General features: G+C 71.1%; 47 protein-coding genes and 1 rRNA gene (1 of these 48 running past the window's edge). 14 read left to right on the top strand and 34 right to left on the bottom strand.

What is annotated here, in order from left to right; translation table 11 throughout:
• Positions 1-261, top strand: the final stretch of a protein-coding gene (locus CLV67_RS07900; protein ID WP_106316527.1) for a hypothetical protein. It extends 606 nt beyond the left edge of the window; 261 of the gene's 867 nt are visible here — the last part of the coding sequence; the start codon falls outside the window, past its left edge; the stop codon is at positions 259-261.
• Between the two features lie 114 nt (positions 262-375).
• Positions 376-2,016: a PAS domain-containing protein gene (locus CLV67_RS07895; RefSeq protein ID WP_106316526.1), complete on the top strand. Its 1,641-nt coding sequence runs from the start codon at positions 376-378 to the stop codon at positions 2,014-2,016.
• A 320-nt stretch (positions 2,017-2,336) separates the two neighbouring features.
• Here the strand turns inward: CLV67_RS07895 and CLV67_RS07890 are convergent, their stop codons facing one another.
• The 4 genes from CLV67_RS07890 to CLV67_RS07875 all read right to left on the bottom strand — a co-directional run bounded on the left by CLV67_RS07890 (position 2,337) and on the right by CLV67_RS07875 (position 6,723).
• Positions 2,337-2,618, bottom strand: a complete 282-nt coding sequence (locus CLV67_RS07890; RefSeq protein ID WP_106316525.1) for a GlsB/YeaQ/YmgE family stress response membrane protein — start codon at positions 2,616-2,618, stop codon at positions 2,337-2,339.
• Positions 2,619-2,700: 82 nt separating this feature from the next.
• A complete protein-coding gene (gene lepA / locus CLV67_RS07885; RefSeq protein WP_106316524.1) occupies positions 2,701-4,581 on the bottom strand; it encodes a translation elongation factor 4 in 1,881 nt (626 codons plus the stop codon).
• Positions 4,582-5,001: 420 nt separating this feature from the next.
• Positions 5,002-5,901, bottom strand: a complete 900-nt coding sequence (locus CLV67_RS07880; RefSeq protein ID WP_106316523.1) for an MOSC domain-containing protein — start codon at positions 5,899-5,901, stop codon at positions 5,002-5,004.
• Between the two features lie 288 nt (positions 5,902-6,189).
• Entirely contained in the window at positions 6,190-6,723 is a 534-nt protein-coding gene (locus CLV67_RS07875) for a DUF4240 domain-containing protein (protein WP_106316522.1), read from the bottom strand.
• A 54-nt stretch (positions 6,724-6,777) separates the two neighbouring features.
• On the opposite strand from CLV67_RS07875, the gene CLV67_RS07870 reads away from it, so the two are divergent.
• The gene (locus CLV67_RS07870; protein ID WP_106316521.1) at positions 6,778-7,782 is read left to right on the top strand and encodes a phosphotransferase; all 1,005 of its coding nucleotides are present in this window, start codon (positions 6,778-6,780) and stop codon (positions 7,780-7,782) included.
• A 163-nt stretch (positions 7,783-7,945) separates the two neighbouring features.
• On the top strand, positions 7,946-8,212 hold the full coding sequence (gene rpsT, locus CLV67_RS07865) for a 30S ribosomal protein S20 (RefSeq protein WP_106316520.1): 267 nt from the start codon (positions 7,946-7,948) through the stop codon (positions 8,210-8,212).
• A gap of 329 nt (positions 8,213-8,541) precedes the next feature.
• Here the strand turns inward: rpsT and CLV67_RS54700 are convergent, their stop codons facing one another.
• The 4 genes from CLV67_RS54700 to CLV67_RS07845 form a co-directional block, all read right to left on the bottom strand.
• On the bottom strand, positions 8,542-9,267 hold the full coding sequence (locus CLV67_RS54700) for a hypothetical protein (RefSeq protein ID WP_373873142.1): 726 nt from the start codon (positions 9,265-9,267) through the stop codon (positions 8,542-8,544).
• A complete protein-coding gene (gene holA, locus CLV67_RS07855) occupies positions 9,264-10,247 on the bottom strand; it encodes a DNA polymerase III subunit delta (protein ID WP_106317086.1) in 984 nt (327 codons plus the stop codon). Before holA ends, CLV67_RS54700 begins: the two co-directional genes overlap by 4 nt.
• A gap of 219 nt (positions 10,248-10,466) precedes the next feature.
• Positions 10,467-12,797, bottom strand: coding sequence for a ComEC/Rec2 family competence protein (locus CLV67_RS07850; RefSeq protein ID WP_106316519.1), 2,331 nt, complete (start codon positions 12,795-12,797; stop codon positions 10,467-10,469).
• Positions 12,797-13,648: a ComEA family DNA-binding protein gene (locus tag CLV67_RS07845; RefSeq protein ID WP_373873143.1), complete on the bottom strand. Its 852-nt coding sequence runs from the start codon at positions 13,646-13,648 to the stop codon at positions 12,797-12,799. Before CLV67_RS07845 ends, CLV67_RS07850 begins: the two co-directional genes overlap by 1 nt.
• Positions 13,649-13,841: 193 nt before the next feature.
• On the opposite strand from CLV67_RS07845, the gene CLV67_RS07840 reads away from it, so the two are divergent.
• Positions 13,842-14,609 carry a putative protein N(5)-glutamine methyltransferase gene (locus CLV67_RS07840; protein ID WP_106316517.1) on the top strand — a complete coding sequence of 256 codons (768 nt, stop codon included), beginning with the start codon at positions 13,842-13,844 and terminating at the stop codon, positions 14,607-14,609.
• Positions 14,610-14,619: 10 nt separating this feature from the next.
• Positions 14,620-15,651 carry a DUF1444 domain-containing protein gene (locus CLV67_RS07835; protein WP_106316516.1) on the top strand — a complete coding sequence of 344 codons (1,032 nt, stop codon included), beginning with the start codon at positions 14,620-14,622 and terminating at the stop codon, positions 15,649-15,651.
• Positions 15,652-15,824: 173 nt separating this feature from the next.
• Here the strand turns inward: CLV67_RS07835 and CLV67_RS07830 are convergent, their stop codons facing one another.
• The 7 genes from CLV67_RS07830 to pepN all read right to left on the bottom strand — a co-directional run bounded on the left by CLV67_RS07830 (position 15,825) and on the right by pepN (position 22,850).
• Positions 15,825-16,673, bottom strand: coding sequence for a DegV family protein (locus tag CLV67_RS07830; RefSeq protein ID WP_106316515.1), 849 nt, complete (start codon positions 16,671-16,673; stop codon positions 15,825-15,827).
• A gap of 29 nt (positions 16,674-16,702) precedes the next feature.
• A complete protein-coding gene (locus CLV67_RS07825; protein ID WP_106317085.1) occupies positions 16,703-17,056 on the bottom strand; it encodes a hypothetical protein in 354 nt (117 codons plus the stop codon).
• A gap of 35 nt (positions 17,057-17,091) precedes the next feature.
• On the bottom strand, positions 17,092-17,724 hold the full coding sequence (locus CLV67_RS07820; protein ID WP_106316514.1) for a histidine phosphatase family protein: 633 nt from the start codon (positions 17,722-17,724) through the stop codon (positions 17,092-17,094).
• Positions 17,721-18,116 (bottom strand): ribosome silencing factor, encoded by a 396-nt coding sequence (rsfS, locus tag CLV67_RS07815; RefSeq protein ID WP_106316513.1) that lies wholly within the window; start codon positions 18,114-18,116, stop codon positions 17,721-17,723. Before rsfS ends, CLV67_RS07820 begins: the two co-directional genes overlap by 4 nt.
• A 39-nt stretch (positions 18,117-18,155) precedes the next feature.
• Complete coding sequence (nadD, locus tag CLV67_RS07810; RefSeq protein WP_106317084.1) at positions 18,156-18,761, bottom strand: nicotinate-nucleotide adenylyltransferase; 606 nt, start codon at positions 18,759-18,761, stop codon at positions 18,156-18,158.
• Positions 18,762-18,783: 22 nt separating this feature from the next.
• Positions 18,784-20,286 (bottom strand): hybrid sensor histidine kinase/response regulator, encoded by a 1,503-nt coding sequence (locus tag CLV67_RS07805; protein WP_106316512.1) that lies wholly within the window; start codon positions 20,284-20,286, stop codon positions 18,784-18,786.
• A gap of 68 nt (positions 20,287-20,354) precedes the next feature.
• Positions 20,355-22,850, bottom strand: coding sequence for an aminopeptidase N (gene pepN, locus CLV67_RS07800; RefSeq protein ID WP_106316511.1), 2,496 nt, complete (start codon positions 22,848-22,850; stop codon positions 20,355-20,357).
• A gap of 214 nt (positions 22,851-23,064) precedes the next feature.
• Here pepN and trpS point away from each other — a divergent pair, with 214 nt between their 5' ends.
• A complete protein-coding gene (gene trpS / locus CLV67_RS07795; RefSeq protein WP_106316510.1) occupies positions 23,065-24,030 on the top strand; it encodes a tryptophan--tRNA ligase in 966 nt (321 codons plus the stop codon).
• Positions 24,031-24,034: 4 nt separating this feature from the next.
• Here trpS and CLV67_RS07790 read toward each other — a convergent pair whose 3' ends face one another.
• The 11 genes from CLV67_RS07790 to CLV67_RS07740 form a co-directional block, all read right to left on the bottom strand.
• On the bottom strand, positions 24,035-24,472 hold the full coding sequence (locus CLV67_RS07790; RefSeq protein WP_106316509.1) for a GNAT family N-acetyltransferase: 438 nt from the start codon (positions 24,470-24,472) through the stop codon (positions 24,035-24,037).
• 57 nt (positions 24,473-24,529) lie between these two features.
• On the bottom strand, positions 24,530-26,032 hold the full coding sequence (gene obgE, locus CLV67_RS07785; RefSeq protein ID WP_106316508.1) for a GTPase ObgE: 1,503 nt from the start codon (positions 26,030-26,032) through the stop codon (positions 24,530-24,532).
• A 78-nt stretch (positions 26,033-26,110) separates the two neighbouring features.
• On the bottom strand, positions 26,111-26,368 hold the full coding sequence (rpmA, locus tag CLV67_RS07780) for a 50S ribosomal protein L27 (protein ID WP_106316507.1): 258 nt from the start codon (positions 26,366-26,368) through the stop codon (positions 26,111-26,113).
• A gap of 8 nt (positions 26,369-26,376) precedes the next feature.
• The gene (gene rplU / locus CLV67_RS07775; RefSeq protein ID WP_106316506.1) at positions 26,377-26,691 is read right to left on the bottom strand and encodes a 50S ribosomal protein L21; all 315 of its coding nucleotides are present in this window, start codon (positions 26,689-26,691) and stop codon (positions 26,377-26,379) included.
• 191 nt (positions 26,692-26,882) lie between these two features.
• Positions 26,883-27,374: a hypothetical protein gene (locus CLV67_RS07770; protein WP_106316505.1), complete on the bottom strand. Its 492-nt coding sequence runs from the start codon at positions 27,372-27,374 to the stop codon at positions 26,883-26,885.
• A 110-nt stretch (positions 27,375-27,484) separates the two neighbouring features.
• Positions 27,485-30,754: an Rne/Rng family ribonuclease gene (locus tag CLV67_RS07765; RefSeq protein ID WP_106316504.1), complete on the bottom strand. Its 3,270-nt coding sequence runs from the start codon at positions 30,752-30,754 to the stop codon at positions 27,485-27,487.
• A gap of 201 nt (positions 30,755-30,955) precedes the next feature.
• Positions 30,956-31,774, bottom strand: coding sequence for a TIGR03936 family radical SAM-associated protein (locus tag CLV67_RS07760; RefSeq protein ID WP_106316503.1), 819 nt, complete (start codon positions 31,772-31,774; stop codon positions 30,956-30,958).
• Entirely contained in the window at positions 31,743-33,731 is a 1,989-nt protein-coding gene (locus CLV67_RS07755; RefSeq protein WP_239166231.1) for a TIGR03960 family B12-binding radical SAM protein, read from the bottom strand. The genes CLV67_RS07760 and CLV67_RS07755 overlap by 32 nt, the downstream gene beginning before the upstream one ends.
• Positions 33,732-33,751: 20 nt before the next feature.
• Entirely contained in the window at positions 33,752-34,099 is a 348-nt protein-coding gene (locus CLV67_RS07750) for an STAS domain-containing protein (protein WP_106316502.1), read from the bottom strand.
• Positions 34,096-36,612, bottom strand: a complete 2,517-nt coding sequence (locus CLV67_RS07745; RefSeq protein WP_239166230.1) for a SpoIIE family protein phosphatase — start codon at positions 36,610-36,612, stop codon at positions 34,096-34,098. Before CLV67_RS07745 ends, CLV67_RS07750 begins: the two co-directional genes overlap by 4 nt.
• A gap of 29 nt (positions 36,613-36,641) precedes the next feature.
• Entirely contained in the window at positions 36,642-37,427 is a 786-nt protein-coding gene (locus tag CLV67_RS07740) for an alpha/beta fold hydrolase (RefSeq protein WP_307833859.1), read from the bottom strand.
• Positions 37,428-37,685: 258 nt separating this feature from the next.
• On the opposite strand from CLV67_RS07740, the gene CLV67_RS07735 reads away from it, so the two are divergent.
• On the top strand, positions 37,686-39,125 hold the full coding sequence (locus CLV67_RS07735) for a hypothetical protein (RefSeq protein ID WP_106316499.1): 1,440 nt from the start codon (positions 37,686-37,688) through the stop codon (positions 39,123-39,125).
• Positions 39,126-39,621: 496 nt separating this feature from the next.
• Here the strand turns inward: CLV67_RS07735 and CLV67_RS07730 are convergent, their stop codons facing one another.
• Positions 39,622-40,290 (bottom strand): lysophospholipid acyltransferase family protein, encoded by a 669-nt coding sequence (locus CLV67_RS07730; RefSeq protein ID WP_106316498.1) that lies wholly within the window; start codon positions 40,288-40,290, stop codon positions 39,622-39,624.
• A 132-nt stretch (positions 40,291-40,422) separates the two neighbouring features.
• Complete coding sequence (gene ileS / locus CLV67_RS07725; RefSeq protein WP_106316497.1) at positions 40,423-43,539, bottom strand: isoleucine--tRNA ligase; 3,117 nt, start codon at positions 43,537-43,539, stop codon at positions 40,423-40,425.
• Positions 43,540-43,815: 276 nt separating this feature from the next.
• Between ileS and CLV67_RS07720 the strand changes: the two genes are divergently transcribed.
• From CLV67_RS07720 to CLV67_RS07705, 4 genes are all read left to right on the top strand, one after another.
• Positions 43,816-44,814 (top strand): helix-turn-helix domain-containing protein, encoded by a 999-nt coding sequence (locus tag CLV67_RS07720; protein ID WP_106316496.1) that lies wholly within the window; start codon positions 43,816-43,818, stop codon positions 44,812-44,814.
• A gap of 29 nt (positions 44,815-44,843) precedes the next feature.
• Positions 44,844-45,821 (top strand): ABC transporter ATP-binding protein, encoded by a 978-nt coding sequence (locus tag CLV67_RS07715; RefSeq protein ID WP_106316495.1) that lies wholly within the window; start codon positions 44,844-44,846, stop codon positions 45,819-45,821.
• Positions 45,818-46,588 carry an ABC transporter permease gene (locus CLV67_RS07710; protein WP_170153776.1) on the top strand — a complete coding sequence of 257 codons (771 nt, stop codon included), beginning with the start codon at positions 45,818-45,820 and terminating at the stop codon, positions 46,586-46,588. Before CLV67_RS07715 ends, CLV67_RS07710 begins: the two co-directional genes overlap by 4 nt.
• Before the next feature lie 219 nt (positions 46,589-46,807).
• Entirely contained in the window at positions 46,808-47,368 is a 561-nt protein-coding gene (locus CLV67_RS07705; RefSeq protein ID WP_239166229.1) for an ABC transporter permease, read from the top strand.
• Here CLV67_RS07705 and ndk read toward each other — a convergent pair.
• A complete protein-coding gene (gene ndk, locus CLV67_RS07700) occupies positions 47,365-47,781 on the bottom strand; it encodes a nucleoside-diphosphate kinase (RefSeq protein WP_106316494.1) in 417 nt (138 codons plus the stop codon). The two genes, CLV67_RS07705 and ndk, sit on opposite strands and share 4 nt — an antisense overlap.
• Before the next feature lie 166 nt (positions 47,782-47,947).
• Between ndk and CLV67_RS54695 the strand changes: the two genes are divergently transcribed.
• Positions 47,948-51,166, top strand: a complete 3,219-nt coding sequence (locus CLV67_RS54695; RefSeq protein WP_239166228.1) for a VOC family protein — start codon at positions 47,948-47,950, stop codon at positions 51,164-51,166.
• 31 nt (positions 51,167-51,197) lie between these two features.
• On the opposite strand, the gene CLV67_RS07685 is transcribed toward CLV67_RS54695, so the two are convergent.
• The 3 genes from CLV67_RS07685 to CLV67_RS07675 are packed head-to-tail and all read right to left on the bottom strand — an operon-like array spanning position 51,198 to position 55,545.
• Positions 51,198-51,593 (bottom strand): DUF4233 domain-containing protein, encoded by a 396-nt coding sequence (locus tag CLV67_RS07685; protein ID WP_106316492.1) that lies wholly within the window; start codon positions 51,591-51,593, stop codon positions 51,198-51,200.
• A complete protein-coding gene (locus tag CLV67_RS07680; protein WP_106316491.1) occupies positions 51,590-52,918 on the bottom strand; it encodes a bifunctional folylpolyglutamate synthase/dihydrofolate synthase in 1,329 nt (442 codons plus the stop codon). Before CLV67_RS07680 ends, CLV67_RS07685 begins: the two co-directional genes overlap by 4 nt.
• Positions 52,915-55,545, bottom strand: coding sequence for a valine--tRNA ligase (locus CLV67_RS07675; protein ID WP_106316490.1), 2,631 nt, complete (start codon positions 55,543-55,545; stop codon positions 52,915-52,917). The genes CLV67_RS07680 and CLV67_RS07675 overlap by 4 nt, the downstream gene beginning before the upstream one ends.
• Before the next feature lie 141 nt (positions 55,546-55,686).
• Between CLV67_RS07675 and CLV67_RS07670 the strand changes: the two genes are divergently transcribed.
• Complete coding sequence (locus CLV67_RS07670) at positions 55,687-56,463, top strand: hypothetical protein (RefSeq protein ID WP_106316489.1); 777 nt, start codon at positions 55,687-55,689, stop codon at positions 56,461-56,463.
• 302 nt (positions 56,464-56,765) lie between these two features.
• On the opposite strand, the gene CLV67_RS07665 is transcribed toward CLV67_RS07670, so the two are convergent.
• Both CLV67_RS07665 and rrf read right to left on the bottom strand, forming a co-directional pair.
• Complete coding sequence (locus CLV67_RS07665) at positions 56,766-57,224, bottom strand: hypothetical protein (protein WP_146169008.1); 459 nt, start codon at positions 57,222-57,224, stop codon at positions 56,766-56,768.
• Positions 57,225-57,577: 353 nt separating this feature from the next.
• Positions 57,578-57,671 (bottom strand): 5S ribosomal RNA (gene rrf / locus CLV67_RS07660); the annotation flags it as partial.

Here is a 57,671-nt window from a genome sequence, read left to right as displayed (position 1 = left end):
AGCAGCCTGCGGCTGGACTGGGGCAAGAAGCTCTCCGGCAACGCCCGCAGCGCCGAGACGGCCGGGCTGACCGTCCAGGTCACCGACCCGAGCGTGGGCTGGCGGTTCGCGCACTGGCTGGTTTCGCACGCCTCGGCCACCGGTCTCGAACGGGTACGTTTCGGCGACCTCGAGTGGCACGCGCCGGAGGGAAAGTGGCAGCCGGTAACCGACGGCCGCACCGGTGATCCGGCGCAGGTGGTCGCCGAGGTCTTTCGTTGAGATTCCTCCGGAACTATCGGTGACTACCCGTAATGTCTCGGTTGCCGTACGGGGGATTGCGCTACGTATACATCGACATGGACAGTGCGCAACCGCCCTGGTACTAAGTAGGTCGTGCTGAGGGCGATCGAATGGATCCTGCTGGGAGCGGGAAGCGTCGGCGCCATCCTCTATGGAGTCCGCCGCCACCACCCCGGCCGGCGCTCGCCCTGGCTGCTCCTGGCCGGCGCGGTCGCGACCCTGGCCATCGGGGACGTCTGGTACGCGTACGACGAGATGGCCTTCGCCGATTCCGCGTACCTGCTGATGTTCGTCCTCGTCGCGCTCAGCCTGCTGCAGTTCACCCGCGGCGGAGCGGTCCTGGTCGACCGCGCCCGGCTGATCGACCTGGTCGCGTTCGCCTGCTCCGGCATGCTCGTGGTCTGGGTCTTCGTGATCGGCTCGGGTGGCCGCTTCCAGACCGTCTCCCCCGCCGACGTCATCGGCGACCTGCTGCTCATCGGTGTCGCCGTGCGCCTGGTCACGGCCGACCACCGCAACGTCGCGGCGATCCTGCTGGCCGTCGGCTCGGCGGGCATGCTGGCCGGTGACGTCTTCTACCCGCTGACCGGCCGGAGCGCGGTTGCCGAGTCCGCCTACGTGCTGCTCTACGTGGCGTGGGGCATGTCCGCGCTGCACCCGTCGATGACCCGGCTGACCGAGCCGCGCCCGGCCCGGCTGTCGCCGTGGCGATTCCGCGACACCGTGCTCCTGGCCGCCTCCGCCGCCACTCCGCCGTGCGTGCTGATCATCGAGGCGCTCTCCGGCCCCGTCCAGAACGGCGTGGTCATCGCGGTCACCGGTGCGATCACCCTGCTGCTCACCATCACCCGGCTCGCCGACTCGCTCCAGCAGCACAGCCAGGCGCTCGCCAGGGAACGCGGCCTGCGCGCCGCCAACACCGCGCTCGTCGCCGCGGCCGACACGTCCGAGGTCGAGAACGCGGTCCGGGCCGCTGTTCACCGCCTGCTGCCGGGCGGGGCCGTACGCCAGGTGATCCTCGCCACTGACGACGGCCGCCTCTCCCGCGAAGGCCTGCCACCGGCCCCGCCCGGATCCGGGACGCACAGCTGGTGGATGAGCGCCGCCGACCCTGAGGAACGCACCCTGATCTGCCCGCTGCGCCTCGAGCCGCTCGCCGTCGCCCGGCCGAGCGGCGGTGCCCTGGTCATCACCGGCCGCCGCGAGGCCCTGATCGCCGGCCGCGACGCCCTCGAGGTGCTGGCCGGCGAGACCGCCCTCGCGCTGGACCGGATCACCCTGGTCGAGGCGGTCGGACGGCGTGACAGCGATCTCTACCTGCGTGCTGTGACCGGGAACACGGCGCAGATCATGGCGGTCATCGACTCCGATCACCGGATCCGCTACGCCAGCCCAGGCCTGCACCGGCTCACCGGCGACCCCGAGCTGCCCCCGCTCACCGTCTTCGACGACCTCATTCACCCCGACGATCAGGAGGCGGTACGACAAGCGCTGCGCGCCGAGGGCGACGGCACGGTCTACTGCGCCCTGTCCCGGCCGGACGGCACCCAGGCACTGGTCGAGATCGTGTACCGGGACCTGCGCCGGGACCGGCTCGTCCAGGGTCTGGTCGTGACCCTGCGAGCGGTGGGCAGCCGCGGTGACGTGACCGACCCCGCGCCGCACCACGAGCACCAGGGCGAACTGCCCGCCTGGGTGAACCGGCGCAGTGCCCAGCACAAGTTCCGCTTCTGACCCTGCGCAACCCCTGCCAGAACGAACGTTCTGTCCGCCGGGGTGGCTCCCACCGCCGCGCCGACGCACCCACCGACAGAACGATCTGTCCGCCGGCGTGGCTCCCACCGCCGCACCGGCGCACCCACCGACAGAACGATCTGTCCGCCGGCGTGGCTCCCACCGCCGCACCGACGCACCCACCGACAGAACGAACGTTCTCTCTGCCGACGGCGGGCTTCCCGCCGCTCGTCCCCGCACCACCGGTTCTCGAGCCGGAAACGCCGAATGCCGGCCCCACCATTGGGGCCGGCATTCGGCGTTTTGGATCAGACCGCGCGTCAGCGGGTCAGGCGGCGACGGCTGCCGGTACCGGCAACCAGCGCGACACCGATCGCGGCCAGGGCGACCTGGAAGAAGAACTCGATCCAGTCGAAACCGGCGGTGGTGGCGACACCGAGCGCACGGGCGAGAACAGTGCCCAGCAGCGCGGCCACGACACCGACCACCAGCGTCAGCCACAGCGGCATGTGCTGCTTGCCCGGCACCACGAGCCGGCCCAGCGCACCGACGACGAGACCGACGATCAGCGCGACGATGATGCCGGTAAGCGTGAGTTCCATTAGGGTCCTCCTCGGGGGTGGAGCTTGTTGGTTGCGTCCGTCGAGCCCCAGAGTTCCCGACCCCTCGAGGAATCAAACCGCCCTATTTTTTTGTCGTCCCCTTGGTGTCAGTGCTATCGGATGTCGAGAGGGCAGCGATGAAGGCCTCCTGCGGCACCTCCACGCGGCCGACCATCTTCATCCGCTTCTTGCCTTCCTTCTGCTTCTCGAGCAGCTTGCGCTTACGGCTGATGTCACCGCCGTAGCACTTCGCGAGCACGTCCTTGCGGATCGCCCGGATCGTCTCGCGGGCGATGATCCGGCTGCCGATGGCCGCCTGGATCGGCACCTCGAACTGCTGCCGCGGGATGAGTTTCTGCAGCTTGGCGGCGATGGTGGTGCCATAGGTGTACGCCTTGTCCTTGTGCACGATCGCACTGAACGCGTCCACCGGCTCGCCGTGCAGCAGGATGTCCACCTTCACCAGGTCGGCGACCTGCTCGCCGGAGGGCTCGTAGTCGAGTGACGCGTACCCCTTGGTCTTGCTCTTCAGCTGGTCGAAGAAGTCGAAGATGATCTCCGCGAGGGGAAGCGTGTAGCGCAGCTCCACCCGTTCGGAGGACAGATACTCCATGCCGAGCAGGCTGCCTCGGCGACTCTGGCACAGCTCCATGACGGCGCCGACGTACTCGTTCGGCACCAGCACTGTGGCCCTCACCACAGGCTCGTGGATCTCAGCGATCTTGCCGGTCGGGAACTCGCTCGGGTTGGTGACGATCGAGTCCTTACCGTCCTCGGTGAAGACCTGATAGACCACGTTCGGAGCGGTGGAGATCAGGTCCAGGCCGAACTCGCGCTCCAGCCGCTCGCCGATGATCTCCAGGTGCAGCAGGCCCAGGTAGCCGACGCGGAACCCGAAGCCGAGCGCCGCCGACGTCTCCGGCTCGTAGGTCAGGGCCGCGTCGTTCAGCTTGAGCTTGTCGAGCGCGTCACGCAGCGCCGGGTAGTCCGAGCCGTCGATCGGGTAGAGGCCCGAGTAGACCATCGGCTTCGGGTCCTTGTAGCCGCCGAGCGCTTCCTTCGCCGGCCGGTTGTTGCCGGTGACGGTGTCGCCGACCTTCGACTGGCGGACGTCCTTCACACCGGTGATCAGGTAACCGACCTCGCCGACGCCGAGCGCCCTGGCCTTCTCCATCTCGGGCGAGACGACACCGATCTCGAGCAGCTCGTGCACCGCGCCGGTCGACATCATCTTGATCCGGTCACGCGCCTCGATCCGGCCGTCGATGACACGGACGTACGTGACCACGCCGCGATACACGTCGTACACCGAGTCGAAGATCATCGCCCGCGCCGGAGCCGCCGCGTCACCGACGGGCGCCACGAACTGCCGGACGATCTCGTCGAGCAGGTGACCCACGCCGACGCCGGTCTTGCCGGAGACCCGCAGCACGTCCGACGGCTCGCAGCCGATCAGCTTGGCGAGCTCCTCGGCGTACTTCTCGGGCTGCGCCGCCGGCAGGTCGATCTTGTTGAGCACCGGGATGATGTGGAGATCGTTCTCCATCGCCAGGTACAGGTTGGCGAGAGTCTGCGCCTCGATCCCCTGCGCGGCGTCGACCAGCAGAACCGCGCCCTCACAGGCCGCCAGGCTCCGCGACACCTCGTAGGTGAAGTCGACGTGCCCTGGGGTGTCGATCATGTTGAGAACGGCGGTCTCACCCTGCTTGTCGCCCTCGCGGACGGTCCAGGGCATACGAACGGCCTGCGACTTGATGGTGATGCCGCGCTCGCGTTCGATGTCCATCCGGTCGAGGTACTGCGCGCGCATCTGGCGCGGGTCGACCACCCCGGTGATCTGCAGCATCCGGTCGGCCAGCGTCGACTTGCCGTGGTCGATGTGGGCGATGATGCAGAAGTTGCGGATACGGCTGGGATCGGTCGATCCGATCACGTTCACGCCGGGGTCGAGCGGTCCAGGCACGGTCTTCCGTTCTTCTCGGGCTGGTCTTCTCGGTCGTACGGGTCCAACACGGGCCGGGGCCCGGTCAGTCTCATGTCCCGGGTCCACCGGACCCGGCCGTTCACACGGCGCGGGCACTCCGGACGCGGTCCGGCCGATCCGGAGCTCTGCCCGCCCCGCCTTGGTACGGCCCGGGCCCGCCGAGCTCCGCCGGCGCTCCCTATCGTCCCACGTCCGTGAGGGCAGCTCCGATCACACCCGTTCGACCGCCCCGCCGACCGTCGTCACGGGCCCCTCCGACCACAGCAGCAGCCTTCCGCCACCGCTTCCCACCTCCACCGTGCCGGGCCTTCAGCGCACCCCCGTCACCACCATCGCCCTGCCTGTCCCGCCTCCGCCGAGCGGGATTCTCACCGCGCCACTCGCCGCCGGGCCGGCAACCTACACTCGCTCGAGCGGACCGTGCTCTCCGGGCGGCAACTCGACGGCGATCGGATCACCCGGGCGGATCGGGCCACCTCGCAGCACGACGCCCATCACGCCCGCCTTGCGAACCGGGTGACCCTCCTCGTCGCGGCTCAGGACCTCCTTGAGCAGTCCGGCCCGGAAGCCGTTGATCTGCGCACACGGATTCCGCAGACCGGCCACGACCACCGCCGGGCGAGGGTCCTCCGCCATGCCGGCAGCGACAGCGTCCCGCTCGACAGCGGCGGCCACCGCAGCCGCGGCCCGAGCCGTCGCCTCGTCCAGCGTCGCGGCCTCGGCCGCCGCCAGCACTGCTCCGACCGGGCCGCCCATCGCCGCCGGCCCCGTCGGCACGGACACCCCTGTCAGGGCCTCCCCTGTCAGGGCCCCCGCTGTCACGGCCCCCGCTGTCACAGCCCCCGCTGTCACAGCCCCCGCTGTCACAGCCCCCGCTGTCACAGCCCCCGCTGTCACGGCCCCCGCTGTCACGGCGGCCTCCGCCGCCGAGGTCTCCGCCAAGCCGGGCGAGGAAGCCTTCGACGGCTGTCGGCCGAAGCGCAGGATCGTGCCACGCGGCAGGCCGAGGAGATTGATTCCGCGGGTGGTGACGTTCTCGCCGAGACCGCCCGCGGGGACATGGAAGCCCTTGCTCGCGACCTCCTCGAACAGCTCGGCGTGGATCAGGTGCACCTGCCGGAGGTTCGGCTGATACGGGTCGGCCGCCACCCGCCCCCGATGTCGCACCGTCACACCGGCATGGACGTCCCCCTCCACTCCCAGACCCGCCACCAGGACGATCTCGTCCCGGTTCGGCTTGGTGAACGTGTAGGCCTCATTGCGGCTGACAGCGGCAACCGTCCCCGACTCATCACTCATGTCACGAGTCTCGCCAACACCCACCAGGTGTCTCGACCCGTTTTCCACCCACCGAGCCTTTCGCCGGCCGAGACCCGGGCCGGGGACGGAAGACGAAGGCCGCGCCGGGACGAAAGGCGAAGACGTGCCGGAACGGGCCAGGCCGGGCCGAAAGGCGAAGACGTGCCGGAACGGGCCAGGCCGGGCCGAAAGACGAAGGCGTCCCGGAACGGGCCAGGCCGGGCCGGGGACGAAAGGCGAAGGCCGGGCCGGGAGGCCGTCTTCAGCGGCCGGAACGGGGCGGAGGCGTCAGTCCGGTGGCTCCAGGAAGAGCGCGGACAGACGTGGCAGGCGGCGGCGCATCTCGTCCTCGTTGTCGAAGTCCCACAGATCGGCCACCTCCGGCCGGATCCTCAGGGACTCGCCGGGCGGCATTGGCCCTCCGGTGGCCTGCTCGTAGGCGCGCCCGGCGATCCCGAGCACCTCCTCCGCCGAGCAGGTCGCGCCCGTGTCGGCCACCGCCTTGACGGAGGACACGGTGGCCAGCACATCCGGTGAGGCCACCACCGAGGCCACGGCTTTGCGGCCGTGTGCGATGAGCCAGCCACGGAAGGCGTCGAAGCCGGCCTCGTCGACGCCACCGTTGATCAGGTAGGCCGCGGCCCAGAGATCCTCCGTGCCCGAGGCGACCATCACCTTGTCGAGGTGGCGGCCCCACGCGACGATCTCCTCCGGATCGCGCGAGACCAGCTCGGCGACGGCACGCTCGGCCACGGCGGCGGGTGTGGCCGGCCGGTCGGCGGTGGCACGGTCGATGACCGCCCAGAAATCGTCGGTTCGCATGCTGCGATCCTGCCAGTGGGGTACGACATTCCCGCGGGCGGCAGGATGTCACCCATGCGGCCGATCACTCTGCCCGATGTCCCGTACGACGCGACCGCCGTACGACCGGATTGGTCTGACCTGCCGGAAACTGTCCGTGAGGCGATCGCCGGACGTCTCGGATCGCCGGTGTCCACCGCGCGAAGCGCTGGTGGCGGGTTCACCCGGGCCTTCGCGGCCGTGCTGGGGACCGGGAGCGGCGAACGCGTCTTCGTGAAGGCGGCACCGCTCGACGACCCGGTCTCGCAGTGGTACGCCCGTGAGGCCGCCGTCACCGAGGCGCTGCCCAGGGAGGTGACCGCCGCCCGCCCGCGATGGACCCTGACCGCCTCCGGATGGTTCGTGCTCTGCCTGGACGCGATCGACGGGCGCATTCCGCCGTTGCCGTGGTCACAGGCCGACCTCGACGCCGTCCTGCGAACCTGGTCGGCCTCGGCGACCGCGCTCGCCTACCCGCCGCCGCGGCTCCTCGAGGTCGGCGTACCCACCCTCCCGGAGATCCTGCGCGACGAGATGTCCTGGTGGTCGCTGATCGCCCGGCGCCGGGAGCCGATGCCGGAGCCCGCTCGCACGACCGTGGCCCCGCACCGTCTCTCCGAACTGGCCGAACTCGAGCGCACCCTGCCGGGCCTGGCGGCCGGCGACGGGCTGTGCCACGGGGATCTGCGCGTCGACAACGTGCTGATCGACGGGGATGGGCGGGCGTGGCTCTGCGACTGGACGTGGCCGTGCCTGGGGGCGCCCTGGTACGACACCGTCACCTTGCTGGTCAGTGCGTACGCCAGCGGCCTGGACACCGACGCGGTGCTGCGATCCTGGGGCGCGCCGGAGGAGGGTGTGGACGGTGCGCTGGCCGCGCTCGCCGGGTACTGGCTGGTACGGGCCGGAGACGGTCCGAGCAGTGCGTCGCCGCACAGCCGGCAGCATCAGCGGTTCAGCGGGGAGCAGGCGCTCGCGTGGCTGGCCGAACGCCGTGGCTGGGACGGCGCTCCGCAGAAGCGGAGCTGGTTCCGCCGCTGAGCCCCGGAGTCGTTTTGGCGGCTCCCGGGCGTGCTGGTAGTCTGATTCCTCGCGTGTGGTGACACGCTGTTGTTTCCTGCACCGGCCTGGCCGGGTGAGACGGCCGCGCGGTGACCACTCGTTTGAGACCATTTTCCCGAACTAGTCAGGACAAGGCTGTCGCGTGGCGAACATCAAGTCCCAGATCAAGCGCAACCGGCAGAACGAGAAGGCCCGTCTGCGCAACAAGTCGGTCAAGTCTTCGCTGAAGACCGTGATCCGCAAGCTGCACGAGGCGAGTGACTCGGGCAACACCGAGTCGGCCACCGCGCTGCTGCGTGACGCTTCGCGCCAGCTGGACAAGGCCGTCAGCAAGGGCGTCATTCACAAGAACCAGGCGGCCAACCGCAAGTCGGCCATCGCCAAGAAGATCGCCTCGCTGTCCGCCTGATCTGCTCGTTCTGGATCAGGTCACGGCCGCACTGACGCGGTCTGTGACTCGCGTCCGCCTTCGCGGTGGAGCGGCATGGACAACAACCGGGCACCGTCCGACCTCAGGGTCAGTGACGGTGCCCGGTTCCATTTCTCAGAACCCCCAGCGCCCCACATACGCGCCACAGATCACCACACCGCCCACGGCCGGACCGAACGTGGTGACCTGCGCCCACCTAGGCGCCGCAGATCACCACACCGCCCACGGCCAGACCGAACGTGGTGACCTGCGCCCACCTACGCGCCACAGATCACCACACCCGGCTTGCTTGAGTCTGGGGGTGCGTCCTATTCGTAGCGGCGCGATGCGGCCTGACGCGCCATCTGCTGGCGTACGTCCTGATCGGCCCAGGCCCGCCGGACCGGCGCGTTGTTGCCACGCGCCTCCTCGACGACGGGCTCCACCGACGACCGCACCGGGTAACCCGCGTCACCGTCGTGGGAGCGGCTCCCGGCCGCGGTGGAGGACAACCCTCGCGAGTACGACCCCGGATAGCCCACCGCCGGAGCGTCGGGCGGGATGGCGGACCCGTAGCCGAAGGCCGAGGACTCCTGGGAGACGACGGGCGCATAGCCGGCGGACCACTCACCGTGACCGGCACGGTTGGCGAACGACGAATACGGCGCGACGGCAGGGCCGTGCCCGTCGAAGCGGGAGGCGCCACCCGGATCGGCCGAAACCGGCGCGGCCGGGGCGGCGGGCTGTCCCATCGTGGCGGGCCGCAGCACGGACGCCCGGGCCGACGTGGCGGCACCGGCCGCCGGCCGCGGCGTGAGCGCCCCGGCGACCAGGTCGTTGAACTTGACCATGAGCGCGACGGTGATCGGCAGCACGATCACGCCCCACCAGCTGACGAGTTCGGCGAGGGCGAGCAGGATGCCGAGGACCACCGCGCCCTCCAGGAAGACGAAGCAGAGCAGCCCGCTCGGCGCCAGGTGGCGCAGGCGCAGCACACGGGCGTAGAGCGGCTGGTGCGGGCGCTCGGCGCGACGGGCACGGACGGTCCTGGTCATCGGGCACCTCCATCCCGGCGGGCGGCCGCGATCGCGAAGACGGTCTGCTCGAGGGCAAAGCCCCGGTCCTCGGCGCCACCCTTGACGGCGGCGTTGCAGTCAGCGGCCGCGCGCATGGCTTCGACCAGGCCTTCCGGGGTCCAGCCGCGGCTGCGGCCCTGTGCTTTCTCGATCTTCCAGGCGGGCATGCCGAGGGTGCCGGCCAGCTGGTACGGGTTTCCGCGCCCGGCGGAGGCGACCCTCGCCACGGTACGCACACCGTCGGCCAGCGCGTCCGCGATCGGCACCGGGTCGACGCCGACGTGCAGCGCCCAGCGCAGGGCCTCGAGGGCTCCCGGCAGGTCGCCGACCATGGCGGCGTCCGCGACGGCGAAGCCGGTCACCTCGGCCCTGCCCCGGTAGTAGCGTGCCACCACGGCTTCGGTGATCTTGCCGTCGGTGTCGGCGAGCAGCTGCGAGCAGGCCGCGGCGATCTCGCGGAGGTCGGTCCCGACCGCCTGGAGCAGCGCGGCCGCGGCGGCGTCGTCGCACCGGGCGCCCTTGCGGCGGAACTCGTTGCGGACGAACGCGACCCGCTCGGAGTCCTTCTTCAGCTTCATGACCGGCACGACGGTGGCGCCGGCGGCGCGGAGACCGTCGGCGAAGGCCTTGCCCTTGGCCCCGCCCACGTGGGTGACGATCAGGGTGACGTCGGGGTCGGGGCTCTTCGCGTAGGCGAGCAGGGCCGCGATCAGGTCTTTCCGCGCATCCTGACCGCTTCGGATCACCAGCGCGCGACGGCCGCCGAACAGCGACGGGCTCAGCATCTCGGCGACCTCACCGGCGGCCAGGGAGCCCGCGTCGTACTCCCGAACGTCCGCACCCGGGTCGGCGGCTCGCGCGGCCTCGACCGCCTCGGCGACGGCACGGGCGGCGAGAAGCTCCTCATCGCCTTGGACGAGCAGCAACGAGGGGGGTGGCGCGGCATTCACGTGCAACATCGTCGCACGGGCGGGCGACAGTTCTGTGAGCCTCACTCGTTAGCGCAGGCCACCGATCACCGAACGCGAAACCAGACATATCGGCGACCGGACATGCCCGCGTCGCCGTAGAGTCGCCTGCCCAGGCCTTACACTGTCGGCATCCCATTTGACCGAAAAGCCACTTATAGAGCACCATACTGTTCAAAATCGGACCCCACCCGGGCGTGTCGAGGCGTGTCAACCAGCGGCCTCCTCCTCACCACGGGCGGCCACGGCCAGGCCGCCGTCCACCACCACCGCCGCCACGTCTCCCGATTCGTCGGTACGCAGGATGCGTGCCCCACCCTCGGCGATCCGCCCGAGCAGGATCGCGTTCGGATGCCCGTAGTCGTTGTCACGCCCCACCGAGACCAGCGCCACCGCCGGATCCACCGCGTCCAGCAGTGACGTGGCCTGCAGCGCACTCCCGTGATGGGCCACCTTGAGCACGTCCGCCCGCAGCGCCTGGGCGCCCAGCCCGGCCACGAGATCCTCCTGCTCCTCGGTCTCCGCGTCGCCGAGCATCAGGACGGTCCGCCCGGCGGCGCCGGCCCGCAGGATGAGGGAGTTGTTGTTCGGGTCCGAATTGGTCCCGCGCATGGGCGTGATCGGCCCGATGACCTCCAGTCGCAGGTCACCGGCGGTGGCCGTCCATCCCGGCCCGGCCGCCTGCACGGTGACGCCGGCCGCCGCGGCGGCCTCTTCGACAGCGGCCCGACCGCCCGCGGGTTCCGGCCAGTCGGGCCCGATGACCGCACCCACCTCCCGGCCGCGGAAGACCCCGCCGACACCACCGATGTGGTCGGCGTGGAAGTGGCTGACGACCAGGACGGCGACGTGCCGGATGCCCAGCCGCCGCAGGCAGCGGTCGACCGGGTCCGGTTCGGGCCCGGCGTCGACGACGACGGCCTGACCCGGACCGGCGGCCAGCACCACGGCGTCGCCCTGACCGACCGCGCACGCCACCACGAGCCATCCGGGCGGCGGCCAGCCTGGCGCCAGCAGCCGCACCGGCAGGGCGCCGAGGATCGCACCGAGGGCGACCACGGTGGCGAGCCGCCGGATGATCACCCGCCGGGCCGCCACCAGGAAGGCCACCGTGAGCGCGGCGAGCAGCACCCCGCCCGCCGCACCACCCGGCCAGGGCAGCGCACCGGCCGGCACCCGTGCGCCGAGGCGGGCCACCAGGACGAGCCACTCGGTGGGCCAGTGCCCGATCCAGGCCGCGAACTCGGCACCGGACGGCCAGATCGGGGACAGCACCGCCGATCCGACGCCGAGCAGGGTGGCCGGTGCGATGGCCGGTACCGCTACCAGGTTGGCGGGCACCGCGATGAGGCTGACGCTGCCGGAGATGGCGGCGACGACCGGGCCGCAGGCGACCTGGGCAGCCGCGGGTACGGCCAGCGCCTCCGCCACCCCGGCCGGGCATCCGCGGCGGCGCAGCCCGTCCCGCCACACCGGAGCGATCAGTAGCAGTCCGGCGGTGGCCAGCACGGACAGGGCGAATCCGGGGTCGGCCGCGAGCTCCGGATCGGCGATCAGGAGCACGGCCGCGCCCGCCGCCAGCGCCGGCACCGCGGCCCGGGTCCGCCCGGTGGCCAGGCCCAGCAGCCCGACGGCGCCCATGGCCGCGGCCCGGATGACGCTGGGCGAGGGCCGCGCCAGGATGACGAACCCGGCCAGGGCGAGCGCACAGAGCACGGCGCAGAGCAGCGGTCCGGCCCGTGCCCGCCGCACCACGAACAGCACGACACCCAGGACGATCGCGACATTCGTCCCCGAAACAGCTGTTAAATGCGTCATTCCGGTTGTACGGAAGTCCTCCTCCAGAGCAGGGTCCAACCGGCTCGTGTCGCCGACCACGAGTCCCGGCAGCAGTCCTCCGGAGTCGTCCGGCAGCGGCTCGCAGGCCCGCTGGAGACCGGCGCGAAGCACGCCCGCCCCACGCTGCAGCCAGGAGGGCCGGCCGTCCAGCCGGGGTGGTTTCCGCGCCGAGAGGACGGCGGCGCGCAGGTCGCCGGGCCGCGACGGCATGAGCCGGCCGGACGCGGTGATCCGCTGGCCGGGCAGCAGTCCGCGCCAACCCGGATCCGATCCCAGCACGAGCGCCCGCGCGGAGAGCCGGATCGGTGCCGCCTCATCGGAGGTGACCGACTCCAGGTCGACGGCGACCAGGTAGGTCGGCGGCCCGAACGTCCGGGTGAGGGGCCGCGGATCGTCCCGGATCACGGCCTCCACCGTCACCGTCTCCCCCGCGTCGACGAGCGCCGCCAGCGCCGGCGCCTCCCGCACCGAGATCCGCGCCGCCGTCGAGATCGCCCCGCACCCGACACCGAGCGCGACGGCCACCCCGATCCACCGTGCCGCCCCACCCCACCGCCGGCCGGCCGTCAGGAGCCCGGCCGCGAGGGCCAGCCCCACCCCACCGGTTACGAGACCCGCGACCGTCGAGAGGTGCAGCGCGGCCAGGGCCGCCGCCCAGAGCCCGATGGTGAACCCCGCGAGCCGCAGGTCGGGTGCCGCCATCAGACGGTCACCAGCTCTTTGAGCTGCTCGTAGCGAGCGTCGCCGATCCCGTCGACCTTGCGCAGGTCGCTGACCCCGCGGAAGCCGCCCTGGGCATCCCGCGCGTCCAGGATCCGCTGGGCGAGCACCGGCCCCACACCGGGCAGAGCGTCCAGTTCGGCGAGGGTGGCCGTGTTGAGGTTGACGAGTCCGCCGGTAGCACCACCGGGGCTGCCGGGGACGACCTGCCCGGAGGGCACTGCGGCTCCCACCATGATCAACTCACCGTCGGCGACCTTGCGGGCCAGGTTGAGCATCGCCACGTCCACACCCGGCTCGGCCCCACCGGCGGCGGTCAGCGCGTCGGCGACACGCGCTCCCGGAGCGAGGCGCACGAGTCCCGGCTTGCGCACCTTGCCACCGACCGCGACGACGATCTCGGCACCGGTGGCCGGCCCCGGTCCCGGCCCGGAGCTGGGCGCCACCGAGACGGTCCCCGCCGGGATCGGGTCGACCCTCGGCCGGGACTTCCAGGCCAGGAACGCCGCGACCAGCACGACGACCACCGCGACCGCGGCCATCGCCCGTACGCCGGGCCGTCCTGGATCGAAAGCCTGCAGCCACTGACGCCGCGAGCTCCCGAAAGCCCCCTCCCCGCTGAGATCAGGGCCGGGCGAGGAACCGGACGACAGGCCCGGCGAGCCGGACGACAGGGCCGGCGAGGCGACGGACACGGAAGCGGTATCCCAGGGATAGCCCGCCCGAACGTCCGAAGACCGCCGTGTACCGCCGCCGGGCGCTCCGGGCCCCGAACGGGCCACGTCCCCTAAAGGGGAGACATCGTCCTCCTCCGCCGACCACGCCGGTATCACGTCCGCCCAGTCCAGCGGCCCGTCATCGGGGACCGCCCGAGTGGTCGCGCTCCCATCGAGCACGGCCCGCAGGCGCGCCCCGACGACGTCACCGCTATCCTTCGCCTCTCGCACGGCCCCGACCGTAGGAAGCATCCCGCTTCCCCGCTCGCGGCCCTGTGGACAACTCGCCAGTGTGGACAGGGAGCGACAGGTGACACGAGGCCAGGCGATAGCCCAGCTGAGGGCCGCGGGCTGCGTGTTCGCCGAGGACGAGGCCGATGTCCTGATCGCGGCGGCGCGGGATGACATCACGCTCACCGCGATGGTCGGCCGTCGCGCCGGGGGCGAGCCGCTGGAACAGGTCGTCGGCTATGCCGACTTCTGCGGCGTACGGATCCGCCTCCGTCCCGGGGTGTTCGTCCCAAGGGTCCGCAGCGAGTTACTGGTCCGGCTGGGTGCCGCCGAACTCCGCCCGGACGCCGTGGTGGTGGACCTCTGCTGCGGTTCCGGCGCCTTGGGCCTGGCCGTCCGGCAGCGGGTTCCGGGCATCACGCTGCACGCCGCCGACCTGGATCCGGTCGCGGTGGCCTGCGCCCTGGAAAATCTGGCCGACCATGGCCGGGTGCACCGCGGTGACCTCTTCGCCGCGCTGCCCGCCGAGTTGTGCGGCCGGATCGATCTGCTCCTGGCGAACGTCCCTTACGTGGCGACCCGCCACATCCCGTTCCTGCCGGCCGAGGCCCGTGACCACGAGCCACGATCGGCGCTCGACGGTGGTGACGACGGTCTCGCGGTGTTCCGGTCCGTGGCCGCCGGGGCGGCACGCTGGCTGGCTCCGGGTGGTCTGCTGATCTCCGAGATCACCGAGGCACAGACCGCGGCGGCGACGAGGGCCGTCGATGAGAACGGATTGACGGCCACCATCGCCACCGACGATGATCTCGACGCTCGCGCGATCGTGGCGCGCCGACAGCGATAGAGGAACTCCCGTGGGCCTGCTGCGTAGGATCGCCCGCGCCCGGCTGGCCGGGCGAGTGGTCCGGTGTCTGCGCCGGGCCGGCATCCGGGGCGCGCGCTACCTCCCGGCACCGTTCGAGATCAGGTTCACCGTTCCCGGCGACGACGAGCCCACGATTCTTCGCCTGGCCGCGCTGCCGTCCGGCCGGAAGGCGATCGACCGGGTGATCGCCGGCCTCCTGCGGCTGCCGCCCGGCTGGCCCGAGGTCGCGCCCCTGCTACGGCCGGTGCTCCGCGGCGCCGCGCCGGGCGCACCGCTGCACCGCCCGGTTCTGCCCTTCCTGTCCGAGTTTGCGGTGATTGATCAACCGGACACCATGACCTATGTGACCCCGGCTCAGGCGGCTGACTGGAAGGTCGGCGCCGACCGGATCTTCGACACCGCCAGGGCCAACCTCACCGGTGCGGTGCTGCAGGGCGTGGCCAACGGTCCGGTGATCGTCCGCTTCGTCGACGACGGCAACTCCTACTGGACCTCGCACCTGCTCCTGCAGGGCTGGCTGGCCCGGCTGTCCGGGCAGGTAGGAGGCGTCCCGGTGGCCTTCGTTCCGGAGCGCGGGACCCTCCTGGTGACCGCCGACGACAGCCCGCTCGTGGCCGCCCTGTTCGCCGAGGCCGAGGCGATCTTCGTGATGTCTCCGCACCCGCTGTCCCCGATGGCCTATCGCAGCGACGACAACGGCTGCACGGTGCCCTACACGGTCCGGCCCGATCATCCGCTGTACCACACGGTCCGCCGGGCCGAGCGTCTCCTGGCCGTCCACGAGTACTCTCAGCAGCCGCCGGACCCATCCGTGCAGTCCGCTCCGATCGAACTGCTGGGCTCCCCCGAGGAGGGCTGGCGGACCCGCGCCCTCTGGCCCGAGAACGCACCCACGCTCCTGCCCGAGGCCGACGAGATCCGGGCCGGCGACCGCACTCTTCCCTGGTCAGCGGTGGTCCCGCACCTCACACCCACGGCGCATTCCCCGGCACGCTGGCTCGCCAAGGCCTGGCCGGTCTGAGATTCAAGAGCCTTTTATCGTACGGCTACGAGGAGTACCGGGGCTCCGAAGCGACGTGGCTGCCCACTCCCGGCCTCGACGCCGCCGCCGGGCTCATGCGGTGGTCACCGGCAGCGCCCACCGCGGTCACACCCGCGCCACGGCCGCGACGGGAACGCGTACCCCGTACGACATCAGGGTCTTTGATGGACGACGACCCCCGCCAAGCCGGGCCCGGTATGCGCGGCGACCACCGCACCCACCTCGGTGAGGTAACAGTCGCGCAGGCGATCGCCGAGCCGCTCGCTCAAGGCTTCGACCAGCGCCGACGCCCGATCCGGAGTGCCCAGATGGTGGACCGCGACGTCGGCCTCCCCGTCGCCGGCCGCCTCCACCGCGAGATCGACGAGCCGGGTGAGGGCCCGCCCGGCCGTGCGCACCCTGTCCCGGACGACGACCGCGCCGTCCTCGACGTGCAGGATCGGCTTGACCGACAGAGCCGTGCCGAGGAGTGCCGACGCCGCGCCGATCCGGCCGCCGCGACGCAGGAACTCGAGCGTGTCGACATAGAAGAGGGTCGTGACGCGGGCCGCGTGCTCGGTCGCGGCGCGGGTGACCGTCTCCAGGTCGTGGCCCTGGCGGGCGGACGCGGCGGCGGCGAGCGCCGGAAAGCCGAGCCCCATCGCGGCGGTCCCGCTGTCGACCACCCGGACCCGGGGGCCGACCTCGGCCGCGGCCAGCTGCGCCGCCTCGTACGTGCCGGAGAGTTTGGCGGACAGATGCACCGAGACGACGCCGTCGGCGCCCTCGTCGAGCAGGCGGCGGTACTCGGAGACGAACTGTGAGGGCGCGGGCCTCGACGTGCTGACGGCGGCCCGGCGCGCGGTGAGCGCGCGGGCCACCTCGGCCGGCGAGACCTCGATGCCCTCCAGGCCGTCCCAACCGTTGATCACGACGGTGAGCGGCACGATGGTCAGGTCATACGTGCCGTTCAGCTCGGCCGGCAGGTACGCGGTGGAGTCGGTGACGACCGCGATGGTCATGCAGGCAAGGTACTTGATTCAGATGTGTGTCAGCTGGCTGCCACCGAGGAGACCTTGAACGGCTTCCCCTGCATACAGGTGGTCATCATGCCCTCGGCGCTCTTTCCGGTCACGGTGACCTCGGCGCCGACCACGAGCGAGGACTTGAGTTTCTCGTCCTCGACGATCAGCAGATGGTCACCGGTGCCGTCCTTGAGGAGCAGGCATTTCGGCTCGACACCGGCCGTGACGGTGCCGGTGAGGACGGTCTCGCCGGGCGCGATGGACAGCGCCGGGACCGGCGAAGGGGCGTCACCGGCGGGGATGGGGGTGTTGTTGTTCGCGCAACCGGCGGTGAGCGCCAGAAGCAGCGCGGCGGGGACGACGGTCTTACGGATCAGCATGGTGTTCAGACGTTCCCTGAGGGCGGACGGTTCCATCAGACCGGCGGCGGAACCGGACGGTCGGCGAAGACTCCGACGTTGTACGCGGACATCTGCCAGCCACGGGCCTCGTCATGGGTGAGCTCCACCCAGTGACAGTTCTGCAGGGCCCGCAGGGTCCGCAGCTGCTCGCGCGGCCAGCCGAGCAGGTGACCGACGCCCTGCCGGGCCGCGGCACCGTGGGTGGCGACCACCACGACGCCACCGGGCGGGGCGAGCAGGGCGGCGTCCAGAAGCGCCTCGGAGACCCGTTTACCCAGGTCGTCGAGGGTCTCCACGCCGCCACCGATGACGTCCTCGCCGGCTGTCCAGCGGGCGTGCTCCTCGGGGCGGGTCTCGGCGACCTCGGTCATGGTGAGGCCCTGCCAGTCGCCGAAGAAGCGTTCCCGGAGGCGCTCGTCGGTGCTGATCGGGAGCCCGGTGCGGCCGGCGAGCGCGGCGGCGGTGTCGGCGGCCCGGCTCAGGTCGCTGGCGACGATCGCGGCCGGGCGAAGGCGGACGAGCAGCTCGGCGGCGTCGGCGGCCTGCCGGCGGCCGAGCTCGTTGAGCGGCACGTCGGTCTGCCCCTGCACGCGGGCGCCCGCGTTCCAGTCGGTGTTGCCGTGCCGCCAGACGATCAGGCGGGTCACGGCGCCTCGGCGCCGGCTTCGGCCAGGTCGCGGTCCACGAACGGGATGATCGGGCAGTCCTTCCACAGCCGGTCGAGGGCGTAGAACTCCCGCTCCTCGACGTGCTGGACGTGCACCACGATGTCGACGAAGTCGAGCAGCACCCAGCGGCCCTGACGCTCGCCCTCGCGGCGCACGGGCTTCGCCTTCTCCGGAAGGTCGAGCAGCGCCTCCTCGATCGCGTCGACGATCGCGATCACCTGGCGCTCGTTCGCCCCGGAGGCGATGACGAAGGCGTCGGTGATGTAGATCTGGTCGCCGACGTCGATGACGGAGATGTCCTGCGCCTTCTTGTCCGCGGCGGCCTGTGCGGCCGTCAGGGCTAGTTCGAGAGCGCGTTCGGTGACGGGCAAAAGGAGTCCCCTCGGTCGGGTTTCAGGACTTCAAGCGTCTCACACCGGCGTGGCAATACCCGAGTCCCGATACAGGCCCCGCTTGTTGATGTACTGCACAACACCGTCCGGTACCAGGTACCAGACCGGCAGACCGGCTGCCACCCGATTACGGCAGTCGCTGGAGGAGATGGCCATGGCCGGCACCTCGACCAGGGTCACGCTGTCGGCCGGCAGATGCTCGTTCGACAGCTCGAACCCCGGCCGGGTGACCCCGATGAAGTGCGCCAGGCCGAGCATGGTGAGCGCGTCCCTCCACGACATGATCCGGGCCAGCGCGTCGGCGCCGGTGATGAAGTACAGCTCTGCCGACTGCCCGTAGACGGCCCGCATGTCACGCAGTGTGTCGACGGTGTAGGTGGGGCCGTCCCGGTCGATGTCGGCGCGGCTGACGTGGAAGCGCGGGTTCGAGGCGGTCGCCACGACGGTCATCAGGTAGCGGTCCTCGGCGGGCGAGACGCGACCCTTCTCGTACGGCTGGCCGGTCGGCACGAACATGACCTCGTCCAGGTCGAACCGTGCCTGGACCTCGCTCGCGGCGACCAGGTGACCGTGGTGGATGGGGTCGAAGGTGCCACCCATGATCCCTACGCGCCGTGCGGACATCCGAGAAGGATAACCGCCGGGATCAGCCGTCCAGTCGGCGGCGAACGGCAGTGAGCAGGTCACCGGCGGTGAACGGCTTCTCCAGCAGCGCCACACCGGGTTCGAGGGTGCCCTGGGAGGCCAGGACCGGCTGGGCGTACCCGGACATGTACAGCACCCGGGTTCCGGGCCGGGCCACGACCAGCCGCTCGGCCAGCTCCTTGCCCAGCATCCCGGGCATCACCACGTCACTGACCAGCAGGTCGATCTCGCCGTCGTGCCGGGCGGCCAGCTCGAGTGCCTGGGCGCCGCCGTCGGCCAGCAGCACCCGGTATCCGGCGCCGGTGAGGATCCGCCCGGCCACGTCCCGCAGCGCGTCCTCGTCCTCCGCGACCAGCAGTGTCTCCCCGTTCCCCCCGGTCTCGGAGGGCCGGTCGGCGGCCTCGGTGTGCGGTGGCGCGACGCCGGCCGGCAGCAGCACGGTGATCGTGGTACCCAGCCCGACCTCGCTGGTCAGCGTCACCTCGCCACCGGCCTGCGTGACGATGCCGTAGACGGTCGCCAGGCCCAGTCCGGTGCCCTCGCCGCTGCCCTTGGTGGTGTAGAACGGCTCGAAGGCCCGCTCGGCCACGTCGTCGGTCATCCCCCGGCCGGAGTCGCAGACCCGTAGCCGCACCTGGGTGTCCAGCAGTCCGGTATCGATCACCAGCTGGCCGCCGGACGGCATCGCGTCGCGGGCGTTCAGTGCCAGGTTGACCAGCATCTGCTCGATCTGGCTCGGGTCGCAGGTGACCGTCGGCAGATCCGGGCCGGGCCGGAAGATCAGGCCGATGTGCTCGCCGACGGTTCGCCGCAGCAGCTCCTGGACGTTGGTGATCAGCGCGTTCAGGTCGACCGGCTGGGGGCGGACCACCTCGCGGCGGGCGAAGGCGAGCAGCTGATGGGTGAGTTCGGTGCCGCGGTTGCCGGCCCGGATCACCTGCCGGGCGTCCGAGGCGATCATCGCGGCGTCCGGCTCGTCCGACTCCGCCTCCTCGATCACGAAGTTGGCGTAGTTGAGGATGACGCCGAGCATGTTGTTGAAGTCGTGCGCGATGCCGCCGGCCAGCTGTCCCAGGCTCTCCAGACGCTGGCTGCGGTGCGTGTGAGCCTCGGCGCGCAGCCGTTCCTGCTCCTGTTCGGCGCGCAGGCGCTCGGAGATGTCCCGCACCACCGCGACGGCGAGCCGTCCCTGCGGGGTGTCGATGAGCGCGGTGGACGACTCGACCGGGAACTCGGTGCCGTCCCGCCGGCGCGTGGTGGTCACGATCCGGCCGACCGCCCCGGCCACGCCCTCCTCGACCAGGCGCTGCCGTTCCGGGAAGAGGGCCCGGGACTCGTCGGTGAGCAGGACCTCGACGGACTGGCCGACGAGTTCGTCGGTGGGCCAGCCGTACATCTGCCCGGCCCGGTCGTTGGCCAGCACGATCCGGCCCCCGGCCAGGACCAGGATCGCGTCCGGTGCGGCCTGCAGCAGACCGCCGGACAGCTCCTCGGACCACTCCACGCATCCACCCCCGTAGCCTCAAGGCTACGAGTACCGCGAGGTCACGGGGGTGGAGACCGGGAATCCGGTCACCCGCGAGCGACCAGCGCCCGGCGCATGTCGTCGTCGGAGTCCTGCACCACGCGACGCAGCGTCTGGTTGAGTCCGGGGGTGTCGATCAGGGCGGCGGCCAGCTGCCGGGTCCGCTCCGAGACGGCCACCGACGGGTACGCCACTGACGCGATGTGCTCGGCGCTCATCCCGCTGCGGATCCGCAGCATGTCCGGCATCTCGGCGAAGTACCGGTCGACGTACGGCTCCAGCAGTGCCAGCTGCTCGGGCTGCCAGAAGCCGCTCGCGGTCCGCTCGGCGAGACGGTTGGAGAGCGACGCGTCGCCGACGATCGCGTTCCAGGCCGCCTCCTTGGCCGCCGCGTCCGGGCGGGCGGCGTGGCACACGGCGGCCCACTGCTCGCCGGAGGCGCTGCGGTCGCGTTCCCGCGCGGCGTCGATCTCAGCCGCGTCGGCGACGCCGAGAACGGCCAGCCGGTACAGGATCAGCCAGCGCAGGTCGGCGTCGACGGCCAGGCCGTCCGGCACGTTCTCGCCGGCCAGCCAGCCGCGCAGCCGGGCCGTGTCGATGGTCGCGCCGATCAGGCCACGGGCCGCGGCCAGCTGACGCGAGTCGCCCGGCGGGACGGCGGCGAGCAGCCGGTCGGCGGCCTGCGCGAGCAGCTCGAGCGCTGCCGGGCGGGACTCCGGGCCGGCGTAACGGTCGACGAGACCGCGGGTGGCGCGCAGCACGTCCTCGACGACCGCTGTCTCGCTCTCCACCGGCAGGGCGGCCAGGACGAGGGTGACCAGCTCGGCGACCGGACGTTCGCCGTCGACCACGGCGTCCAGGGTGGCCGCCCAGATCACCGCACGGGCCAGCGAGTCGTCCAGGCGGGGCAGCAGCAGCGGAACGGCGGCGGCCGAGTCGTCATCGAGGCGGATCTTGGCGTACGTCAGATCGCCGTCGTTCAACAGCAGCAGGTCCGCGGCCGGCTTCCCGGCGAGCTCGGTCAGCACCGTACGCCCGACCGCCTCCAGCTCCACGTCGAGGCGTTCCCGCAGCACCACGCTGCCGTCCGCCGCCCGGTCATAGAGGCCGACGCCGATCCGGTGCGGCCGCAGGGTCGGGTGCTCCGCCGGGGCGGTCTGCAGCACTGCCACCTCGGCGTAGTTCGCGCCGTCCCGGGTGACCTCGGTGCGCAGCGTGTTGACCTGGGCCTGTCGCAGCCACAGCTCGGCCCAGCCGGACAGATCGCGGCCGCTCGCCTTGGAGAGCGTGCCGAGCAGGTCGGCCAGGGTGGCGTTGCCGTAGGCGTGTGCCTCGAAGTGCGCGTTGAGCCCGGCCAGGAACGCGTCGTCGCCGAGCCAGGCGACGAGCTGCTTGAGGACAGCGGCGCCCTTGGCGTACGAGATCCCGTCGAAGTTGAGGAGGGCCTCCTCGGTGTCACCGACGCGCGCCGGTGCGACCGGGTGGGTCGACGGCCGCTGGTCGGCACGCAGGCCCCACGCCTTGCGCTGCATCGCGAACGTGGTCCAGGCGTCGGTGAACCGGGTGGCCTCGGCGGTCACCCGGGATCCCAGGTACTCAGCGAACGACTCGTTCAGCCACAGGTCGTCCCACCAGGCCATGGTGACCAGGTCGCCGAACCACATGTGCGCCATCTCGTGAGCGATGACGTTGGCCCGGCGCTCCCGGTCGCTGTCGGTGACCGCCGAGCGCGGGATCATCTCGTCCCGGAACACGACGAGGCCCGGATACTCCATGGCGCCGAAGTTGAACTCGGGCGCGAACGCCTGCTGGTAGTGCCCGAAGGGGTACCGGATGCGGAACATCTCGTGGAACCGGTCCAGCGACTGCCGGGTCAGCTCGAACAGCTCGGCGGACTGCGCGTCCAGGTGCTCGGCGAGCGCGGCGCGGGCGTACAGCGCCAGTGGGATGCCGTCGTGCTCGGCGGTGACCACGTGGTACGGCCCGGCGATCATGCTGGCCAGGTACGTCGAGATCCGCTTGGTGGGCGCGAACTCCCACCGGCCGCCGTCGCGCGAGACGAGCGCGCCGTTGGTGGCGACGAGCCACTGCTCGGGCGCGGTGACGCTGACCCGGAAGACGGCCTTCATGTCGGGCTGGTCGAAACTGGGCAGCACCCGGCCCGCGTTGTTGATGAACAGGTGCTGGTAGAGGTACGTGTGTCCGTCCGCCGGATCGGTGTAGCGGTGCAGACCCTCGCCGTCGTTCGAGTAGCGCATGTGGGCGTCGACGACCAGCTCGTTCGCCTCGGCCAGGCCGGTCAGCTCCAGGCGGCCACCGGTCGAGGCCTCGGGCGGCAGGGCGGCGCCGTTCAGCGTCATCGAGACGACCTCGACCGGATCGAAATCGAGGAAGGTCGCGGCTCCGGTCCGGGCGCGGAACCGCACCAGCGTGCGAGCGCGGAAGGTGTCACCGGAACCGGTCAGATCCAGGTCGACATGGTAGTCCTCGACATCGACGAGGGATGCTCGTTCGACGGCCTCGGAGCGGGTCAGGGTCGGCATGACGACAATCATGCCCGCAGGGGAGCGCGGCCCTTCCGACGGGCGGGCTACTCTGAATCTCATGCGCGTTCTCAGCAACAACTGGTGGCTGCCCTGACCGGGCGGCTGACCTCACGCGCGTAATCACTTCGCGGCCGCCCTCATCGGGCGGCCGTTCTTCGTTTCCGGTCTCCCGGTGGTGCGCGTTCGCCCGTACCCGCAAAAGGAGATCGACATGACGACCACCCGCCGCCTGACCGGTTTCAAGCCCACCGGCCATCTGCATCTCGGCAATCTGCTGGGCGCTCTGCGCCCCCTGATCGCCGCACAGGACAGCACCGATTCGATCGCGCTGATCGCGGATCTGCACGCCCTGACCATCGAACACGACCCCGATCGGGTACGCGCTCTCACGCTCGAACAGGCGACGGTCATGCTCGCCGCCGGAGTGGATCCGGAGCGCACCCCGATCGTCGTGCAGTCGCAGGTTCCCGAGCACACCGAGCTGCACTACCTGCTGGAATGCGCGACCGGGTTCGGTGAGGCGGCCCGGATGATCCAGTTCAAGGAGAAGTCGGCCGGCGGCGGGCACGTCCGGTTGAGCCTGCTCACCTATCCGGTGCTGATGGCCGCCGACATCCTGCTGCACGACATCCGGCAGGTTCCGGTCGGCGAGGACCAGAACCAGCACCTGGAGCTCGCCCGCACGATCGCCACCAGGTTCAACGGCCGCTACGGGGAGACGTTCACGGTGCCCGAGGGCGTACGTCCGGAGGCCGCCGCCCGGGTGATGGATCTGGCCGAGCCGACCGCCAAGATGGGCAAGAGCTCCGGGAACGGGCAGATCGGGCTGCTCGACCCGCCGGACGTGGTGCGGCGCATCATCGCGCGCGCGGTCACCGACGAGCTCGCGGTGGTCCGGCGGGACCGCGAGGCCCAGCCGGGCGTCACCAACCTGATCGACATCCTGGCCGAGTGCGCCGGGCGGGAGCCGTCCGACCCGCACCGCTACGGGGTACTGAAACGCGAGGTCACCGATGCGGTGGAGGCACTGCTCGCGCCCATCCGCGTGCGGCATGCGGAGCTCGCCGCCGATCCCGCCCACGTCCGGAAGGTCCTGGCGGAGGGCGCGGCGAAGGTCCGGGCAAGAGCTCAGGCGACGGTACGCCGGACGCGCGCCGCCATCGGGCTACTGGACTGACCGCTCATTGGACCGGGGCCGGCAGCCGCTTCTCGAAACGCACCAGCCCCGGAGCCGCCGGCGTCACCTGCCGGTAGCCCGAGGACTGGTAGAGGGCGATCGCCGCGGGCAACCGGACCTCCACCTCCAGACGGAGCAGGGGCCGGCCCGCGGCGAGCGCCTCCTCCTCGACCGCCACGATCAACTGCCGGGCCAGGCCGCGGCCGCGGAAGGCGGGGCGGACGTACATCCGGCTCAGCCCGGCAGTGCCCGGTTCGAGTGCCTGCCACGACCCGCAGGCCACCGCGCGGCCGTGCACCGCACCGACCAGATACTCGGCGTCATCGTCCGGTTCGAGGCTCCGAGTCTCCGCGCGGACCCCGAACTCGGCCAGCTCCCACTGCTGAGCAGCGAGAAGAGCGGCGAGTTCCGGGTCCAGGGAGTCGCGGATTTCGATCAGCACGGAGGTGACCCTAGGTGACGTCCCTTTCCGGCGGGTTGCGGTGATCTGGCCTGCGGCCTATCCCTCGATGTCGTCGTCCTCGTCGTCGCTGACCAGCACCGGGCGGCTCGAATTGGAGATCGTGCTGACCGTGCCGTCGGCGGACATGTGGACGAGTTCGTCGTCGTTGCGGATCCGGCGGGCCTTACGGGCCGCGAGCCGCTGTGCCGCGGACGGCCGGGTGTCGAGCTCCTCGAGCCGCGAGTCGGTGCCGCGCGGGCCGGAGACGTACTCGCCGGCGTTGGGCTGCCAGTCGAACTCGCGCGCGCCGATCCGGACCGGGTCACCGGCCTTGGCGCCCTTCTTGGCCAGCTCCGTCTCGACGCCGAGGCGCTCCAGCCGGTCACCCAGGTAACCGATGGCCTCGTCGTTGTCGAAGTTGGTCTGCTTGATCCAGCGCTCCACCTGGGTGCCGCGGATCACGAAGACGCCGTCCTCGTCCTGCTCGATGGTGAAGCCGGTGTCGTCGATCGCCCGCGGGCGGATCACGATCCGGGTGGCCTCCTCGACCGGCTTGTTCGCGCGGTACTCGGCGACCAGCTTGGCCAGGGCGAAGCCGAACTCGCGCAGACCCTCGCGGGTCATCGCGCTGACCTCGAACACCTGGTAGCCGCGGGCCGTGAGGTCCGGGCGGACCATCTCGGCCAGGTCGCGCCCGTCCGGGATGTCGATCTTGTTGAGAACCACGATCCGCGGCCGGTCCTCCAGGCCGCCGTACGCGGAGAGCTCGGCCTCGATCGCGTCGAGGTCGGCCAGCGGGTCACGCTCGATCTCCGGCGCGGCCGCGTCGAGCACGTGCACCAGCACGGAGGTGCGCTCGATGTGGCGCAGGAACTGCATGCCCAGGCCCTTGCCGGTGGCCGCGCCCGGGATGAGGCCTGGCACGTCGGCGATGGTGTAGGTCACCTCGCCGGCCTGCACCACACCCAGGTTCGGCACCAGCGTCGTGAACGGGTAGTCGGCGATCTTCGGCTTGGCCGCGGACATCACCGCGATCAGCGACGACTTGCCGGCCGACGGGAACCCGACCAGGCCGACGTCGGCGACGCTCTTCAGCTCGAGCACCACGTCCAGCTGGTCGCCGGGCTCACCCAGCTCGGCGAAGCCGGGAACCTTGCGCCGGGCGTTGGCCAGTGAGGCGTTGCCCCGGCCGCCGCGACCGCCACGGGCCACGGTGAACTCGGTGCCGGCGCCGACCATGTCGGCCAGCACCTCGCCGTCCTCGGTCTGCACGACGGTGCCGTCCGGCACCTTGAGAACCAGGTCCCGGCCGGTCGCGCCGTCCCGGTTCGACCCGGCGCCGCCACCACCGTTGCTGGCCTTGATGTGCGGGTGGAAGTGGAAGTCCAGCAGGGTGTGCTGCTGGGGGTCCACCACCAGGGTGATGCTGCCGCCGTGCCCGCCGTTGCCGCCGTCCGGTCCGCCGAGCGGCTTGAACTTCTCCCGGTGTACGGAGGCACAGCCGTGGCCACCGTCACCCGCCTGCAGGTGCAGCACTACCCGGTCGACGAACGTGGTCACTTCCAGCTCCTACTGCTAACCGAAGAAAAACGACAGCGGGCCGCGGACCCGAGGGTCCACGGCCCGCTGTAGAGAAAACTACTGCGCGACCGGCACGATGCTGACGGTCTTGCGACCGCGCGAGGTGCCGAACAGGACGTTGCCGGTGGCGAGCGCGAACAGTGTGTCGTCGCCGCCACGGCCGACCAGGTCGCCGGGGTGGAACTTCGTGCCCCGCTGGCGGATCAGGATCTCGCCGGCGTTGACGAGCTGACCGCCGAACCGCTTGACGCCCAGCCGCTGAGCAGCGGACTCACGGCCGTTACGCGAGCTGGATGCACCCTTTTTATGAGCCATGTCCGCGCCTACTTCCCGCTCTTGATGCCGGTGACCTTGACGCGGGTCAGCGGCTGACGGTGCCCCTGGCGCTTGTGGTAACCGGTCTTGTTCTTGAACTTGTGGATCCGGATCTTCGGACCCTTGGTGTGCTCGGCGATCTCGCCGGACACCGTAACGTTGGCAAGCTTGGCCGCTTCGGTCACCAGGTTGTCACCGTCGACGAGGAGGACCGCGGCGAGGGTCAGGGCGTCGCCGGGCTGACCCGCGAGCTTCTCGACCTCGATCACGTCGCCCTCGGCAACCTTGTACTGCTTGCCGCCGGTCTTGACGATCGCGTACATCGGACGCGGACTCCCTGAGACTTACGCAGCCGCATGGCTGCTGGCGGATGTTGCTGAGAATCCGGCAGGCGCTCAAGTCATCCACTCGAGTGATCCACTCAGGTGATCCCGAAGCCGCGCACGGAACTAGCGCCGAAAAGGCGCCGTCGGAAAGACTACTTCATCGCAGGGCCGAGACCCAAACCGGGCCGTCACCCGCGGCCGCAGGCCTTGTCCAGCACGCCGTGAAGGTCGGCCAGCTTCTTCTCGTCGACCTTGGTGACGTCACCCTTGAGAGCGGTGACCTGCGCCCCCATCGACCCCAGCGCCTTCTTGACCGTGGGGTCGGCGGCCAGCTTCGACATGTCCAGCAGGGCGAAGGAGAAGTTCTCCAGATCACGAGTGACCTTCTCCTGGGCCTTGGCCTTCGCCTCCTTGCCCTCGGCGGCAGCCTTGATCAGGAGCTGGTAGTCCTCGGCGAACGTCTTGCCGAACTCGTTGCTGGTCCGGCTGGCCTGGGCACAGATGGCCTCGGTGTCTTCGGAGAGCGCGGTGTCGGTCGGCTTCTCGGCCTGCTGCGACGCGGCCGCCGTACCGCCCGCCGCGGCGGGGTCGGTCCCCTTCGCGGCAGGTTCGTCGCCGCCGGAGCAGCCGGTCAGAAACACAGCGGAGATCGCCACCGCGGCGAGGGCAGGGATACGCATGGGACTCGGTCTCCTCGGGGGACAGGGATCGACCCCGCAGAGGGTAACGGAAAACCCGGCCCGGCAGTTAACTTTCTTTACAGCTAACTGCCGGGCCGGGTCCGCACTGCTCAGGGCCGGGTACGCCGCCTCGCGCCGCCCCGCCTCGACCGACGCCGGGTGCCCGTGCCGGCGCCCACCACGTCGTCGTCCTCTTCCTCGTCCTCGTCGGCCGCGTCCGGGTCGTCCGCCCCGACCAGCCGCAGCGGCTCGTCGTCCGTCGCGTGCGTGCCGTTCTGCTCGGCCGGCGTGTCGTAACGCGAGAGGTCGTACCCGCTGATGTCGTAGCCGTCGTCTTCGTCCGTGGTGGTCAGCGCGGGCTTCGGCGCCCGCCGGACGATGCCCGAACCGGCGACCGGAGCTGCCGGCGGCACCTCGGCCACCTCCGCGGCCGGGCCCGGCTCCACGGCCACCACCGGCTGGGCCGGCTGGACGGGCTCGACCGGCTCCACCGGTTCCACCACCTCGGCGGCCGTCTCAGCGGCCGGCTCGGTGACGGTCTCGACCGGCTGCTCCACCGGAGAGCTGTCGCCACCCCGGCGCCGCCGCTGACGAGCCGCGGGCGGCTGTTGCTGTACCGGTGCCTCGGTACGCGGCACTGCCGCCGCCACCGCCTTCACCTGGGTACTGGCACCGCCGCCACCACCGTTGCCGCCGCCGTTCGACCGCTTCTCCGGCACCGGCTCGGAGTGGATCATCAGGCCCCGGCCCTTGCAGTGGTCGCAGGTCTCACTGAACGCCTCGAGCAGTCCGGCGCCGATCCGCTTCCGGGTCATCTGCACCAGGCCGAGCGAAGTGATCTCGGTGACCTGGTGCTTGGTCCGGTCACGGCCCAGGCACTCGGTGAGCCGCCGCAGCACCAGCTCGCGGTTGCTCTCCAGCACCATGTCGATGAAGTCGATCACCACGATGCCACCGAGGTCCCGCAGCCGCAGCTGGCGCACGATCTCCTCGGCCGCCTCCAGGTTGTTGCGGGTGACCGTCTCCTCGAGGTTGCCGCCCGCGCCGGTGTACTTACCGGTGTTGACGTCGACCACCGTCATGGCCTCGGTGCGATCGATCACCAGGTGACCGCCGGACGGCAGGAAGACCTTGCGGTCCAGGCCCTTGAGGATCTGCTCGTCGATCCGGTGCTCGGCGAACACGTCGCCGGCTCCGGTGTGCCGGCGCAGACGCTCGACCAGGTCCGGGGAGACCGACTCGAGGTAGTTCTCCACCTCGGCGTACGCCTGCTCGCCCTGGACCACCAGGTCGCGGAAGTCCTCGTTGAAGAGGTCCCGGACCACCCGGATGACCAGGTCGGGCTCCTCGGACAGCGCCCGCGGGGCGTTGCCCTCGGCGGCCCGCGCCTGGATGTCCTCCCACTGCGCCTGCAGCCGCTTGACGTCGCGGGCCAGCTCGTCCTCGGTCGCGCCCTCGGCCGCGGTGCGGACGATCACGCCGGCGCCGTCCGGCACGAGCTTCTTCAGGATGTCGCGCAGCCGCTTGCGCTCGTTGTCCGGCAGCTTGCGGCTGATGCCTGAGGCGTTGCCGTTCGGCACGTACACCAGGTGCCGGCCGGAGAGCGCGATGTGGCTGGTCAGCCGGGCGCCCTTGTGACCGATCGGGTCCTTGGTGACCTGCACGAGCACCGAGTCGCCGGAGCGCAGCGCCTGCTCGATCGAGCGGGCGCGCCCCTCCAGCCCGGTGGCGTCCCAGTTGACCTCACCGGCGTAGAGCACGGCGTTACGGCCGCGGCCGACGTCGACGAAGGCGGCCTCCATGCTCGGCAGCACGTTCTGCACCTTGCCGAGGTACACGTTGCCGACCATGGTGCCGGAGGTGGCCCGGGCCACGTAGTGCTCGACCAGGATGCCGTCCTCGAGAACCGCGATCTGGGTGCGGTCCTGCTTCTGCCGGACGACCATGACCCGGTCCACGGCCTCACGACGGGCCAGGAACTCCGACTCGCTCAGGATCGGCGGACGGGTCCGCCGCTGCTCCCGGCCGTCGCGGCGGCGCTGGCGCTTGGCCTCCAGCCGGGTCGAGCCGGAGACACCCTGCACCTCGTCGGAGGTGCGGCGAGGCTCGCGGACGCGGACCACGGTGTGCACGCCGTCCTCGATGCCACCGGTCTCGGTGTCACCGGAACCCTTGCGGCGACGGCGGCGCCGGCGGCGGGTGACCCCGTCGCCCTCGCCGTCCTCGGACTCCTCCTCGTCGTCGCCCTCGTCGGCGGACGCCTCGGCGCCCTCCTCGGAGTCGGACTCGCCGTCGGAGTCGGTGTCGTCGTCGGCCTCGTCGGACGGGCCCTTGCCCCGGCCCCGGCCACGACGGCCGCGGCGCCGCCGGCGGCGGGCACCGGCCTCGTCGTCATCGTCGTCGCCCTCGTCGGCGCCATCCTCGACGTCGTCGGCGCTCTCGTCGGTCTCGTCCAGCACGGGCTCGGCCTCGGTGACCGCGACCTCGGCGGGCTCCTCGGCCGCACCCCGGCGGCGGCGACGGCTGCGGCGGGGGCCCTCGGCGGGCTCCTCCGCGACCGGCTCGGCGACCGGCTCGGCAGCGGTCTCCACGGGCTCCACGGGCTCGGCGGAGACCGGGATCGCGAGCGGGTCGGCTGCCGGGCGGCGGCGACGGGTCACCGGCGGGGGCTGCTCGGTGGCCTCGGGCGGCATGAACAGGACAGCGGGGGGCAGGGCGGCCTTGCGGGCGCGCCCGGCCGGCTGCTCCTCCACGAAGTCGTCGTCGAGCGGGAGGATGCCGACCACCGGAACGCCGGCGGCGCGGGCCGCGGAGGCTGCCTCCACGGCGGCCTCCTCGATCAGGGCGGCCTCGTCCTCCTCGGAGATCTCGGCGGTGGCCTCCGGCTCGGCCGGCGTGACCACCACGTCGGCAGGCACGTCGGCGGGAGTCGGGTCCTCGAGCAGAGAGGGCTGCTCAGCGACGGGTTCGACCTTCTTGCGGCGCGCCCGGGTCGCCTTCTTCACCGGCGCGGGCGGAACCTCGGCGATCTCCTCGGCCGGGGTGGCGGCGACCTCTTCTGCCGGCGAGGCGGCGGACGGGGTCTCCTCGGCGGCGGGCTCGACCTTCTTACGGCGGGCCCGGGTCGCCTTCTTCACCGGCGCGGGCGGAGCCTCGGCGGCGTCGGCCACAGCATCGGCCGCGGCCGCGGCCTCGATTCCGGCGCCCGGCTCGGCGGCCGGCGTGTCGGCCTCCGGCGCGGGCGCTGCCGCCTTGCGACGCGGGGCCCGCGTCCGGCGTGCAGGGGTGGTGCTTGCGGCGGCATCTCCGGGAGGAGTGGTTGCTCCGTCCCGTTCACCGCCCTGATCTCCCAGGTTGACTGGGGGCTCGTTATCGAGCATGGGGCGCTCTCCAGTTCTCGGCGACCCCGGGCGCGGGTAAGCGCTGCCACGCAGGATCGCTGCAAAGTTTTTCGGGCCCGGCCTTCACGGTCGGGCTTGCCGAAGTCTGCCAGGCGACCTTTTCTCAACCTGCCATCGGGCCAAACCACCGGGCCCGCGCCATGTTGCAAAAAGTTCAGCGAACGCCGACCGAACTACCGATCAGCGCTCTCCGATGCCGACATCCACGCGATCCGCGTCCAACGGATCGACGATCTCCCCCTGCGCGGTGAGTGTGCCCTGGGCCAGCCGGGTCACCCGCGGGGGCACCGGCGGCTCCAGGCCAGCCACCACGCGCAGGCCGGACAGGACGTCATCGGGCCGCACGGCGGGCGTCACCTGCCGTACGACAAGGTCGATTATCGCACACGGTACCGCAACGGCCCCGGAAGGTAGGTCCGGCTCATGGGTTACCTCACACCGCGTGACCGCCGCGCGGGCGTCGAAACTGCGGCGCCCCTGCTTGGTCATGCGCTCCACCAGCACTTCCGAGGAGCCGAGGAACGCGGCGACCGCTTTCTCCGCCACCGCGGGCTCGACCTCGGGCAACTCGATCCGCCAGTGAGAGGCGTCGATGCGGTCGGCGAGGCTGCCCCCGCCGGCGATCACCGCCTCCAGCACGTCCAGACCCGGTGACAGGGCGGCGTCCAGCGCGACCCGCAGTTCCTCCGGGTCGACCGGGGCCTGCAGGCCGATCTCGAGGTACTCGGCCTCGCTGCCGACACCGGTCGGCGCGGCGCTGGCGTACGAGATCTTGGGGTGCGGGGTGAAGCCCTGCGAGAAGGCGATCGGTACGGTGGCACGACGCAGCGCCCGTTCGAAGGCACGGGCGAAGTCCCGGTGTGACGTGAAGCGCAGCGGACCGCGCTTGGCGTACCGGAGTCGGATCCGCTGGACGACCGGGGCCTGGCCGCCGACGGGTTGGTTCTTCGGGGGAATCGGAAGTCTCCTAAGCAGGGACCCTTTGAGAAGGGTTTTCATTCAGATCCAGGGCGGCGGGCGGGGCGGTCAGACGGTTGACGGGTGTCAGGGGGAGCAGCTTCTTGCCGGTGGGGCCGATCTGGATCTCGGTGTCCATCGCCGGGCAGACGCCGCAGTCGAAGCAGGGGGTCCAGCGGCAGTCGTCCTGCTCGTACTCACTGAGCGAGTCCTGCCAGTCCTGCCAGAGCCAGTCCTTGTCGAGGCCGGAGTCGAGGTGGTCCCAGGGCAGGACCTCCAGCTCCTCGCGCTCGCGGGTGGTGAACCAGTCAAGGTCCACGCCGTACTCGGGCAGCACCTCGGTGCTGGCCTCGACCCACCGGGAGTACGAGAAGTGCTCGGACCAGCCGTCGAAGCGGCCGCCCTTCTCCCAGACCCGGCGGATGACCTTGCCGACCCGGCGGTCGCCGCGGGACAGCAGGCCCTCGATCAGCGACGGCTCGCCGTCGTGGTAGCGGAAACCGATCGCCCGGCCGAGCGAGCGGTCGCTGTTGATCTCGTTCTTGAGCATCCGGAGCCGGGCGTCGATGACCTCGGGGCGCTCCATCGAGGCCCACTGGAACGGGGTGTGCGGCTTGGGCACGAAGCCGCCGATCGACACCGTGCAGCGGATGTCCTTGGTACCGGCTGCCTCGCGACCGGCCCGGATCACCTCGTGCGCCATGTGCGCGATCTCGAGGACGTCCTCGTCGGTCTCGGTGGGCAGGCCGCACATGAAGTACAGCTTCACCTGCCGCCAGCCGTTCGAGTACGCCGTCACGACCGTACGGATCAGATCCTCCTTGGTCACCATCTTGTTGATGACCTTGCGGATCCGCTCCGAGCCGCCCTCGGGCGCGAAGGTGAGGCCGGTGCGCCGCCCGTTGCGGGACAGCTCCTGGGCCAGGTCGATGTTGAACGCGTCGACCCGGGTGGACGGCAGCGACAGCGAGACGTTGGTGTCGGCGTACTGCTCGGCCAGGCCGGAGCACATGTCACCGATCTCGGAGTGGTCGGCGCTGGAGAGCGAGAGCAGACCGACCTCGCTGTAACCGGAGAACTCCAGGCCCTCCTTGACCATCTGGCCGACCGTGGTGATCGACCGCTCCCGCACCGGGCGGGTGATCATGCCGGCCTGGCAGAACCGGCAGCCCCGGGTGCAACCGCGGAAGATCTCCACCGCATAGCGCTCGTGGACCGTCTCGGCCAGGGGGACCAAAGGCTTCTTCGGGTACGGCCACGCGTCCAGATCCATCGTGGTCCGCTTGGCGACCCGGAACGGCACGTCCGGACGGTTCGGCACGACGCGCTGGATCCGGCCGTCCGGCAGGTAGTCCACGTCGTAGAACCGGGGCACGTAGATGCTCTCCGTGCGGGCCAGGCGCAGCAGCAGCTCGTCGCGCCCGCCGGGCCGTCCCTCGGCCTTCCAGTCCCGGATGATCCCGGTGATCTCGAGGACCGCCTCCTCGCCGTCGCCGAGCACAGCGGCGTCGATGAAGTCGGCGATCGGCTCCGGGTTGAAGCTGGCATGCCCGCCGGCCAGGACGATCGGGTGGTTCTCGTCGCGGTCGGCGCTGTCCAGCGGGATGCCGGCCAGGTCGAGCGCGCTGAGCATGTTGGTGTAGCCCAGCTCGGTGGCGAACGACAGCCCGAACACGTCGAACGCCTTCACCGGCCGGTGCGCGTCGACGGTGAACTGCGGGACGCCGTTCTCCTTCATGAGCGCCTCGAGGTCGGGCCACACCGAGTAGGTGCGCTCGGCGAGCACGTCCTCCTGCTCGTTGAGCACCTCGTAGAGGATCTGCACGCCCTGGTTGGGCAGGCCGACCTCGTACGCGTCCGGGTACATCAGCGCCCACCGGACGACCGTGGCGTCCCAGTCCTTGACGACGACCCCGAGCTCGCCGCCCACATACTGGATCGGTTTGCTGACCCTGGGCAGCAGCTGCTCGAGCTGCGGGAAGACGGAACTCACGCTCATGGGTGTCCAGCGTACGCGGACTACCCGCCCAGTTCCGTCGCGGCCCGGTCCAGGTCGGTCGCCAGCAGGTCGGCCCGGAACGCGCAGAGCTGCAGGGTCATCCGTGCGGCCCCGCGCTCCCCGACGACCAGGCGGATCGGCTTCCCCCGGTCGTCCAGATCGCCGACGATGAAATCGAGCAGCCGCACACCGGCACTGTCCAGGAACGAGACCGCCGTCAGATCGATCAGCACGGCCTCGGCCGCGGTGGTCCGCGCCACTATCGCCCGGCCGATGTCGTTGGCGTTCGCCAGATCGATCTCACCCTTGAGATGTACGAGCTCCGCGGTGCCACGCCGCGAGAAGCTGACCCACTGATCCGCCGTCACAGGTCACCTGCTGACGACTGACCCCGATGCCGCCGCATGACCACAGTCGTACCCTCCGTGTCCCGGTCGAAGGACACGTCGTCCATCGACTCGTAGATCAGCTGCAACCCTCGGCCGCGCGCCTCGTCGTCCCTGGCCCCACGCCAGCGGCCGTGGTCACTGACCCGGATCTCCACGGTGTCCGGGCTGATCGTGGCGGTCACGTCGACCACCCCGAACGGGTCGTCGGAGTAGCCGTGCTCGATCGAGTTGGCCACCGCCTCGGAACAGGCCAGCAGAACCGCGTTCAGGCAGTCGGTGTCCACGCCGTGCCCGGCCAGCCAGCCGCGCATGTCGGCGCGGAGCAGGGCGATCTGCAGCGGATCGGCGCCGATCGAGCGTTCCAGGCGCTCCTCGGTGCCCAGGGTGAGACAGAGCAGGCACACGTCGTCGCCGTGGTCCCGGCCGACCAGGATTTCGGCGAGCCCGGCGGTCAGGCCCTTGAGCGGCGCGTCGCGCAGGCGCGCGTACTCGCGGGCGAGGATCTCGAACCCGCGGTCGATGCCACGGCCACGACGCTCGATGAGGCCGTCGGTGTAGAGCAGCAGCCGGCTGCCCGCGGCCAGGCGCTGCCGGTGCTCGACCCGGCGCACGTCACCGGCCCGCGAGCCGAGCGGCGCCGAGCGGGCCTGCAGCAGGTACTGCGGGGGGCCGGCCGGCTCGTGCAGCAGCGGCGGCAGATGACCGGCGCAGGCGTACGCCATCTCGCTGCTGAACAGGTCGATCTCGGCGTACACCAGGGTGGCCATCCGGGCCGAGTCGACCCGGTCGCAGAACCGGTCCAGACCCTCCAGCAGCCGGGCCGGTCCCGCCTCCGCGGACGCCAGTGCCCGGATCGCACTGCGCAGCTGGCCCATCGTGGTGGCCGCCTCGATGCCCCGCCCGACCACGTCGCCGACGACCACGGCCAGCTTGTTGGCGGTGATCAGGAAGGCGTCGTACCAGTCACCGCCGACCTCCATGTCCTGCGCGGCCGCCTGGTAGTGGGTCTCCACCGCGAACCGCGGGTCGGTGCCGGGCACGTCCGCGGCCAGCAGGCTGCGCTGCAGGGTCCGCGCGATGGCCCGTTCCTGCTCGTACAGGCGGGCGTTCTCCAGCGCGAGCGCGGCCCGGTCGGCCAGATCGATCAGGAACTGGCGCTCCGCCTCGGCGCCGCGCCGGTCCGGGGCCATCCGCACGGCGAACGTGCCCAGCACCCGGCCGCGGACCGTCAGCGGCAGCACCGTGCAGCCCAGACCGTCCGCGTCGACGGCGAAGACCGGTGCCGAGGTCTCGATCGCCTCGGCCGTACGGGCCTCGAGCCGGGCCGGGTCCGGAGCCGGGCCGCCGTGATGCTCAACCAGGCCTGCCGGGCCCACCTGCAGGCGTACCAGCGCCCAGTCGGCGATCTCCGGCACCGCCCGCTCGACCAGCCGGCGGGCCCGCTGCAGCAGCCGATGTTCCTCGTCCAGCGCCCGGGTGGCCCGGGCCAGGAACGACGACCGCTCCTCGCGGCGCCGGGCGTCGTCGTACAGCCGCGCCCGGTCCAGCGCCTGCCCGGCCTGCTGCCCCAGCAACCGGATCACCCGCAGCTCACCGTCGGTGAGGGTGCGCTCGTCACGGAAGCTGAACGCGAGGACGCCCAGCACCGTCACCCCGGCGTGCTCGTCGGACGGCCCGGTGGTCAGCGGCAGCAGCACCACGCTGCGCCGCTCGGACCGGCGCATCGACTCGGCGAGGTCCGGGAAGTGCTCCTCGGCGTCGGCCACGGTGCCGATCACGTGCAGGTCGCCGCGGCGGGCCACCTCCGCGACCGCCCGCGTCGACGAGCGGGGCATGTCGTCCCAGTTGCCGGTGGTCGGATCGGTCGAGGCGACCGCCACCAGCTGGTCGCGTTCGGCGTCGACCAGGTAGATGCTGCTGCTCGTGGCCTGGAAGGCGGGTTCCGGCGCGCGGACCACCGCCTCCGCCACCTCGGCCTCGGTAGGGGCCGCCGCCAGGTCGGCCACTATCTGCTGCAGGACCTGCACCCGTTGCTCGGACGACTCCGCCGCCCGGCGGGCGCCGAGCAGCTCGCGCTCGTAGCTGCGCCGCTCGGTGGCGTTGAACACCATCGTGCGGATGATCCGCGGCGCCCCGGTAGTTCCCCGCTCCAGCACGGAGTTGACCAGGGTGGGCAGCCGCCGGCCGTCGGTGCCGACCACCTCGAGCGCGATCTCGTGCACCTCGCCCTGCATCGCCAGTAACGGCGCGTAGTGCGTCTCGTGGTAGATCTGGTCACCCGGCGTCAGCAGGTCACGGAACCGTTTGTGACCGATCAGGTCGGCTCGGGAGTACCCAGTCCAGGTCAGAAACGTCTCGTTGACCCGGACGACGGTGCCGTCCGGGAGCGTCGTCAGATAACCGCACGGCGCATGTTCGTACAGGTCCTCGGGATCGTCGTCCCAGGGCAGTCGCAACTCCTGTGTCACGTCCGGCCCACCAGATTCACTCACGCCAATGCTCCGCCGATCATGCCCGCTGTCTACAACCAGGACTTGATGGCGTCAACCGTTTCCTCCGGCGCGCTCAGATTCGGACAGTGGCCGGTCGCATTGAGGGCCACGAAGGTGCTGTCCTGGGTGTTCTTGTGTACGTACTCGCCGACCACCTCGGGGGCGATCACGTCGTCCGAGCACTGCAGGATCAGCGACGGGACCCGCAGGTTCGGCAGATCCGCGCGGTTGTCGGAGAGGAAGGTGACGCGGGCGAACTTCCTGGCGATCTCCGGGTCGGTGGCACAGAAACTGTTCGTCAGCTCCGTACCCAGTTCGGGCCGTTCCGGATTTCCCATGATCACCGGAGCCATCGTCGCCGACCAGCCCAGATAGTTGCTGTCCAGCGACTCCAGCAGCCCGTCGATGTCGGCACGGGTGAACCCGCCGACATAGCCGTCGGTCTCGTCGTTGATGTAGCGCGGCGACGGGCCGATCATCACGATCCCGGCGAACCGCTCGGGTTCACGGATCGCGGCCAGCACGCCGATCATGGCGCTCACCGAGTGGCCGACGAAGACCACCTCGCGCAGGTCGTGCTCCCGGACGATGTCCAGGATGTCCTCGGCGTAGCCCCCGAGGCTGCCGTGCCGGGAGTCCCGGTAGGCCGACAGGTCCGATCGGCCGTTGCCGACGTGGTCGAACAGGACGATCCGGTGGGTCTCCTCGAACGCCGGGGTGACGAACCGCCACATGTTCTGATCGCAGCCGTACCCGTGAGCGAACAGCATCGGCGGGCCGGACTCGTTGCCCGTGATCGTTACCGCGTTTCTCACCGTCGTGCTCATGCGATTCCGGCGCACTGCCCGGACCCGTCGGCCCGGGAAGGCGCCCCTCCCTTCCCACTGCACGCGAATGATGTTTCGCACACCCGGGTGACCCCGGTTGGATGCCAAGTCCGGGTAACCATACGACTCCGGAGCGTTTCGCACATCGCCCTCGTTGTCCGGCATTCACATCCCGCGTCACGATCCGGCCCGGGTGTCCCACTGGCGCAACGTGCCTAACCTGGGGAGGAATGCTCGCCTCCAGGCGTGCGGGAGGAGATCGAATCCATGGCCGACCAGCAGCCGGGTGACACCGCCCCGGCCGCCGGAATGCCCGACCCCACACGGTTCGCGGGATCCGGCGAACTGCCGACCGCCGACGTGCCCGACCGCTGGAGCGGCGCCGCGCCGGTGCCGGACGTCGCGCCGCGCCGGTCGCTGTGGTCGCGCATGGTGGACCGGATCAACGGCGCCGAGCCCGATCCCGACGACGACCGCACGGCCGTCCCCGCCGTCGACCCGTGGGCCGACCAGGACACCCCGGTCTGGGCGGATCCCTACCGGATCCCGGCCGCGCCGATGCCGGAGACCCGTTCCGACGTCCCGGACACCCCGCCGACCCGCCTCGACGTCCCCGGCACGCCGCCAACCCGCCTGGAGACGCCCGGCGTTGCACCGACCGGAATCGGCGCGCCCGCCGGGGCACAGTCTCCTGCCGGGGCACAGTCTCCCGCCGGGGCACAGTCTCCCGCGAGCACCATTCCCGCACCGGGCACCTATCCGCCACCGGCCGGCGGCGCCGGGCTGCCACCGCTGTTGCCGCCGAAGCTCCGTGCCTGGGGCCGCCGTGCCGCGGCGAAGAGCCAGCAGGCCGCCGCGGAGGCTCCCGAAAAGCTGCGCGCCCTCGGCCAGCAGGCCGCAGCCGCGGGCCAGCAGGTCGCGGCGAAAGGCCAGCAGGTCGCTGCCAGGGGACAACAGGTCGCTGCCGGCGCGCCGGAGAAACTTCGCCAGGTCACGGCCGGCGCACCGGAGAAGCTTCGCCAGCCGACGCCGGGCGCCCCACGGAAGAGTGGCTTCTTCAGCCGTCGCCCGGCCGCCCAACCGGCCCCGATCCCGGTCCAGCGCCGCCCGTCCTGGACGCCACCCGCACCGAAGCCACGCCGCAAGCGACGCCTGCGCCGGTTCACGGCGCTGATGATCATCGCGCTGGGGCTCGCCTACTGGTTCGTCCCCGGCGTCCGGCAGTACCCGGTCAGCGCGGTGCTCCCGAGTTCCTTCGCCGACCTGGAACTGCGCGACAACGCCTCCGGCCAGCGGGCCGCGCAGCGCCTCGCCGAGAAGTTGCAGGAGGCCGGTGCGGACGGTGGCGCCTTCGCCGGTGTCTACACCGACGACCGCGGCAAACGGGTCACCGTCTTCGGCGTGACCGGTCTACGGCTGACCCCCGGCGCCGACGTGAAGGCTCAGCTGGACCGCCTGACCGACGCCATCGATCTGAAGAACATCCAGTCGTACGACATAGGCGGTTTCGCCGGTTTCGGCGCCCAGCAGGAATGCGGCACCGGCCGCCTCGACGGCACGTCGGTCGTGGCCTGCACGTGGGCCGACCACGGCAGCCTCGCCACGGTCCTGCTGACCCGCCGCTCGGTCGGCGAGAGCGCCGAGCTGGTGACCCGCCTCCGGGAGACGGTCCTCGACCCGACCTGAGGACCTCCATCAGGTACGCCCCACGCGTGCCTGCGGACGGGCCAGGCTCGGGAGCGGCGATCTGGTCGCACGGTAGGGCTGCGCGTGTGCGCTGGCCGTCGCTGTCAACGACACCCCGGCCACACGCTGTGCCTCCGTGTGCCGAAACCGTTGCGGGAGCAACGGAGGATTCGCACGGTGCAACTACGTGTGCGCCTGACGAGGGTCAGGCATCAGCGGAAGAGGCCGGCGTCCGCCAGCCGTACCCCGGGAAGAGGCCGGCGCCCGCCAGCCGTACCCCGGGTCGGTAACCACCATGAGCGCGCCCACGTACGGCTCGCGATCCCCGGCCGGGTGGAACCGGGCGCATCACCGGCCCGGAACAGGGCTCACGGTGGGCACCGCATACGCCCCGGCGCCCGCGTCAAGGCCGGGAGCGGGCAGCCACGCCGCGGTGTAGCCACGGGACCACGCCATTGCGGTTGTCCCGCGGCGGAGCGCGTACGAAAGAAAGGTCTTATTCGTCGCGTTTAGGGGCGTAACGCGGGATGTACTCCTGCCCGGTGAGCTTCTGGATCTCGGCCATCACGTAATCGGTGAGCTCGCGCAGAGCGGTGCGGTCGTCCGAGCGCCCGACCGTCTCGATCGGCTTGCCGAACTTGACCGTGATCACGCCGCGCTCGAGCTTGGGCACCAGACGGCCGATCGGCTGGACCTTGTCGGTGCCGGCGACGCCGACCGGGATGATCGGGACCCCGGCAGCGACCGCGAGCCGGGCGACTCCGGTTCGGCCGCGGTAGAGGCGGCCGTCGGGCGACCTGGTGCCCTCGGGGTACACCGCGATGAGCTCGCCCTCGCGCAGCGCCGGGATGGCGGCGTCGAAGGCGGTGAGCGCGGCCCGGCCGCCTTCGCGTTCGACCCGGATGGCACCGAGGCCGTGCATCAGCTGGCGGTTGAGGAAGCCCTTGATGCCGGTGCCGGTGAAGTAGTCGGACTTGGCCCAGAACGCCAGGTGGCGGGGCACCACCGTGCCGAGGAGGAGTTCGTCGGCGACGGAGAGGTGGTTGCCCGCGAAGATCGCGCCGCCGGTGCGCGGGATGTGCTCGATGCCTTCGACGTGCGGACGCCAGCCGATGCTGAGGGCCGTGCCGACCGTGGCTTTGGCGATCGAGTAGAGCAGGGGCAACTCGTCCTCCGGGACGCGTGGGGCGGGTGGTGCTGTGAGGTTAGCTGACAGTGGCCCGGATGTACCCAGTGACCTTGGACCGGCCCGGACGTTCACCGACTGAAGGCGAACATCCGGGCCGATCGGGTGAAATCAGGCGACCGTCACGCTCACGGAGACCTGCTCGCCGTCGCCGACCTCGCCCGCGAACCCCTCGGTCACCTCGGCGAACTCCACCGAAGTGGCGAGAGTCTCACCGGCGACGAAGTCCTGGAACGCCTCGACCGCCGCCCGGACCGCCGGCGAGGCCGACAGGACGAGCGCGATCCGGTCGCTGACGTCCAGGTCGGCGTCGCGGCGGGCCTGCTGCACGACCCGGATCACGTCGCGTGCCAGGCCCTCGGTGGCCAGTTCCCCGGTGACGACCGTGTCGAGGACCACGACACCACCGCCGGCCGGCAGCGGCGCGGAGTTCTCCACGTCGGCCGCGACCAGCTTCAGCTCGTACTCGCCCTCGGCGAGGGTCACACCGGCCGCGACCGGAGCACCGTCGACGAGCTCCCAGTCGCCGCTCTTCACCGCCTTGATCACCTGCTGGACCTGCTTGCCGACCCGGGGGCCGAGCGCCCGCGGGACGACGGTGAGGACCTGCTGGCAGTACGCGGCCACGTCGTCGGTGAAGACCACGTCCTTGACGTTGACCTCGTCCTTGAGCAGGTCACCGAGCCCGGCCAGCGCCGCGCCCTGCGGAGTGGCAACCGTCGCCGACGCGAGCGGCAGCCGGACCCGCAGGCCCTTCGCCTTGCGCAGCGACAGCGCCGCCGACGCCACGTCCCGGATCGCGTCCATCGACGCGACCAGCTCGTGGTCGGCCGGGAACGCGTCCGCCGAGGGCCAGTCGGTCAGATGCACCGAACGGCCGCCGGTCAGGCCGCGCCAGATCTCCTCGGCGGTCAGCGGCGCGAGTGGCGCCACCACCCGGGTGAGGGTCTCCAGCACGGTGGCCAGGGTGTCGAAGGCGTCCTCGTCGCCGGCCCAGAAGCGGTCCCGCGAGCGGCGCACGTACCAGTTGGTCAGTGCGTCGAGGTAGGACCTGATGCTGGCCGCGGCACCCGAGATGTCGTAGTCGTCCATCTGCCGCTGCACGTCCGCGACCAGCTCACCGGTCTTGGCGAGCACGTAGCGGTCGAGCAGGTGGGTGCTGTCCGTCCGGGTCTTGGCTTCATAGTCGGACGCGTTCGCGTACAGGCTGAAGAAGTACCAGACGTTCCACAGCGGCAGCAGCACCTGGCGCACCGAGTCGCGGATCGCCGGCTCGGTGACCGGCATGTCCCCGCCCCGGAGCACCGGCGACGACATCAGCATCCAGCGCATCGCGTCCGACCCGTACGAGTCGAACACCCGGTACACGTCCGGGTAGTTACGCAGCGACTTCGACATCTTCCGGCCGTCCTCGCCCAGCAGGATGCCGTGGCTCAGGCAGTTGCGGAACGCGGGCCGGTCGAACAGCGCCGTGGCCAGCACGTGCATGGTGTAGAACCAGCCGCGGGTCTGCCCGATGTACTCGACGATGAAGTCACCCGGGTAGTGGTGCTCGAACCAGTCCTTGTTCTCGAACGGGTAGTGCACCTGGGCGAACGGCATCGATCCGGACTCGAACCAGCAGTCCAGCACCTCGGGGACCCGGCGCATGGTCGACTGGCCGGTCGGGTCGTCCGGGTTGGGCCGGGTCAGCTGATCCACGTACGGCCGGTGCAGGTCGGTCACCTTGACACCGAAGTCGCGCTCCAGCTCCTCGTAGGACCCGTACACGTCTACGCGCGGGTACTGCGGGTCGTCCGACTTCCACACCGGGATCGGCGAACCCCAGAACCGGTTCCGGGAGATCGACCAGTCGCGGGCGTTGGCCAGCCACTTGCCGAACGAGCCGTCCTTGATGTGCGCCGGCGTCCAGTTGATCTGCTGGTTGAGCTGGACCATCCGGTCGCGGAACGTCGACACCGCGACGAACCAGGACGACACCGCCTTGTAGACGAGCGGGGTGTCGCAGCGCCAGCAGTGCGGGTACGAGTGCGTGTACCCGTCGTGGCGCAGCACGACGCCGCGCTCCTTCAGCGTGGCGATCACCGGCTTGTTGGCGTCGAAGACCTGCAGGCCCTGGTAATCCGGGACCAGCGAGGTGAAGCGGGTGTGGTCGTCGACGGTCACCACGGTCGGGATCCCGGCCGCGTTGCAGGCGTTCTGGTCGTCCTCACCGAAGGCCGGGGCCATGTGGACGACGCCGGTGCCGTCCTCGGTGGTCACGAAGTCGGCGCCGAGCACCTGGAAGGCGTTCTCCCCACCGGCCTCGACCAGGAAGTCGAACAGCGGGGTGTAGCGGCGCCCGACCAGGTCGGCGCCTTTGACGACGCCGACCTGCTCGTAGCCGTCCAGTTCCTTCGCGTAGGCGCCCACGCGACCCGCACCCACGAGGAGCTTCTGTCCGCTCTCATCGGACAGAACCGCGTAGTCGATGTCCGGGCCGACCGCGAGCGCCAGGTTCGACGGCAGGGTCCACGGCGTGGTCGTCCACACCGCGATGTCCTCGCCCGTCTCCAGACGGAACTTGACGGTCAGCGCCGGGTCGGTCCGGTCCCGGTACACGTCGTCCATCCGGGTCTCGGTGTTGGACAGCGGGGTCTCGCACCGGAAGCAGTACGCCAGGACGCGGAACCCCTCGTACACCAGGCCCTTCTCATGCAGCGTCTTGAACGCCCACATGACCGACTCCATGTACTCCGGGTCGAGGGTCTTGTAGTCGTTCTGGAAGTCCACCCACCGGGCCTGGCGCGTGACGTACCGCTCCCAGTCCTTGGTGTAGGCGAGCACCGACGTCCGGCAGGCCTCGTTGAACTTGTCGATGCCCAGGTCGACGATCTGTGCCTTGGACGTGATGCCGAGCTGCTTCTCGGCCTCGACCTCGGCCGGCAGGCCGTGGGTGTCCCAGCCGAACCGGCGCTCGACCCGCTTGCCCCGCATCGTCTGGTAACGCGGGACCAGGTCCTTCACGTAACCGGTGAACAGGTGCCCGTAGTGCGGCAGGCCGTTGGCGAACGGCGGGCCGTCGTAGAAGACGTACTCGTTCGAGCCGTTCTCCCCGGCCGGGCGGAGCTCGACGGAGGCTTCGAACGTCTTGTCGGCCGTCCAGTGGTCGAGGACGGCACGCTCGACCGCCGGCAGGTCCGGACTCGCCGGTACGCCGGTGGCGTCGGTGTGTTTCGGGTAGGCCATCTGGTGTTCCCCTCAAGCAGTTCACATGACGTGACTGCGAGGACGAGCCCGATCGGGCCCGCGGTACCACCTCGCTTGACGGTTCGTGGAGACCCGCCCGCTCATTCGCCGGATGACCTGCGCGGTCCGGTGTCCGCCCGGTTCTACTGGGGCTTGCGCCCGTTCTTCCGGAGGCTCCCCGGTGATGGCCGGTTCAAAGCCTGCGTGCCGTCAACGATACCGGCCGCCCCCTGATTCCCTCATCCGCATTACCACGGCGCGCCTACACTGCACCCCGTGATCCGGATCGAGCTCGACGAGCCGACGCTCTCGCGTACCCGGATCGCGATCAGCCCGCTGCTGGAGACGGTCTGCAGTCTCTGGCTGGTGGCCCGCGATCCGGCCGGGTTGCCGTGGCCGTTCGCCGACTGGGTGCGCCGGGCCCGGGACATCCCGCTGCCCGCCCCGGCTCAGCTCTACCTCCACCTGCCCCGGCGCATGCCGGACTTCGTGGCACCGATGCCCACGAGCGCGGCGCCGACCATCGAGGAGCAGCTGGAGCTGCTGCGGCGGACCCCGGCCGAGGTGATCGAGGGCCAGTTCGCCACCCATCACCCGGACGGCCGGCTGCCGGAGCACCTGCGCCCGTTCCGTGACGACCGGGAGGCGGCACTCGACCGGCTCGCCGACGGCCTCGCCACCTGGTGGGCCGCAGCGCTGGCACCACGCTGGCCGGCCATGCGGGCCGCGCTGGACGAGGAGGTGCTGCTCCGGGCCCGGGCGCTGGCCGCCGACGGCCCGGACGCGCTGCTCTCCCGGCTGCACGAGCGGATCATCTGGGAGCGGCCGGTCCTGACCCTGATCAAGCGGCTGGACGCCGGTTTCACGGTGACCGGCAGCCGGGTCCTGCTGGTGCCGCTGATCTTCTCGCGCGGCGGGATGCTGTGCTCGACCGACGATCCCGGCACGCAGATGGTCACCTACCAGTCCCGCGGGGCGGCGCTGCTCGCCGACAGTCCCGCCCCGGCGCCGGACGACCGGCTCGCCCTGCTCATCGGCCGGGGCCGGGCCACCGTGCTGCGCGCGCTGGCCACGCCGTCGACGACCACCGGGCTGGCGGCGACGCTCGGCCTGGCGATGAGCACCGTCTCCGAGCACCTGGCCCATCTGCAGGCGGCCGGGGTGGTGCACCGGCGGCGAGCCGGGCGCCGGGTCCTGTACGGCCTGGAACCGGCCGGTCTGGCTCTCGTGAACCTGCTCGGTGAGGATTCGGCCCGCGCCGAATTCGTTTCCTGACATCGGCGGCGTTCTCTAGGTTCCGGAGCATGGAAAGCGACTACGCCATCGAGGCGGAGGGTCTGCGCCGCTCCTACCGCTCCCGTACCGGCTGGCTGCGGCCACGCCTCACCACGGTCGACGCGGTCCGCGGAGTGGACTTCACGGTCCGCCGCGGTGAGCTGTTCGGCCTGCTCGGGCCGAACGGCGCCGGCAAGACCACCACCATCAAGATGCTCAACACCCTGCTCATCCCGACCGGCGGCAAGGCCCGGATCTGCGGTTTCGACGTCGAAGGACAAACCCGGGAAGTGCGACGGCGGATCGGGTACGTGTTCGGCGGCGACCGTGGCCTCTACGACCGCCTCTCCGCGCTGGACAATCTGCGTTACTTCGCCGAGCTGTACGGTGTCCCGGCGCGTGAGCAGAAAAGGCGCATCGCCGAGCTGCTCGACCTGGTCCGGCTCTCCGGCCGGGAACAGGAACGGGTCGAGGGCTACTCGCGGGGCATGCGGCAGCGCCTGCACATCGCCCGTGGGCTGCTGCACTCGCCGGAGGTGCTGTTCCTCGACGAGCCGTCGATCGGGGTCGACCCGGTCGCCGCCCGCGAGCTGCGCCAGACGGTGGCCGACCTGGCCGCCACCGGCACCACGGTCCTGCTGACCACGCACTACATGGCCGAGGCCGACGAGCTGTGCGACCGGATCGCGGTGATCGCCGACGGCCGGATCCAGGCGCTCGGCACCCCGGCCGAGCTGCGGAGCCGGGCCGACGGGCGCCGGGTCGTCGAGGTGGAGGCGTACGGGGTGCCGGACACCGCGCTGGCCGCCCTGCGGGACCTGCCGGGCGTACGGGAGACGGCCGTGGAGACCAGAGGTTCGTTGCAGGTGCTGACCGTGCAGTCGGACGCGCACGTGGACGTGCAGGGCGACGTGCTGCGCGAGCTGGCCGGGATCCGCCTGGGCCGGGTGGACAGCCGGGAACCGACGCTGGAGGACGCGTACGTGACGATCGTGAACGCCTCATGAGGACGCTGCGCATGCTCCTGGTCGGCACGCTGATGCACGCCAAGCACCTCAGCCGGTCCCCCTTCGAGATCGCGATCTCGCTGGTCGTGCCGGTGGTGCAGGCCGTGCTCGCGGTCTACCTGTTCCGCTCCGGCGGAGAGCAGGACCGCCTGCTGCAGGCCGCGGTCGGCGCCGGGCTGATGGGGGTGTGGTCGTCGGTCCTGTTCGGCTCCGGCGGCGCCATCCAGAACCAGCGCTGGCAGGGCACCCTCGAAATGATCATGATGGCGCCACGGCGGCCGGTCGTGGTGATCCTCCCGCTGACCATCGCCACCGGGATCACCGGCACCTACTCCCTGCTGGCCACCCTGATCTGGGGCCGGATCCTGTTCGGCATCCGGCTCGACTTCGCGCACCCCGTCGCCTTCCCGATCGCCGCGGTCGTCTGCATCGTCGCGCTCGGCATGTTCGGGCTGCTGCTGGCGTCCACGTTCGTGCTGATGCGCAACGCCAACGCGCTCGCCAACGTCCTGGAGTATCCGGTGTGGCTGGTCTCCGGCATGCTCGTGCCGCTGACCGTGCTGCCCACCTGGACCGGGCCGATCGCCGCCGTGCTGCCCACCACCTGGGGCGCCCGAGCCCTGCACGAGGCGACCGCCGGCGGGCCGGTCTGGCCGTCGGTCGCGATGTGCCTGGCGATCAGCGGCATCTGCCTCGGACTCGGCGCCGCGGCCCTGACCGTGGTCGAGCGGCGTGCCCGTGTCACCGCGACGCTGGCGCTCGCATGAGCGGGCTGCGACTGGTGACGGTCGGCGGCGTGATCGCCTACCGAGCCCTGTTCAACTGGACCCGCCCGGCGCTCTTCGTCGGCACCCTGTTCATCGGGCCGCTGTTCCAGCTGCTCTTCTTCGCCTACCTGGGACGGCAGCTGCGTGTCGGCGACGACCAGTTCTTCCTGGTCGGCAACGCGGTGCTGACCGCCTCCCTGGCGTGTGTTCGGCGGGACCATGGCGGTCGCCAACGAACGACGCTTCGGCACCCTGGGGCACGTGCTGCTGTCGCCGCGCAGCCGCACCGCCATCTTCTGGGGGCGCGTTCTGCCGTACGCCGGGAACGGGCTCTTGATCTCGATCTTCACCCTGACCGTGGCGTCGCTGATGCTGGGCCTGCGCATCCCGCTCGCCGCCGTGCCCGGTCTCGCGCTGGCGATGGCCGCCGGCTCACTGGCCTGCGGCTTCTTCGGGCTCACGCTCGGCGCGCTGGGCCTGCGGTTCCGCGACGTCTTCGTGATCTCGAACGTCGCGGTGGCCCTGCTCCTGCTGCTGACCGGGGTGAACGTGCCGCCCGGCAACCTGCCGCAGTGGATGGTGACCGTCGGGCAGGGTCTGCCCGTCACCCACGCGGCGGAGGCGGCACGGATGCTCGCCGCCGGACGCGGCCTTGATGCGGCCGCGCCGGCGATCGGGCAGGAACTCCTGGTCGGAGCCGTTTACGCGGTGGTGGCCGCGATCCTGCTCAAGTTCTTCGAAGCCGAATCCCGTCGCCGGGCCAGCCTCGACACTCTCTAGATCTTGGGGAACCAGAGGGCCAGCTCACGCTCGGCGCTCTCCGGCGAGTCGGAAGCGTGCACCAGGTTCTCCCGGTTGGAAAGAGCCAGATCACCGCGGATCGTGCCGGCGGCCGCCTTGCGGCCGTCGGTCGCGCCGATCATCGCGCGGACCACCTCGATCACCGAGTCGCCGGAGAGCACCAGCGCGGCCAGCGGCCCGCTCGTCATGAAGTCCTTCAGCGGCGGGTAGAACGCCTTGTCGACGTGCTCGGCGTAGTGCGCGTCGGCGAGCGACGCGTCCATCGTGCGCAACTCCAGCGCTTCGACGATCAGGCCCTTACGCTCGAAACGGGACAGAATCTCGCCGAGCAGCCCGCGGCGGACCGCGTCGGGCTTGATCAGGACGAGCGAACGCTCGGTGGTGCTGGACACGCAGTTCCTCCGTAACGACTACCGGCCGACACAGCAGGGCAGGCCGACACGCGGGAGTTCAGCCTATCGGTACCGCTGACGGGGCGAGCGGTGATGTCCGGACCGGCGCACTTTCGCGGACGCACCGCCGGGTCATAACCTGACGGGGACTACCGGGAGGTCCACAGTGGCGAACCAGACCGGCCGACCCATCGCCCCGGCGCGAAAGCTGGTGGCGTGGATCATCGGCACGATTGCGTTCTTCGTGATCGCACTCGGTCTCGGCATGTCGAGTTCACCGGTCGCGTTCTTCGGCCTCGCGGTCCTGGCAATAGCCATAGCGGTGGCCTTCATGCCGGTGCAGCGCCGGGGTGGCCGGGCCACCGTGGCCGGCAACGCCGAGGTGCGGTCGATCACTCCGCCGCCGGTCGCCGGCGCCTACGGGCGGGCCACCATCCAGATGATCGTGGTGGCCCCCGGCCTCGGCGCCTTCGAGACGACGGTCCGTGAGCCCCGCGTCCCGGTCGAGAAGTGGCCCGAGCCCGGCGCCACCGTGCCCATCACGGTCGACGTCGACGACACCCGGCGGGTCCGCGTCAGCTGGCGCGACGCCCCGTCGAGCCGCGGGGGCGACGACCTGCCGCCCCCGCCTCCCCCGGCCGCCCGCGCCGAGGCGGACGACCTCGACGACGAGGTGTTCGGCGGCGTCGACGAGGCCCCCTGGCAGGGCCGTCAGGACGACTGGGACGTCGAGGCCGAGCCGGTGTCACCCTCGTCCGGCTCCCGCGGCGCCTCGACCGGATACGCCCGTACGGCCACTCCCGTCGTGGTCCGCGACACCCCGACCGGCACGATCGTCGAGGGCCACGTGGTCGGCACCGACGAGGAACCCGCTCCGCTGCCCCGCCGGGCCGGCAGCGCCCACCGCTTCGACCAGGACAGCGCCGACCCGGAGGAGCCCGCCGAGCCGTCCGGCCAGCAGGAACCCGATCCGGACCACGACGAGGACCCGCCCGGCTCCCCTTGGCGTTCGCCCGATTCCGCTCCCCACAGCCCCGCTCCCCACGGTTCCGCTTCGCACGGCGCTGCTTCCGCGGAGACCTTCGGCGGTCCCACGGAGACGGTCAACCACAGCGCTCCCGCTCCGACCGCGGTCATGACGGAGGCAGACCCGGATCCCGGTCCGGCGGGCGGCTCACGATCCCCGTCCGCCTCGGCCGCCGGCCGCCCGCCGGGTTCGCGTCCAAGCCCACGCCCGCGAAGCGGTTCGGCCACCGCGACGTTCGAAACAGACCCTTCAGCCGGTACGGCCCAAGCCTCACCGAGCGCGACCGCGACCGCAACCACCACCACCGCCACCGCCGCCACCACGGTGCCCCCGGCGCAGCGCACTCCCCCGGAGTTCCGCACCGACCCGGCCGCCGACATCGACCTGGACCTGGACCTGGACGGCCCACCCACGGCCCCCACAGCCGGAGCAACGACGACAGCGGCCGCCGCGGCCCCGGCCGCCCCCCGTTCCGAGCAGCAGTCCTCCGACGACCGCCGCACAACGTCCGCAGAGCCGGACTCCGCACCCGACGCTGATCGCCGGTCGACGGCCGACCCCGTCTCCCCCGCCGGCCGCCGCGCACCGATCGACCCCGTCTCCCCCGCCGCCCGCCGCGCACCGATCGACCCCGTCTCCCCCGCCGGCCGCCGCGCACCGATCGACCCGGTCTCGCCCGCCGGCCGCCGCGCACCGATCGACCCGGTCTCGCCCGCCGGCCGGTCCTCGGCGGGTACCGGGCGGGTCTCGGGACCACCGCCACCGCCACCGCCGGTCGCCCGCCCCGCCGACGCGCCGGCGCCGCCACCGCCACCGGTCGCCCGGTCCAGCCAGGCGGCCGCCCCGCCACCGCCACCGCCGTCCCGCGCGGCCCGTGCTGACAGCGGCACACGCGAGCAGCAGATCTGGGCCCGGCCTCCGCAGGCGACCCCGCCGCCGGCCCCCACGGCTCAGCCCACTCCGACGGCTCAGCCCACTCCGACGCCCCGGCCCACCTCGGCAGACCAGCCGACACCGGCACCGCGACCGACCTCGGCAGACCAGCCGGCGCCGCGGCCCGCCTCGGCAGCGCAACCGGCGCCGGAGTCCTGGCAAGGCTCGACCGGCCAGTCGGCACCGTCGCCCCGGCAGGCCTCGGCGTCCTACCCGGCACCAGCGCCCCAACCCACCTCAGGGCCCCAGCCGGCGCCAGCGCCCCGGCCCGCGTCGGCCGAGGAACGCTGGGCCCCGCCCACCGGCCAGGCTGCGGTGCCACCGAACGTGGAGACCCGTCCGCTCGGCAGCCGGACCCGGTTCTTCATGCAACCGGGTGACGAGCCCACCATCGCCGAGGACCCGCGCCCCCGCCCGGAGCGCACCCCGTCGTCGTCGGCCGCCGCGCCGTCACCGGTGTCGGCGCCCCCGGCCGCACCGCGACCCGACCGGCCGTTCCCGAGCGCACCGCCACCGGCCGCACCGCAATCCGACCGGCCGTTCCCGAGCGCACCGCCACCGGCCGCACCGCAACCGGCCACGCCCCGGCCCGGAATCGACCAGATCGACATCCCGCTCGGCCCGGACTTCCAGATACGCAACCACGACCTGCCGATCGCCGGGAACCCCGAGCCCGCACCCGAGACCCGGCCGCAGGCGGCTGCCGCCCGCGCGGACGGCATCATCGCCCCACCGGTCAGCGAACAGCGCCAGGTCAACGAACCCAGGCCGACCGGGGAGCGCCCGGCCAGCCAACCGCGGCCGGGCAATGAGCAGCCGCCGGACGAGCAGGAGATGCCGCGCCCGTCAGCTCTGCGCGACGGCATCCTCGGGGTGGCCGTCGGCCGCGCCGCCGTATCCCCCGACGCCTTCCCCACCTCGCACCTGGACGACGTACCGGCGCCGGGCGAGGAACAGCAACGCACCGGCCCGTGGGGCGACCTGAACGCCCGGCCCGACGAGCACGCGGGCGACGTGATCACCGGATACCCGAGTGCCCGGCCGGCCGCGGCCGGTTCGATCCACGGCGTCGGCATCACGGTGCTCGTCACCGACCTGGAACGGTCGACCAAGTTCTACCGGGACGTGCTCGGCTTCCACGAGATCGACAGCGGCGACGGCAGCGCGGTCCTGGCCTCGGGCGACACCCGCCTGGTGCTGCGGACCGTGCACAACCTGTCGGCCGAGGCGGGCCGTCTGATCTATTTGAACCTGGAGGTCGGCGACATCGAAGCGGTCCACTCGGAACTACGGGAGAAGGGCGTCAAGTTCGTCCACTCCCCCCGCCCGGTGAACCGCGGCGACAAGCTCGAACTGTGGTCGGCCACGTTCCGCGACCCGGACAACCACAACATCGCCATCACCCAGTGGCGGGCCATTCACTGACCCGCCACGGGTGTGGCCGCCGTGGGTGGCGTCAGCCGAGGATGCTGCGGCGGACGTGCATGGCGTACGCCCACGTCAGCCCGAAGATCACGCCGACCGCCGCGACCGTCCAGTGCAGGAACCCGCCCAGGATCAGCAGTCCCTGGAGCACCGCGCCGGCGGTCCAGGCCCAGCTGTGCTTCATGCACCCGGCCAGCCCGATCGCCAGGACCGTCGCGACGAGCACCGCCGTGATCGCCGGTCCGCGACGGTCGCCCGCCAGCACGGCCAGCGGAGCGACCGTCAGGAGCAGCACGATCACCTCGAGCGCCAATGTCCCGGCGCCGAGTCCCCGTACCGCAGCCTGAGGGTTCTTGAGGCCCGAAGGCCGTGGCGCGGCAGCCGGCGCACCCTCCGCCGGCATCGCGTCGTCGTCCGGTGCACTCATCGTTTGAGCAGCTTCCGGGCGTCGGCCACGGTGACCACCGACCCGGTGATCAGCACGCCGACGCCGCTCAGCTCGCCGGACGAGTCCTCCTCGGCCTGGACGACCGCCTCCTCGATGGCGTCCGGCATGTCCGAGGCGACGGTCACACGGTCCTCGCCGAAGACCTCGATCGCCAGCCGGCCGAGCTCGACGGCCGGCAGAGCGCGTGGCGAGCTGTTCTGAGTGACGACGATCCGGGCGACGACCGGCTCGAGGAGTTCGAGCAGGCCGGTCACGTCCTTGTCGCCGAGCACGGACAGCACCGCCACCAGGTGCCGGAAGGTGAACTCCTCCTCCAGCGCGGCGACCGTGGCGGCCATGCCGTGCGGGTTGTGCGCGCCGTCGAGCAGGATGGTCGGCGCGCTGCGGATCCGTTCGAGCCGGCCGGGCGAGTCGACCCGCGCGAAGCCCTCACGGACCAGGTCGGCTTCGAGCTGCTTGCCGGGGCCCGCGCCGAGGAACGCTTCGACCGCGGCGAGCGCGATCGCGGCGTTCTGAGCCTGGTGGGCGCCGAAGAGCGGCAGGAAGATCTCGTGGTACGCGCCGCCGAGCCCCTGCAGGCTGAGCAGCTGCCCACCGACCGCCTGGTGACGCTCGATGACGCCGAACTCGTTGCCCTCCCGGGCCAGGGTGGCGCCCATGTCCGCGCAGCGCTCGAGGATCGGCCGCATGGCCTCCTCGGTCTGCAGCGCCGTGACCACGGTGGCCCCGTGGTGAATGATGCCGACCTTGTGCCAGGCGATGTCCTCGATCGTGTCGCCGAGCCACTCGGTGTGGTCGAGCCCGATCGGGGTGAGCACGCACACGCCCGCCTCGATGACGTTGGTGGCGTCCTCCTCGCCGCCGAGCCCGACCTCGACGACCGCGATGTCGACAGGAGCATCGGCGAACGCCGCGTACGCCATGGCCGTCGTCATGTCGAAGTAGGTCAGCGGCTCCGGGTTGCGGGCGTCGATCAGCTCGGCCACCGGCGCCACGTCGTTGTAGGTGGCGACGAAGCGCTCCTCGGAGATCGGCTCGCCGTCCAGGCTGATCCGCTCGCGGACCGTCTCCAGGTGCGGGCTCGTGTAGCGGCCGGTGTGCAGCCCGTGCGCCTGCAGCAGCGCGTCGATCATCCGGGCCGTGCTGGTCTTGCCGTTCGTGCCGGTCAGGTGGATGGCCGGGTAGGCCCGCTGCGGGCTGCCCAGAACGTCCACCAGATCACGGATCTTCTGCATGTCGAAAACCATGCGGGTGAAGCCGCGCTCGTTCAGCGCGGCTTCCACCTCTGCGTATTCGCTGCTCATGACGCCGGAAGAGCCTCGAGGGCGGCGGCGATCCGGACCAGATCCGCCTCGGCGGCGGCGAGCCGGTCCTTGATCTTCGCGACCACGGCCTCCGGAGCCTTGCCGACGAAGGCCTCGTTGCCGAGCTTGGCCCGGCACTGTGTGGCCTCCTTCTCGGCGGCGGCCCGGTCCTTCTCCAGGCGGGCCCGCTCGGCGGCCACGTCGATGGCGCCGCGGGTGTCCAGGTCGACGGTGATCCCGCCGGTCACCGCGAGGGTCGCGGTGGTGGCGAAGTCGGCGCCGGGCGCGTCGAGGCGGGCCAGCGAACGGATCAGCGTCTCGTGCGCGTCGATGCCGACGTTGCCGAGGCCGGTCAGCGCGGCGGTGACCCGCTGGCCCGGTTTGAGGCCCTGGTCGGCACGGAACCGGCGCACCTCGGTGACCACCTTCTGCAGGGCGGCCAGTTCGTCCTCGGCGGCGTCGTCGATCAGCGCCCGGTCGACGGTGGGCCACGGGGCGGTCATCACGGTCTCGCCGCCGGTGAGCGCGATCCACAGCTCCTCGGTGACGAACGGGATGACCGGGTGCAGCAGACGCAGCAGCTGGTCGAGCACGTGTCCGAGGACCCGTTGTGTGGCCGCGCTGCCCTCGGCGAGGACCGGCTTGCTCAGCTCCAGGTACCAGTCGCAGACGTCGTCCCACGCGAAGTGGTAGAGGGCGTCACAGACCTTCGCGTACTCGTACGCCGCGAAGTAGCCGTCGACCTCGGCCGTCACGTGCTGGAGCCGCGACAGGATCCACCTGTCGATCGCGGAGAGCTCCGACTGCGCAGGCAGCGGCCCGTCGACGGTGGCCCCGTTCATCAGGGCGAACCGGGTCGCGTTCCACAGCTTGTTGCAGAAGTTGCGCGAGCCCTGGCACCACTCCTCGCTGATCGGCACGTCGGAGCCGGGGTTGGCGCCGCGGGCCAGCGTGAAGCGGGTGGCGTCGGCGCCGTACCGCTCGATCCAGTCCAGCGGGTCGACGACGTTACCGAACGACTTCGACATCTTCTTGCCGAACTGGTCGCGGACCATGCCGTGGAGATTGACCACATCGAACGGCTGCTTGCCGTCCATCGCGTACAGGCCGAACATCATCATCCGGGCGACCCAGAAGAACAGGATGTCGTAACCGGTCACCAGCACGCTGGTCGGGTAGAACTTCTCCAGGTCTGCGGTCTGCTCCGGCCAGCCCAGCGTGGAGAACGGCCACAGGCCCGAGGAGAACCAGGTGTCGAGGACGTCCTCGTCCTGAGTCCAGCCCTCACCGGACGGCGGCTGCTCGTCCGGCCCGACGCAGACGATCTCGCCGGCCGGGCCGTACCACACCGGGATCCGGTGGCCCCACCACAGCTGACGCGAGATGCACCAGTCGTGCATGTTGTCGACCCAGGCGAAGTAGCGCTTGGACAGCTCCACCGGCTCGATCTTGACCCGGCCGTCCCGGACCGCGTCACCGGCGGCCTGCGCGAGCGGCTTGGTGTTGACGAACCACTGCAGCGACAGCCGCGGCTCGACGGTCGTCTTGCACCGCGAGCAGTGACCCACCGAGTGCAGGTAGGGCCGCTTCTCAGCGACGATCCGGCCCTCTTCACGCAGCGCGGCGACGATCGCCGGACGCGCCTCATAACGATCAAGACCTTCGAACGGGCCGGGTACGGTGATGATCGCGCGCTCGTCCATGATGGCCGGGCTCGGCAGCCCGTGCCGCTGGCCGATCTCGAAGTCGTTGGGGTCGTGAGCGGGTGTCACCTTCACGGCGCCGGTCCCGAAGGACGGATCGACGTGCTCGTCGGCCACGATCGGGATGCGCCGGCCGGTGAGCGGAAGCTCGACCTCGGTGCCGACCAGGTGCTTGTAGCGCTCGTCGTCGGGGTGCACGGCCACCGCGGTGTCACCGAGCATCGTCTCGGCACGCGTGGTGGCGACGACGATCGAGTTCTCCCCCTCGCCGTAGCGGATCGAGACGAGCTCGCCCTCGTCCTCGGTGTGCTCCACCTCGATGTCGCTGAGCGCGGTCAGACAGCGCGGGCACCAGTTGATGATCCGGTTGGCCCGGTAGATCAGCCCGTCGTCGTACATCCGCTTGAAGATCGTCTGCACGGCCCGGGAGAGGCCCTCGTCCATGGTGAACCGCTCGCGGGACCAGTCGACGGAGTCGCCGAGCCGCCGCATCTGCCCGAGGATCTTGCCGCCGGACTCGGCCTTCCACTCCCAGACCCGCTCGACGAACGCCTCACGGCCCAGGTCGTGCCGGGACAGCTGCTGCGCGGCGAGCTGCCGCTCCACCACGTTCTGGGTGGCGATGCCGGCGTGGTCCATGCCGGGCAGCCACAGCACCTCGAAACCCTGCATCCGCTTGAGCCGGACGAGGGTGTCCTGGATCGTGTGGTCGAGGGCGTGGCCCACGTGCAGCGACCCCGTCACGTTCGGCGGCGGGATCACGATGGTGAAGGGCGGCTTGTCACTCTTCGGGTCCGCGGTGAAGTAACCCTCCGATACCCAACGCTCGTACCGCCGCTGCTCTACCTCGCCCGGCTGGTACTGGGCGGAGAGGCCACCGGTGGGCCGGCTGTCGGGGGTACGGGTTTCGGTCGCATCGGTCACCCGACAAGTCTACGGAGTTGTACCCGGCAGGCCGAAATCGCACCACCCAACCGCGGTTCACCAGGTTCAGCCGAGGTCACGGCCGCGTGATCGCCACACGGGAGAGGTATCCCCGTCGCCTCCGCGAGATACGCTCGCCTGATGTCGGACCGCGGTCAGCACACGCCTTCTCCCGCCTCACCCGCCCCAGCGGAGGAGGCGCCGGAACCCGCCGTCCCGGCAGCACACGACGGGTCAGATCCGAGTTCACCCATAGCGACCGGCGCCGAGATCCCGTTCGAACTCAGCGCGACCGACGACGGTGACAGCGCGTTCAGCCTCACCGGCCACGACGAGCCGGAGGCCCCCGCCGCTCCGCAGGCCCGGACGGCCCGCACCATCGTGCTGGCGAGCCTGCTCGTGGTGGCCCTGGCCGGCGCCGGGGCCCTGGCCTGGTTCGGCTGGCAGGTGAACTCGCAGCGCCAGACCACCCTCTCCACGCCCGCGAAGATCGGCGCGCTGACCCTCGACGACAGCGAGCAGGCCACCTCCACCGCCGACTACCTGCAGTCAGCCCTCAACGCCGAGATCCAGATGGACAAGGCGGTCGGCGCCGTCTACAGCGGCGGCGACGAGAAGTCGGTGCTGTTCTTCGGCGGCACCACGCTGCTCTGGTCGCCGGACAGCGATCTGGATTCCGCTTTCGGGCTGGTCAACGACGAGCAGAGTACCGTGAGCGGCCTGAAGGAGGTCGACCCCGGCGAGTTCGGCGGCACCATGAAGTGCGGTGTGGCCAAATCTCAGGAGGACGGCGACATGACCGTCTGCGGCTGGGCCGACCACGGCAGCCTGGCCCTGGCCATGTTCCCGAACCGCACCGAGTCCGAGGCGGCCACCCTGATGCGCGAGATCCGAGCCGCCGCCCAGACCCGCATCTGACCACCCCTCACACCGCACCCACGCCGCGGTGTCCTGGCTCCCACCGGCACAGCCTCGCTCACCACTCAAGCGTGTCGGCATCCACCTGGCACAGCCCTCGCCCACCGGTCCCGGTTTCCTCCTGGCACAGCCCTCGCCCACCACACACACGGTGCTGGCTTCTTCCTGGCACAGCCCCACCGTCCACCACCCACACGGTGCTGGCTTCCTCCTGGCTCAGCCTCACCGTTCACCACAGGTGCCGGCTTCCTCCTGGCGCGGCCTCGTGAACCCACGTGCCGGTCTTCGCGAACAGCCTTCGCTCACTCGCCGCAGCCGTGGCCCTCACCCACGATCGCCAGCTCGGTGAGCTTGCCGTTCTTGAAGCCGAACCGATAGTGGACGTCCGGAAATTCGTCGTTGAAGCCGGAGTAAGCCAATCCGGTCCCGGTGCGGTTGTCGAGCCCATTGGCGTCGTCCCTGGCGGCGAAGTCCGGATAGGCCCGCTGCACCCGTGTCGGCGTACTACCCAGCCGGATCCCCTCAGGAGTGGCGACGTCACCGAAGGCCGGAATGTAGATCAGGCCCTCAGCTTCGGAGAAGACCACCTGATAGGCACCCGACTCAGCGGCTTTCAAATTCGCCGATCCGCAGTCACCGTCCGACACCGCCCCGAGCCCGCCGGTCGCCACGGCCTTCTTGCGGGTCATCCCGATCCGCAGCTCACCGAGTCCGGTGGGACCGAGCACGAGTCCGGAGCCGCTTTTACCGTCCTCACCCACCGACGGCGTCCGCTGAGACGCTGAAGGTGCCGAACTCGGCGAGGGCGATGGAGCAGTCGGAACGGTCGCAGCGGAGGAGGCTCTCACCGAGGGACTGCGAGAGACGACGCCCTCAGGCGCTGCCTCACCCGCCACCTGCAGCGGGCCCGAACAGCCGCCGACCAGGCCGACTCCGCCAGCCATGATCAGAACCGTGATAACGCCGCGCATCGCCGCACCTCCGCAACCAGTCAGATACATGTTGCGATGCCGGCGCCAGCACTTCAGTTCTCCACTGACGGTAACGGAACAATAACGGGCCCGGAAATGCAGAAAGGCCCACCCCGTGTGGGGTGGGCCTTTCTTAACGTTGAGTCCGGCGGCGTCCTACTCTCCCACACCCTCCCGAGTGCAGTACCATCGGCGCTGGAGGGCTTAGCTACCGGGTTCGGAATGTAACCGGGCGTT

It is taken from the genome of Actinoplanes italicus, assembly GCF_003001815.1.
GTDB classification, from domain to species: Bacteria; Actinomycetota; Actinomycetes; order Mycobacteriales; family Micromonosporaceae; genus Actinoplanes; species Actinoplanes italicus.
Note: the sequence above shows the minus strand (reverse complement) of the source record. Positions and strands in the feature narration are given on the sequence as shown.

Excerpts from the sequence above, each read along its gene's own strand:
- CLV67_RS07875 (WP_106316522.1), bottom strand. The coding sequence starts at position 6,723 with ATGCGAACCGACGATTTCTGGGCGGTCATCGACCGTGCCACCGCCGAC.
- CLV67_RS54700 (WP_373873142.1), bottom strand. The coding sequence starts at position 9,267 with ATGACCAGGACCGTCCGTGCCCGTCGCGCCGAGCGCCCGCACCAGCCG.
- rplU (WP_106316506.1), bottom strand. The coding sequence starts at position 26,691 with ATGTACGCGATCGTCAAGACCGGCGGCAAGCAGTACAAGGTTGCCGAG.
- CLV67_RS07870 (WP_106316521.1), top strand. The coding sequence starts at position 6,778 with ATGCGGCCGATCACTCTGCCCGATGTCCCGTACGACGCGACCGCCGTA.
- ileS (WP_106316497.1), bottom strand. The coding sequence starts at position 43,539 with ATGGCCTACCCGAAACACACCGACGCCACCGGCGTACCGGCGAGTCCG.
- CLV67_RS07715 (WP_106316495.1), top strand. The coding sequence starts at position 44,844 with ATGGAAAGCGACTACGCCATCGAGGCGGAGGGTCTGCGCCGCTCCTAC.
- holA (WP_106317086.1), bottom strand. The coding sequence starts at position 10,247 with ATGTTGCACGTGAATGCCGCGCCACCCCCCTCGTTGCTGCTCGTCCAA.
- CLV67_RS07850 (WP_106316519.1), bottom strand. The coding sequence starts at position 12,797 with ATGGCGGCACCCGACCTGCGGCTCGCGGGGTTCACCATCGGGCTCTGG.
- CLV67_RS07825 (WP_106317085.1), bottom strand. The coding sequence starts at position 17,056 with ATGCTGATCCGTAAGACCGTCGTCCCCGCCGCGCTGCTTCTGGCGCTC.
- CLV67_RS07685 (WP_106316492.1), bottom strand. The coding sequence starts at position 51,593 with ATGAGTGCACCGGACGACGACGCGATGCCGGCGGAGGGTGCGCCGGCT.
- CLV67_RS07770 (WP_106316505.1), bottom strand. The coding sequence starts at position 27,374 with ATGCGTATCCCTGCCCTCGCCGCGGTGGCGATCTCCGCTGTGTTTCTG.
- trpS (WP_106316510.1), top strand. The coding sequence starts at position 23,065 with ATGACGACCACCCGCCGCCTGACCGGTTTCAAGCCCACCGGCCATCTG.
- rpmA (WP_106316507.1), bottom strand. The coding sequence starts at position 26,368 with ATGGCTCATAAAAAGGGTGCATCCAGCTCGCGTAACGGCCGTGAGTCC.
- CLV67_RS07890 (WP_106316525.1), bottom strand. The coding sequence starts at position 2,618 with ATGGAACTCACGCTTACCGGCATCATCGTCGCGCTGATCGTCGGTCTC.
- CLV67_RS07760 (WP_106316503.1), bottom strand. The coding sequence starts at position 31,774 with ATGAAAACCCTTCTCAAAGGGTCCCTGCTTAGGAGACTTCCGATTCCC.
- CLV67_RS07830 (WP_106316515.1), bottom strand. The coding sequence starts at position 16,673 with ATGACCATCGCGGTCGTCACCGACTCCACCGCGTACCTGCCGGCCGAG.
- CLV67_RS07755 (WP_239166231.1), bottom strand. The coding sequence starts at position 33,731 with ATGAGCGTGAGTTCCGTCTTCCCGCAGCTCGAGCAGCTGCTGCCCAGG.
- CLV67_RS07705 (WP_239166229.1), top strand. The coding sequence starts at position 46,808 with ATGGCGGTCGCCAACGAACGACGCTTCGGCACCCTGGGGCACGTGCTG.
- CLV67_RS07880 (WP_106316523.1), bottom strand. The coding sequence starts at position 5,901 with ATGAGTGATGAGTCGGGGACGGTTGCCGCTGTCAGCCGCAATGAGGCC.
- CLV67_RS07765 (WP_106316504.1), bottom strand. The coding sequence starts at position 30,754 with ATGCTCGATAACGAGCCCCCAGTCAACCTGGGAGATCAGGGCGGTGAA.
- CLV67_RS07710 (WP_170153776.1), top strand. The coding sequence starts at position 45,818 with ATGAGGACGCTGCGCATGCTCCTGGTCGGCACGCTGATGCACGCCAAG.
- CLV67_RS07670 (WP_106316489.1), top strand. The coding sequence starts at position 55,687 with ATGTCGGACCGCGGTCAGCACACGCCTTCTCCCGCCTCACCCGCCCCA.
- nadD (WP_106317084.1), bottom strand. The coding sequence starts at position 18,761 with ATGTCCGCACGGCGCGTAGGGATCATGGGTGGCACCTTCGACCCCATC.
- pepN (WP_106316511.1), bottom strand. The coding sequence starts at position 22,850 with ATGCCGACCCTGACCCGCTCCGAGGCCGTCGAACGAGCATCCCTCGTC.
- CLV67_RS07680 (WP_106316491.1), bottom strand. The coding sequence starts at position 52,918 with ATGAGCAGCGAATACGCAGAGGTGGAAGCCGCGCTGAACGAGCGCGGC.